The sequence below is a fragment of the Flavobacterium sp. B114r genome (assembly GCF_056824125.1).
Genome location: NZ_CP124858.1, coordinates 3,979,327 through 4,036,997 on the forward strand (window position 1 = coordinate 3,979,327; position 57,671 = coordinate 4,036,997).

53 protein-coding genes (2 of these 53 only partly in view) are annotated in these 57,671 nt (G+C 32.8%); 37 read left to right on the forward strand and 16 right to left on the reverse strand.

From position 1 onward, the window contains the following. Both QLQ94_RS16850 and QLQ94_RS16855 read right to left on the reverse strand, forming a co-directional pair. Positions 1-159, reverse strand: the 5' end (the start) of a protein-coding gene (locus tag QLQ94_RS16850; RefSeq protein ID WP_482497696.1) for an IS4 family transposase. It extends 1,026 nt beyond the left edge of the window; 159 of the gene's 1,185 nt are visible here — the first part of the coding sequence; it begins with the start codon at positions 157-159; the stop codon falls past the left edge of the window. A gap of 141 nt (positions 160-300) precedes the next feature. Further along, complete coding sequence (locus QLQ94_RS16855) at positions 301-1,845, reverse strand: hypothetical protein (protein WP_427401334.1); 1,545 nt, start codon at positions 1,843-1,845, stop codon at positions 301-303. Positions 1,846-2,000: 155 nt separating this feature from the next. Here QLQ94_RS16855 and QLQ94_RS16860 point away from each other — a divergent pair, with 155 nt between their 5' ends. The 9 genes from QLQ94_RS16860 to acs all read left to right on the forward strand — a co-directional run bounded on the left by QLQ94_RS16860 (position 2,001) and on the right by acs (position 15,416). Beyond that, a complete protein-coding gene (locus QLQ94_RS16860; RefSeq protein WP_427401333.1) occupies positions 2,001-3,176 on the forward strand; it encodes a 2-isopropylmalate synthase in 1,176 nt (391 codons plus the stop codon). Between the two features lie 77 nt (positions 3,177-3,253). After that, positions 3,254-4,372 (forward strand): 3-isopropylmalate dehydrogenase, encoded by a 1,119-nt coding sequence (gene leuB / locus QLQ94_RS16865; RefSeq protein WP_482497890.1) that lies wholly within the window; start codon positions 3,254-3,256, stop codon positions 4,370-4,372. Between the two features lie 267 nt (positions 4,373-4,639). Continuing rightward, positions 4,640-6,313, forward strand: a complete 1,674-nt coding sequence (ilvD, locus tag QLQ94_RS16870; protein ID WP_271337538.1) for a dihydroxy-acid dehydratase — start codon at positions 4,640-4,642, stop codon at positions 6,311-6,313. Between the two features lie 43 nt (positions 6,314-6,356). Beyond that, a complete protein-coding gene (locus tag QLQ94_RS16875; protein ID WP_482497892.1) occupies positions 6,357-8,057 on the forward strand; it encodes a hypothetical protein in 1,701 nt (566 codons plus the stop codon). Between the two features lie 3 nt (positions 8,058-8,060). Further along, positions 8,061-9,128, forward strand: a complete 1,068-nt coding sequence (locus QLQ94_RS16880) for a hypothetical protein (RefSeq protein WP_271337536.1) — start codon at positions 8,061-8,063, stop codon at positions 9,126-9,128. Between the two features lie 62 nt (positions 9,129-9,190). Further along, positions 9,191-10,879: a biosynthetic-type acetolactate synthase large subunit gene (gene ilvB, locus QLQ94_RS16885; RefSeq protein WP_271337535.1), complete on the forward strand. Its 1,689-nt coding sequence runs from the start codon at positions 9,191-9,193 to the stop codon at positions 10,877-10,879. A gap of 80 nt (positions 10,880-10,959) precedes the next feature. Further along, complete coding sequence (gene ilvN, locus QLQ94_RS16890) at positions 10,960-11,481, forward strand: acetolactate synthase small subunit (protein WP_271337534.1); 522 nt, start codon at positions 10,960-10,962, stop codon at positions 11,479-11,481. Between the two features lie 62 nt (positions 11,482-11,543). Continuing rightward, positions 11,544-13,013: a ketol-acid reductoisomerase gene (ilvC, locus tag QLQ94_RS16895; protein WP_271337533.1), complete on the forward strand. Its 1,470-nt coding sequence runs from the start codon at positions 11,544-11,546 to the stop codon at positions 13,011-13,013. A gap of 492 nt (positions 13,014-13,505) precedes the next feature. After that, positions 13,506-15,416: an acetate--CoA ligase gene (acs, locus tag QLQ94_RS16900; protein WP_271337532.1), complete on the forward strand. Its 1,911-nt coding sequence runs from the start codon at positions 13,506-13,508 to the stop codon at positions 15,414-15,416. A gap of 163 nt (positions 15,417-15,579) precedes the next feature. Here acs and QLQ94_RS16905 read toward each other — a convergent pair whose 3' ends face one another. The 4 genes from QLQ94_RS16905 to QLQ94_RS16920 all read right to left on the reverse strand — a co-directional run bounded on the left by QLQ94_RS16905 (position 15,580) and on the right by QLQ94_RS16920 (position 19,630). Further along, on the reverse strand, positions 15,580-16,176 hold the full coding sequence (locus QLQ94_RS16905) for a 3'-5' exonuclease (protein ID WP_271334885.1): 597 nt from the start codon (positions 16,174-16,176) through the stop codon (positions 15,580-15,582). A gap of 2 nt (positions 16,177-16,178) precedes the next feature. After that, positions 16,179-18,095, reverse strand: a complete 1,917-nt coding sequence (locus QLQ94_RS16910; RefSeq protein WP_271334884.1) for a DUF294 nucleotidyltransferase-like domain-containing protein — start codon at positions 18,093-18,095, stop codon at positions 16,179-16,181. 641 nt (positions 18,096-18,736) lie between these two features. Continuing rightward, a complete protein-coding gene (locus QLQ94_RS16915) occupies positions 18,737-19,114 on the reverse strand; it encodes a hypothetical protein (RefSeq protein WP_271334876.1) in 378 nt (125 codons plus the stop codon). Between the two features lie 96 nt (positions 19,115-19,210). Further along, positions 19,211-19,630, reverse strand: coding sequence for a hypothetical protein (locus QLQ94_RS16920; protein WP_271334875.1), 420 nt, complete (start codon positions 19,628-19,630; stop codon positions 19,211-19,213). A 154-nt stretch (positions 19,631-19,784) separates the two neighbouring features. On the opposite strand from QLQ94_RS16920, the gene QLQ94_RS16925 reads away from it, so the two are divergent. Next, positions 19,785-21,014 carry a multidrug effflux MFS transporter gene (locus QLQ94_RS16925; RefSeq protein ID WP_482497896.1) on the forward strand — a complete coding sequence of 410 codons (1,230 nt, stop codon included), beginning with the start codon at positions 19,785-19,787 and terminating at the stop codon, positions 21,012-21,014. Between the two features lie 187 nt (positions 21,015-21,201). Here the strand turns inward: QLQ94_RS16925 and QLQ94_RS16930 are convergent, their stop codons facing one another. From QLQ94_RS16930 to QLQ94_RS16945, 4 genes are all read right to left on the reverse strand, one after another. Beyond that, positions 21,202-22,461, reverse strand: a complete 1,260-nt coding sequence (locus QLQ94_RS16930; protein WP_271334873.1) for an NAD(P)/FAD-dependent oxidoreductase — start codon at positions 22,459-22,461, stop codon at positions 21,202-21,204. Positions 22,462-22,545: 84 nt separating this feature from the next. Next, positions 22,546-23,880: a DEAD/DEAH box helicase gene (locus QLQ94_RS16935; protein ID WP_271334872.1), complete on the reverse strand. Its 1,335-nt coding sequence runs from the start codon at positions 23,878-23,880 to the stop codon at positions 22,546-22,548. 229 nt (positions 23,881-24,109) lie between these two features. Then, positions 24,110-25,651, reverse strand: coding sequence for a DEAD/DEAH box helicase (locus tag QLQ94_RS16940; RefSeq protein ID WP_271334871.1), 1,542 nt, complete (start codon positions 25,649-25,651; stop codon positions 24,110-24,112). A gap of 108 nt (positions 25,652-25,759) precedes the next feature. Next, positions 25,760-26,293 carry a DUF6155 family protein gene (locus QLQ94_RS16945; protein WP_482497899.1) on the reverse strand — a complete coding sequence of 178 codons (534 nt, stop codon included), beginning with the start codon at positions 26,291-26,293 and terminating at the stop codon, positions 25,760-25,762. Between the two features lie 104 nt (positions 26,294-26,397). On the opposite strand from QLQ94_RS16945, the gene QLQ94_RS16950 reads away from it, so the two are divergent. Both QLQ94_RS16950 and QLQ94_RS16955 read left to right on the forward strand, forming a co-directional pair. Next, entirely contained in the window at positions 26,398-26,685 is a 288-nt protein-coding gene (locus tag QLQ94_RS16950) for a DUF3817 domain-containing protein (protein ID WP_271334869.1), read from the forward strand. Further along, positions 26,678-27,934 (forward strand): mechanosensitive ion channel family protein, encoded by a 1,257-nt coding sequence (locus QLQ94_RS16955; protein WP_482497901.1) that lies wholly within the window; start codon positions 26,678-26,680, stop codon positions 27,932-27,934. Before QLQ94_RS16950 ends, QLQ94_RS16955 begins: the two co-directional genes overlap by 8 nt. 53 nt (positions 27,935-27,987) lie before the next feature. On the opposite strand, the gene QLQ94_RS16960 is transcribed toward QLQ94_RS16955, so the two are convergent. Both QLQ94_RS16960 and QLQ94_RS16965 read right to left on the reverse strand, forming a co-directional pair. Beyond that, positions 27,988-28,419, reverse strand: a complete 432-nt coding sequence (locus QLQ94_RS16960) for a hypothetical protein (protein ID WP_482497903.1) — start codon at positions 28,417-28,419, stop codon at positions 27,988-27,990. A gap of 88 nt (positions 28,420-28,507) precedes the next feature. After that, complete coding sequence (locus tag QLQ94_RS16965) at positions 28,508-28,891, reverse strand: acyl-CoA thioesterase (RefSeq protein WP_041516175.1); 384 nt, start codon at positions 28,889-28,891, stop codon at positions 28,508-28,510. Between the two features lie 60 nt (positions 28,892-28,951). Between QLQ94_RS16965 and QLQ94_RS16970 the strand changes: the two genes are divergently transcribed. From QLQ94_RS16970 to QLQ94_RS16985, 4 genes are all read left to right on the forward strand, one after another. After that, a complete protein-coding gene (locus tag QLQ94_RS16970; protein ID WP_427401316.1) occupies positions 28,952-29,353 on the forward strand; it encodes a glyoxalase in 402 nt (133 codons plus the stop codon). Between the two features lie 183 nt (positions 29,354-29,536). After that, a complete protein-coding gene (locus QLQ94_RS16975) occupies positions 29,537-30,730 on the forward strand; it encodes a hypothetical protein (protein ID WP_482497905.1) in 1,194 nt (397 codons plus the stop codon). Between the two features lie 14 nt (positions 30,731-30,744). Next, the gene (locus QLQ94_RS16980) at positions 30,745-31,320 is read left to right on the forward strand and encodes a Crp/Fnr family transcriptional regulator (protein WP_482497907.1); all 576 of its coding nucleotides are present in this window, start codon (positions 30,745-30,747) and stop codon (positions 31,318-31,320) included. Between the two features lie 79 nt (positions 31,321-31,399). Continuing rightward, positions 31,400-32,371, forward strand: a complete 972-nt coding sequence (locus QLQ94_RS16985) for a quinone oxidoreductase family protein (protein ID WP_482497908.1) — start codon at positions 31,400-31,402, stop codon at positions 32,369-32,371. A 144-nt stretch (positions 32,372-32,515) separates the two neighbouring features. Here the strand turns inward: QLQ94_RS16985 and QLQ94_RS16990 are convergent, their stop codons facing one another. Both QLQ94_RS16990 and QLQ94_RS16995 read right to left on the reverse strand, forming a co-directional pair. Next, positions 32,516-34,258: a DUF885 domain-containing protein gene (locus tag QLQ94_RS16990; protein ID WP_482497910.1), complete on the reverse strand. Its 1,743-nt coding sequence runs from the start codon at positions 34,256-34,258 to the stop codon at positions 32,516-32,518. Positions 34,259-34,326: 68 nt separating this feature from the next. Further along, on the reverse strand, positions 34,327-36,303 hold the full coding sequence (locus QLQ94_RS16995) for an alpha-ketoacid dehydrogenase subunit alpha/beta (protein ID WP_482497912.1): 1,977 nt from the start codon (positions 36,301-36,303) through the stop codon (positions 34,327-34,329). A gap of 173 nt (positions 36,304-36,476) precedes the next feature. On the opposite strand from QLQ94_RS16995, the gene QLQ94_RS17000 reads away from it, so the two are divergent. From QLQ94_RS17000 to QLQ94_RS17075, 16 genes are all read left to right on the forward strand, one after another. After that, positions 36,477-37,427 carry an isopenicillin N synthase family dioxygenase gene (locus QLQ94_RS17000; RefSeq protein WP_271334859.1) on the forward strand — a complete coding sequence of 317 codons (951 nt, stop codon included), beginning with the start codon at positions 36,477-36,479 and terminating at the stop codon, positions 37,425-37,427. A 111-nt stretch (positions 37,428-37,538) separates the two neighbouring features. Next, a complete protein-coding gene (locus QLQ94_RS17005; protein ID WP_482497914.1) occupies positions 37,539-37,871 on the forward strand; it encodes a translation initiation factor in 333 nt (110 codons plus the stop codon). A gap of 638 nt (positions 37,872-38,509) precedes the next feature. Continuing rightward, the gene (locus tag QLQ94_RS17010) at positions 38,510-39,379 is read left to right on the forward strand and encodes a nucleoside phosphorylase (RefSeq protein ID WP_271334857.1); all 870 of its coding nucleotides are present in this window, start codon (positions 38,510-38,512) and stop codon (positions 39,377-39,379) included. A gap of 35 nt (positions 39,380-39,414) precedes the next feature. Further along, the gene (locus QLQ94_RS17015; protein ID WP_482497916.1) at positions 39,415-39,855 is read left to right on the forward strand and encodes a DinB family protein; all 441 of its coding nucleotides are present in this window, start codon (positions 39,415-39,417) and stop codon (positions 39,853-39,855) included. Positions 39,856-39,858: 3 nt separating this feature from the next. After that, positions 39,859-40,251 carry a VOC family protein gene (locus QLQ94_RS17020; protein WP_482497918.1) on the forward strand — a complete coding sequence of 131 codons (393 nt, stop codon included), beginning with the start codon at positions 39,859-39,861 and terminating at the stop codon, positions 40,249-40,251. A gap of 11 nt (positions 40,252-40,262) precedes the next feature. After that, on the forward strand, positions 40,263-40,736 hold the full coding sequence (locus QLQ94_RS17025) for a DUF4265 domain-containing protein (protein ID WP_482497920.1): 474 nt from the start codon (positions 40,263-40,265) through the stop codon (positions 40,734-40,736). 51 nt (positions 40,737-40,787) lie between these two features. Beyond that, entirely contained in the window at positions 40,788-41,639 is an 852-nt protein-coding gene (locus QLQ94_RS17030) for a substrate-binding domain-containing protein (protein WP_271334853.1), read from the forward strand. A gap of 18 nt (positions 41,640-41,657) precedes the next feature. Next, entirely contained in the window at positions 41,658-42,590 is a 933-nt protein-coding gene (locus QLQ94_RS17035) for a transglutaminase-like domain-containing protein (RefSeq protein ID WP_271334852.1), read from the forward strand. A gap of 183 nt (positions 42,591-42,773) precedes the next feature. Further along, complete coding sequence (locus QLQ94_RS17040) at positions 42,774-43,142, forward strand: hypothetical protein (RefSeq protein ID WP_271334851.1); 369 nt, start codon at positions 42,774-42,776, stop codon at positions 43,140-43,142. 200 nt (positions 43,143-43,342) lie between these two features. Next, a complete protein-coding gene (abc-f, locus tag QLQ94_RS17045; RefSeq protein ID WP_271334850.1) occupies positions 43,343-44,935 on the forward strand; it encodes a ribosomal protection-like ABC-F family protein in 1,593 nt (530 codons plus the stop codon). A gap of 182 nt (positions 44,936-45,117) precedes the next feature. Next, a complete protein-coding gene (locus QLQ94_RS17050; RefSeq protein ID WP_271334849.1) occupies positions 45,118-46,173 on the forward strand; it encodes a linear amide C-N hydrolase in 1,056 nt (351 codons plus the stop codon). A 40-nt stretch (positions 46,174-46,213) separates the two neighbouring features. Further along, on the forward strand, positions 46,214-46,780 hold the full coding sequence (locus QLQ94_RS17055) for a DUF4256 domain-containing protein (RefSeq protein ID WP_271334848.1): 567 nt from the start codon (positions 46,214-46,216) through the stop codon (positions 46,778-46,780). 18 nt (positions 46,781-46,798) lie between these two features. Next, entirely contained in the window at positions 46,799-47,377 is a 579-nt protein-coding gene (locus QLQ94_RS17060) for a YdeI/OmpD-associated family protein (protein ID WP_271334847.1), read from the forward strand. Between the two features lie 247 nt (positions 47,378-47,624). Beyond that, a complete protein-coding gene (locus tag QLQ94_RS17065; protein WP_482499988.1) occupies positions 47,625-48,125 on the forward strand; it encodes an endonuclease V in 501 nt (166 codons plus the stop codon). Between the two features lie 88 nt (positions 48,126-48,213). Further along, positions 48,214-49,011, forward strand: a complete 798-nt coding sequence (locus tag QLQ94_RS17070) for a hypothetical protein (RefSeq protein ID WP_482497924.1) — start codon at positions 48,214-48,216, stop codon at positions 49,009-49,011. A 47-nt stretch (positions 49,012-49,058) separates the two neighbouring features. After that, positions 49,059-49,259: a hypothetical protein gene (locus tag QLQ94_RS17075; protein WP_482497926.1), complete on the forward strand. Its 201-nt coding sequence runs from the start codon at positions 49,059-49,061 to the stop codon at positions 49,257-49,259. Positions 49,260-49,433: 174 nt separating this feature from the next. On the opposite strand, the gene QLQ94_RS17080 is transcribed toward QLQ94_RS17075, so the two are convergent. Further along, the gene (locus QLQ94_RS17080) at positions 49,434-50,504 is read right to left on the reverse strand and encodes a serine hydrolase domain-containing protein (RefSeq protein WP_271334844.1); all 1,071 of its coding nucleotides are present in this window, start codon (positions 50,502-50,504) and stop codon (positions 49,434-49,436) included. A gap of 391 nt (positions 50,505-50,895) precedes the next feature. On the opposite strand from QLQ94_RS17080, the gene QLQ94_RS17085 reads away from it, so the two are divergent. The 5 genes from QLQ94_RS17085 to QLQ94_RS17105 all read left to right on the forward strand — a co-directional run bounded on the left by QLQ94_RS17085 (position 50,896) and on the right by QLQ94_RS17105 (position 56,097). Beyond that, positions 50,896-51,972: a calcium:cation antiporter gene (locus tag QLQ94_RS17085; RefSeq protein WP_427401300.1), complete on the forward strand. Its 1,077-nt coding sequence runs from the start codon at positions 50,896-50,898 to the stop codon at positions 51,970-51,972. A gap of 300 nt (positions 51,973-52,272) precedes the next feature. After that, positions 52,273-53,838 carry a serine hydrolase gene (locus tag QLQ94_RS17090; RefSeq protein ID WP_482497928.1) on the forward strand — a complete coding sequence of 522 codons (1,566 nt, stop codon included), beginning with the start codon at positions 52,273-52,275 and terminating at the stop codon, positions 53,836-53,838. A 197-nt stretch (positions 53,839-54,035) separates the two neighbouring features. After that, the gene (locus tag QLQ94_RS17095) at positions 54,036-54,611 is read left to right on the forward strand and encodes a hypothetical protein (protein ID WP_271334840.1); all 576 of its coding nucleotides are present in this window, start codon (positions 54,036-54,038) and stop codon (positions 54,609-54,611) included. A 124-nt stretch (positions 54,612-54,735) separates the two neighbouring features. Next, entirely contained in the window at positions 54,736-55,533 is a 798-nt protein-coding gene (locus QLQ94_RS17100) for a hypothetical protein (protein WP_271334839.1), read from the forward strand. A gap of 36 nt (positions 55,534-55,569) precedes the next feature. Then, on the forward strand, positions 55,570-56,097 hold the full coding sequence (locus QLQ94_RS17105; RefSeq protein ID WP_271334838.1) for a hypothetical protein: 528 nt from the start codon (positions 55,570-55,572) through the stop codon (positions 56,095-56,097). A gap of 68 nt (positions 56,098-56,165) precedes the next feature. On the opposite strand, the gene QLQ94_RS17110 is transcribed toward QLQ94_RS17105, so the two are convergent. Continuing rightward, on the reverse strand, positions 56,166-57,671 hold the 3' portion of the coding sequence (locus QLQ94_RS17110; protein ID WP_072959494.1) for an IS1182 family transposase. 129 nt of this gene lie beyond the right edge of the window; the window shows 1,506 of its 1,635 coding nt (coding positions 130-1,635); its start codon lies beyond the right edge, outside the window; it ends in the stop codon at positions 56,166-56,168.

A 57,671-nucleotide genomic window follows, 5' to 3' on the forward strand; every position in this document is an offset into this window, starting at 1 on the left:
TCTATTTTCATTTAAGACTCCAAAAACACAAAGTTTAAATAATTCCTTGCCTTTTAGTTTTTTAGCATTCCAGTCAACCATAGTTTGCTGAGCAAAAAAATCAAGTTGATCTTCTGAAATATAATTTAATATTTCTTTTACTTCTGTTCTGATTTGCATTTTCTGATAGATTTATAAATACAGAAAATAAAAATAATAGTTTTTTACAAAAGTTCCTTACACTCTTGGTTTTAAACTTTGACAAAGACCCGTGCGCAAACCATTGGAATTTGGAATTTTAAAAAATTGAAAATTTCGTCCTTAACGGCTATTCAACTTCGCTTTTTCCTTAATTATATCAGCAATTTTGCGATTTTCAATTTTACTTTCAAGCCATGAAATGATATCCAGATATAAGAAAGCTCTTTTTTCGTAGGTATTTTTTTCAAGTTCTACAAAACGCGCATGCATTTTTTTAAATTCTTTCTTAATATCGGCTGGATAAAAGTTATTTAAGTTTCTCAGGAACTTAATAATTTCCTTTTGAACTTCGTGTAAGTCGTTCATTTTTAATAGAAACTTATAAGTGTTTTTAAGGTGGTTCTCCATGTAATAATCTTTCCCTAATTCATAATGCGCAATTAAAGACAATAGTCTCGCAAAACACATTAAGTCCTCACGCATGCTTAAATTTCTGTTATTAATAATTTTATCCAGATAAAAAATGCATTCATTATACTTCTCATTTCCAAAATAAATGGAGGCGATCTTATAGAAAAATAACATCTCGTGATGCTCATCAAGATGTTCGCTATGAATTTTTATTTTCTCTAAGATCTCGGGAATCAAATATTCGCTTTCTGCAAAAGTTCCTTCCAGGATATGATAATTCAGCTTATTATTATATAAATATAGAAATGATAGCGATGCAATGTTGTCATTTACAGGAAACTTAGGATCTTCAATTGTTTCTTCTAAAAGCGTTAAATACTTCTTGAAATTCGATTTGTACTTCAACATATATAAAGACTCCAAAAAGTAATGATTCCCTTTTAAAAAAAACACCGGATTCTGATAGATCATGTTTGGGTTGTCGTAAAATAATCTCACCCACTTATAAGCAAATTTATAACTCGCAAGAAAGTCCTGAACCAGAAAACTTCGCCATAAATTGGCGTTATAGAACCAATATTTCTCTCTGAATCCAAACTTGCTTTCGTCTAATTTAGCAATATGTTTATTGAAATAGTCATCAATATAAGTATACTCTTCATCATTTTTTACATAACCGGTCTTAAGCATGATTCCGTAAAGCTGAAGCGACAAATTAGATAACTTACTTGAAATTGTATTTCTATAGTTTAATTCTTTTGCCTGAATAACCAATTCATCGGCTCGACCCTGAATACTTCGGGTAATATATTGCGATTCGATTAGTTTTTCGAATTCTACAATCTCATACGCCATATATTTCTCATCATTTTCAAGCGCAATGATTTTTGTCTTGTCCAGAATTTTTAAACTTTGTTTATACAGTCCTTTATTGTATAAAATACCCGCAAAATCTATTTGTTCACGCAGTTGATAACGAATGTTCTGACTCGGAATATTCAACCTGATGCTGACCAGAATCTGTTTGTATAAGTATGATTTTAAATTAGATAGCTGTACTTTTTTAATGATCCCGCTTTTTAGAATAAGCTTTTCATCGTAGGTTTCAGACTTATCTAAAATATTAAATAATTCGATGAATTTCGTATTTGAACTCGTCTCTAAACGGCTTGCAAAAATCTTAAACTGTCTTTTTTCGGATTTAGAAAGCGATTTAATCAATACAAATAAGAAATCTTTTTGATGGTTAGCCATTGTAAAATATAATAATATAACTTATTGGTTTTTAATAGATTAACACGTTATAAATTGTGTTATGAACAGTATAATTTCATTAAAATGAATTTCATACTGAGGAAGTACAATATATATTTGTTATCAAGATGTGAAATTACATTAAATAAATGAATATGAATAGAGAGAAAGTTCAAATTTTTGACACCACTTTGCGCGACGGCGAACAAGTTCCAGGATGTAAGTTAGATACTAAACAAAAGTTAGTTATCGCAGAACGACTTGATAAAATGGGAGTTGACGTTATCGAAGCAGGTTTTCCTGTGTCAAGTCCGGGCGATTTTTTATCGGTCTCTGAGATTTGTAAAATTGTAGAAAACGCTACCGTCTGCGGACTGACAAGAGCTGTAAAAAACGACATTGATGTTGCCGCAGCTGCTTTAAAGCATGCTAAAAGACCTAGAATCCACACAGGAATCGGAACATCTGAATCTCACATTCTCCATAAATTAAATACCACAAGAGAAGACATTATTGCCAGAGCAAAATACGCTGTATCACACGCAAAATCTTATGTAGAAGATGTTGAGTTTTATGCAGAAGATGCCGGTAGAACTGATAACGCTTTCCTTGCAAAAGTTTGTGAAGAAGTGATCAAATCCGGAGCTACGGTATTAAATATCCCAGATACAACAGGGTATTGTTTACCAGATGAATACGGTGCAAAAATCAAATATTTAAGAGAAAACGTAAAAGGTATCGAAAATGTGATCCTTTCATGTCACTGTCATAATGATTTAGGAATGGCAACTGCAAACTCTATTGCAGGAGCTATAAATGGAGCAAGACAAATAGAATGTACTATAAATGGTATTGGTGAAAGAGCCGGAAATACGGCACTTGAAGAAGTAGTGATGATTTTTAAACAACATCCTTACCTTAATCTTGACACTAATATCAATACAAGAGAATTAAATGAAATGAGCCGATTGGTTTCTGAAAGTATGGGAATGATCGTTCAGCCAAATAAAGCTATTGTTGGTGCTAATGCCTTTGCGCACAGTTCAGGGATTCATCAGGATGGTGTAATCAAAAACAGAGCAACTTACGAAATCATGGATCCGCTTGATGTGGGTGTTAATGAATCTTCGATTATTTTGACAGCAAGAAGCGGAAGAGCTGCTTTGGCTTACCGTGCAAAAAAGGTAGGTTACGAGTTGACAAAAGTACAATTGGATATCGTATACATTGAATTTTTGAAATTTGCTGATATCAAAAAAGAAGTTATCGATGCAGATATTCACCAGATTATTGAGGCTTCGAAAATTGAAGGAGATTTAGTTAGAAGTTAGTTGGAAAGAGAATAGAATAAAGAGAATAGAATAAAGAGAAAGATAAAAGGGTTTAAATACATAAAGAACGAGGCATTATGAATTTGAAAATAGCAGTTTTACCGGGAGACGGAATCGGACCAGAGGTAATCGCACAGGCCAAAAAAGCATTATATGCTATTGGCGAAGTGTACAATCATGAATTTGTTTTTGAAGAAGCTCTCATGGGAGCAATTGCTATTGACAAAACAGGAAATCCGTTGCCGGAGCAAACACTTAATCTTTGTTTAAACACAGATGCAGTTTTGTTTGGAGCGATTGGAGATCCTAAATATGACAATAATCCTAATGCAAAAGTTCGTCCGGAGCAGGGGTTACTGAAGCTTCGTAAGGAATTAGGTTTGTTTGCTAACATTCGTCCTATAAAACCGTACAAAGCATTAATTGATTCCTCTCCTTTAAAAAGAGAGATTATTGATGGTGCTGACTTTACTATTTTCAGAGAATTAACCGGTGGTGCTTATTTTGGAGCTAAGACATTAAACGAAGAAGGTACACATGCTTCGGATTTATGTGAATATTCAGAAGAAGAAATTACCAGAATTTCACATTTAGCTTTTAAATCAGCACAAAACCGACGCAAAAAGTTAACTATGGTAGACAAAGCAAATGTTTTGGAAACCTCAAGATTATGGAGAAAAGTTGTTCAGAAAGTGAGTTTGAATTATCCTGATGTAGCGTTAGATTTTTTATTTGTGGACAATGCAGCAATGCAGATTATTCTAAATCCAAAACAATTCGACGTGATTTTAACCGAGAATTTATTTGGAGATATCTTATCTGATGAAGCAAGTGTAATTACAGGATCTATCGGGCTATTGGCTTCGGCATCTTTAGGAGAAAAAAATGCGCTTTTCGAACCAATTCACGGTTCTTATCCACAGGCAAAAGGAAAAAATATTGCCAATCCAATTGCTTCGATTTTATCTGCTGCAATGTTGTTAGAACATTTTGGCTTATTCAAAGAAGCAAATGTAATTTATCAGGCAGTCGAAAAAGCAATTGAATATAAAGTGGTTACAATTGATTTAAAAGCAGATTCAAAATTCGGTACAAATGAAGTAGGAGAGTTTGTCTCAAATTTTATTTTTAGCAAAGATGACCTATTGTATTTTAATAATGACAATGTACATATTGGTCAGTCAACAATTGTTTAAGGTTTTTATTAAAATAATGAAATAAATAACAAGAAGTATGTGAAATGTTGAGATTTTATTTTTTTAGTCCTATAAGTTTTCATACTTTTGTGACACTAAAAAATAAATGATGCAAATCTCAATTATTATTACTTCTGTCGTTGTTGTCAATGTGATTCACACATATGCATCGGGAATGGTATAAATATAATTGAAAAACTATATTACAAACCTTCCAAATACTGGAAGGTTTTTTTTTGAACAAAAATTAAAATAAAATAATACATAATGGAATTAAATAAGTACAGCAAAACCATCACTCAAGATCAAACACAACCTGCAGCGCAAGCGATGTTGTACGGGATTGGTTTAACTGAAGAAGATTTGAAGAAAGCACAAGTTGGTATTGTAAGCATGGGTTACGATGGTAACACTTGTAACATGCATCTGAATGATTTGGCAAAAGACGTCAAAAAAGGTGTTTGGGATGCAAATCTGGTCGGACTTATTTTTAATACTATTGGTGTTAGTGACGGAATTTCAAACGGTACTGAAGGAATGCGTTTTTCATTGGTTTCCCGTGATGTAATCGCAGATTCTATCGAAACAGTTGTGGGAGCACAATGGTACGATGGTATTATTGCAATTCCTGGTTGTGATAAAAATATGCCTGGAGCTTTAATCGCAATGGGAAGAGTAAATCGTCCATCGATTATGGTTTACGGAGGTTCAATTCATTCCGGAAAATGGAAAGGAGAATCATTAAATATTGTTTCTGCTTTTGAAGCTTTAGGAAAAAAGGTGAAAAACGAAATTACTCCGGAAGATTTTAAAGGTGTTATTCAAAATGCATGCCCGGGAGCTGGTGCTTGCGGCGGAATGTACACTGCAAATACAATGTCGTCTGCAATTGAAGCATTAGGAATGAGTTTGCCATACAGCTCTTCTAATCCTGCTTTGAGTCAGGATAAAAGAGACGAATGTCTTGCTGCCGGAGAAGCGATTAAAATATTATTAGAAAAAGATATTAAGCCAAGAGATATTATGACTCGTAAAGCTTTTGAAAACGCAATTACAATCGTTGCAGTTTTAGGAGGTTCTACAAATGCGGTTATGCACTTAATTGCAATGGCGCACGCTGTTGATATCGAAATCACATTAGATGATTTTCAGGCAATCAATGATAAAACACCAGTATTGGCGGATATGAAACCAAGTGGTAAATACATGATGGAGGATATTCACGAAGTTGGAGGTATTCCTTCTATAATGAAATATTTACTAAAAGTAGGATTGATTCATGGGGATTGTTTGACCGTAACCGGAAAAACTGTAGCAGAGAATTTAGCCAATACTCCGGATTTACAAGATGGACAACAGGTTATTCATGAAATACAAAAAGCATTAAAACCAACAGGAAATATTCAGGTTTTATACGGAAATCTTGCTTCTGAAGGTGCTGTTGCAAAAATTAGCGGAAAAGAAGGAGAATATTTTGAAGGTCCTGCTGTTGTTTTTGAAGGAGAATTTGAAGTAATCCCGGGACTTGAGGCCGGAAAAATTAAACCAGGTAATGTAGTAGTCATCAGGTATTGTGGACCAAAAGGTGGTCCGGGAATGCCTGAAATGCTAAAACCAACATCGGCAATTATTGGTGCCGGATTAGGCAGCAGTTGTGCTCTTATTACAGACGGTAGATTCTCTGGAGGTTCACATGGATTTGTGGTAGGTCACATAACACCAGAAGCTTATGATGGTGGTGGTATTGCTTTAGTAAAAGATGGTGATTTAATTGCTATCGATGCTGTAAATAATACAATCAACCTGAAGATATCTGACGAGGAATTTGCAACTCGTGCAGCAGCGTGGGTTCAGCCTCCGTTAAAAGTTACGAAAGGAGTTTTGCTTAAATACGCAAGATCAGTTTCAAGCGCTTCTACAGGTTGCGTTACCGATAAATAATAAAGTCAAAACCTAATATTAAAACCAACTTATTAAATAAAAAATGCTGAAAACAATTTACATGTTTTTCTTATTTGTATTGCCTTTAATTTCATTTTCGCAAAGTAGCAAAATAGAGGATCTAAAGAAAGATTATAATTTAGAGATAAAAAAAGGTGGTTTTATTCTTTTAAAAGATAAAAAAAGTGCTGATAATATTAAGATAGCGAATGCTGCCGGCGAAATTATTTATTCTTTTAAAGGAGATAACAAAAAAGGTTTTTTAAGCGGATTAAATTGCGGGAAGTTTTTCACGTCAAAAGTACGTGGCAGCGGAAATGATGGTGGCGGTTATATGATTTTTGAATATGTAGACGTTGAAATACACGATGTTAAAAATCCAGAAGTCGGAATCAAAACCAATTTCAATTTTACAAATGGATCATGGAATCAGCCTTTTGAAGTTTATAGTTTTTTTGATAATACAGAAAAGGTAGGGATTGTTAATTCTTGTGGCGAGATAATAGTGCCTGCGCAATATAATAGTATTGGTAATTTTAACAAGTCCGGACAAGCTTTAGCTTTTACTAATACAGATTTTACAGTTCTGGATACATTAGGTAAATCATTGCTCAAACAGCCATTTAAGCATGCACGCGGACAAGTATTCAAATATGATTATGATGTTTTTGTAAAAGACAATCGCGTTAGATCAAGTCTGGATGGCAAGCAGTTTGGAATTTATGACTTTAAAGAAAATAAACAATTAATACCAAACAACTATGATAAAATCTATTCATTAGATAAAATGTATTATCATGTTAAAGGAGAGAAAAAAGATGTTGCTTATTTAGCTCAAAAGAATGATATCATTGAGCTTATTGATTATTCAAATCTCAAGAATATCTTTCCTATATCAGTAGGAGCAAATGATGTTAGCTCATTGCTTGAATTTAAGGATAAATACATGGTTATTTTTTCTAAGACAAGAAAAATAATTAAACAATTAGGGGCAAATTCCAGCAGGGACGAATCAATGTATCTTAAGAATATCTATTATGATGGAAAAGTGTTATTTGATCCGAAATTAGAAATAAAAGAAATTAAGATATATAAAGATCGTTTTTTTACGCTTCAGCTTTATAATGGAGGATCAAAAATTTATGATTTTGAGAAATCCAAATTTATTGCGGATTTTCCGAATGATTTAATAGCAGTGAGCGATTATAGAACATTTTCACATGTGATTAGTAATGAGCAATACGTATATAACGGGCAAGATGGCTTTTTTAATGTAAGTATTCCTTGCAAAGGGGCCAATTGCCAAACAAGTTCATCAAGTAAAGGGGCAATTTGTGATTATAATGGAAGATTAAGGACAGATTTCCTGCAAGATGTAAGTTACACAGTTCTAAAACCTGACACGACTCAGGATAAGTTTCTTTTTTTAACTTATAGCAGACCAGATGGTTTTATGATGAATTACGATTTATACGATAATGACGGTAAACTAAAATTAGAACATTTTGAAATAAGTGATAATCAAAAGGAGTATAGATTAATTGTGAAAAACAACATATTAGTTCTTAATGAAAAAATAGAAAAGACAGCTGTTTATGGCAAAACTGCTTTTGATGTTGATGGAAAAATGATAGGAGAACGATATATGTTTATAAGCGATCCGTCTAAGAAAGAGGAAGTAAAGAGTAATTATACAAAAGAGCAGCTAGAGTCGCAAAAGAACAATAGATTTCTAAAAAAATAAAATATGAATTTGAAAATTACAATAGGATATTTTGTTATACTTTTTCTTTCTTTCAAATCCTTTTCGCAGGTAAAACCACAAAAGGTCGATTTAGATAAGTTTTCGTTTAATGTCAATTATCAAATACTGCCTAAAAAGTTTGTGCCATTAGAGAAAAGAACTTTTAGCAGTGAAGCGATTATAAACAAAGATTTTGTTTCTTTTTACCCTAATAAGGAGACTCTGAACGGTAGAATAAATGTGTATGGCTGGAAAAAAAGTGTAAGATATTCAAATATTGATGTAGAAATAAATTTGAAAAGTTTTACTATGGGGGAGCCAAAGCTTGAATCAAGAATTGATGAATCTAAAGATAAAAATGGGGTAATGGTAAAGACTACCTACTATTTTGTAATTGCGAAAATTGAAGCAAAAGGTTCGGGAGTCGTCAAGATAAAATCAGCAATAAGTGATTCAGGGAAAGATGAGGAAAACACATATGCGTTTGATGAAGACTATATTTATAAATCTAATAATGACAATGTAAATCCTGAAGCGGTAAAAGAATTGTTTAAAAAACAAAAGGATGATTTTTATAATGAAAAAATCAAAACTTATGTTGAATTAGTTCTTAATCAAACGAATCGTAAAGTCAATAAAATGTACGGTTTAGAGGCTACAAGTTATAGAGATAATTTATGGATTATTGACTCTAAAGACGAAGAAGGCGCTATTCAAAAAGAGGCGCTCGAAGCTGTTAAGGTAATTTTTTCTAAGATGACAGCGACTAGTCCAATTGATGGGATAGTAAGTGAAATGAGTCCATTAATAGAGTATTTTGATTCACTTAAAACAAAATATACAGAAAATGATAAGTCGAGTAAAAAGATAAGATATTCAGCTTATTATAATTTAGGAAGAATTTATATTCATTTAGATCAACCTGAAAAAGCTATTAAAGAAGGTGAGGGACTAATTGCTAATGATTATGATAAAAAAGACGGACAAAGAATTATTGATGATGCAAATTATGATCTGGAAGTTTTTAAAAGCACCGCATTCAAATCAAAGCATAATCCTGCATTCTATTAAAATATACATTAAAGCAGTATTTTTAAATACTAGTAATTGTTAAGTTGTAAAAATAATAAAAAATGAAAATATCAGGGGCAGAAGCCGTTATTAGATGTTTATTAGCAGAAGGAGTAGACTTGGTTTACGGATATCCGGGAGGAGCCATAATGCCAGTTTATGACGAATTATATAAATTTCAAGATCAATTACACCATGTCTTGGTACGCCACGAACAAGGTGCAACACATGCAGCGCAAGGTTATGCAAGAGCTACAGGAAAAGTTGGGGTGGCAATTGCTACTTCAGGACCCGGAGCTACAAACTTAGTTACAGGAATTGCAGATGCTCAGATCGATTCAACACCAATGGTTTGCATTACAGGACAGGTTGGGAAGCATTTACTGGGTTCTGATGCTTTTCAGGAAACAGATATTATCGGGATTTCGACTCCGGTAACCAAATGGAATTATCAGGTTACTGAAGCTTCAGAAATTCCTGAAATCATTGCTAAAGCATTTTATATTGCACGTTCAGGTCGTCCGGGTCCCGTATTGATCGATATTACTAAAAACGCTCAGTTTGATGAGTTAGATTTTAGTTATGAAAAATGTACTGCAATCAGAAGTTATGTTCCCGTTCCGAAATTAAAACTGGATAAAGTGGCTGAAGCTGCTGCCTTAATTAATAGCGCTAAGAAACCTTTTATTGTTTTTGGTCAGGGAATTATTCTTGGTCAGGCCGAAGAACAATTAAAAGCTTTAATCGAAAAAACAGGAATTCCTGCTGGCTGGACAATCTTAGGGCTTTCGGCTTTGCCAACAGATCATCCGTTAAACGTGGGTATGTTAGGTATGCACGGAAACTACGGACCAAATATGCTAACTAACCAATGTGATGTTCTAATTGCATTAGGAATGCGTTTTGATGATCGTGTTACAGGAAGTTTGAAAACTTATGCAAAACAAGCAAAAGTGATTCACTTTGAAATTGATCCTGCAGAAGTAGATAAAAACGTAAAAACTGAAGTTGCCGTTTTAGGAGATGTAAGGGAAGCGCTAGATGCGTTATTGCCTTTAATTGAGAAAAATTCTCATGAAGCATGGCATAACGAGTTCAAAGAACTACATAAAATAGAGGTAGAAACGGTTATAAACGAAGAGTTAAACCCAACAAATAATAAAGGAATTTCTATGGGTGAGACTATGGAAATGATCAACAAACACTCAAAAGGTGATGCTATTATTGTTTCAGATGTTGGACAACACCAGATGTTTGCGTGTCGTTATGCCAAGTTTAATTCTACCAAAAGCAATATTACTTCAGGAGGTTTAGGAACTATGGGATTTGCTTTGCCAGCTGCTATTGGAGCTAAAATGGGAAGACCGGATCGTGAAGTAGTGGCTATTATAGGTGATGGTGGATTCCAGATGACAATTCAGGAATTAGGAACTATTTTCCAGACAAAAGTACCAGTGAAAATTGTTATTTTGAATAATGAGTTTTTAGGAATGGTGCGTCAATGGCAGGAATTGTTTTTTGACAATAGATATGCTTCAACAAAAATGATCAATCCAAATTTTGTTGCAATCGCCGAAGGATATTATATTAAATCTAAAAAAGTAACACAAAGAGAAGATTTAGATGCAGCCGTTGCAGAAATGATGGCTTCAAAAGATTCTTATTTTCTGGAGGTTATGGTAGAAAAAGAAAACAATGTTTTCCCAATGATCCCAACAGGAGCATGTGTTTCTGAAATTAGATTAAGCTAAAGAAAAAAAAGTTTCAAGTTTTAAGTTTCACGTTGCAGAACCTGAAACTTGAAACAAGAAAAACTTTAAACAAAAATTACATGGAAGATAAAACATTTACCATATCGGTATATTCAGAAAATAACGTGGGTTTGTTAAATAGAATATCAGGAATATTCTTAAAGCGTCACATTAATATATTAAGTCTAAACGTTTCAGAATCAGAAATAGAGAATGTTTCCAGATTCATTATTGTTGTAGATACAACAGAGAAATGGGTTAAGAACATTGTAGGGCAAATTGAAAAACAAATTGAAGTAATAAAAGCTTTTTATCACACAGATGAAGAGACTATTTATTTAGAAAATGCAATATTCAAAATTGCTTCAAGTTTGTTATTTGACGAAAAACAGATTCAAAATATCATCAAAGAAAGCCAGTCGACAATTGTCACAGTTTCTCGCGACTTCTTTGTGATTTCAAAATCAGGAAGACGTTCTGAAATTGAAGAATTGTATGCAAAATTCAAACCGTACGGCATTATGCAATTTGTACGTTCAGGCAGAATATCAGTTTCTAAAGAAAAAATGGAAATTTCAACATTATTAGAAACATTCAAATAGTATCATCTTAGTTACATATTAATCAATTATTAAATTACAACACATTAAATATTAAAAACAAAATGGCAAATTATTTCAATACATTACCACTTAGATTACAATTAGAACAATTAGGAGTTTGCGAATTTATGGAGCAATCAGAATTTGCAGACGGAATTTCGGCATTAGCAGGAAAAAAAGTTGTCATCGTAGGTTGTGGTGCACAAGGTTTAAATCAAGGTTTAAACATGAGAGATTCTGGTTTAGACATTTCATATGCATTACGTGCAGATGCAATTGCTGAAAAAAGACCTTCTTATAAAAATGCTACTGAAAACGGATTTAAAGTAGGTACTTATGAAGAATTAATTCCAACTGCTGACTTAGTTTGTAACTTAACGCCAGACAAGCAACATACTGCTGTAGTTACCGCCATTATGCCATTAATGAAAAACGGTTCAACTTTATCATACTCTCACGGATTTAATATCGTAGAGGAAGGAATGCAGATTCGTAAAGATATTACAGTAATTATGTGTGCTCCTAAGTGTCCTGGTTCTGAGGTTCGTGAAGAATACAAAAGAGGATTTGGTGTTCCAACACTTATCGCTGTTCACCCGGAGAATGATCCAAACGGTTTTGGTTTAGATCAGGCAAAAGCTTACGCAGTTGCAACTGGAGGACACAAAGCGGGAGTTTTAAAATCTTCTTTCGTAGCTGAAGTAAAATCAGATTTAATGGGTGAGCAAACAATCCTTTGCGGATTATTGCAAACCGGATCTATTTTATGTTTTGATAAAATGATTGAAAAAGGAATTGATCCTGCATATGCTTCAAAATTAATTCAATATGGATGGGAAACTATCACAGAAGCTTTGAAACATGGTGGTATCACAAATATGATGGACCGTCTTTCAAATCCTGCAAAAATTGAAGCTTACGAAATCGCAGAAGAATTAAAAGACATCATGCGTCCGTTATTCCAAAAACATCAGGATGATATTATTTCTGGAGAATTCTCTAGAACTATGATGATTGACTGGGCTAATGATGATAAAAACTTATTGACTTGGAGAGCTGCTACAGGAGAAACTAATTTTGAGAAAACAGCACCACAAGATGCTCCAATTTCAGAACAAGAATATTTTGACAATGGAGTATTGATGATTGCAATGGTAAAAGCTGGTGTAGAATTAGCTTTTGAGACTATGACTGAAGCTGGAATTATTGAAGAATCAGCTTATTATGAGTCGTTACACGAATTGCCATTGATCGCCAATACAATTGCAAGAAAAAAATTATTTGAAATGAACCGTGTTATTTCGGATACAGCAGAATATGGTTGTTATTTATTCGATCATGCTTGTAAGCCGTTATTGACTGAGTACATGAAAACTGTCGAAACTAACATTATAGGAAAACCATTTTCAACTTCTAACGGAGTAGATAATGCTATTTTAATTGCAGTAAACAAAGAAATTCGTCAACATCCTATAGAAGAAGTAGGTACATGGTTGAGGGAATCTATGACTGCAATGAAAAAAATTGGATAATAAATTGGGAATTACCACACATTTGATTGTGGGATTTGCGCTGTATCTCTGTTTTATGTAATATTTTGAATTAGTAAGCACTTATTAAGAAAAATGGATATAGATGCATATTGCATTCACTTAACTTCTGCTAGTAAGTAAGTTAAGTGAAGCTAATCCCTGATGAAGGGGTATGTTTAGTGATAAACATACTTGTTGAAGTTTCATTTTGATTAATAAAGATGCTGCTATTTTCAGAATAGACCTGAGCATTGTAATGCAGAATTACAGAATTAATTGTTATTGAAATTGTTAAAAATAAAGGCATGATATTCATTTATCGTGCCTTTTTTGTGACATGCTTTTTTTTCCAAAAAAGTAAAATTTTATAGTATATATAGAAAAAGGCGATATTTTTTTTAATATGTGTTTTTTTTTGATAAAATTTATGAATTAAATAATTTTAAGAATACGCTGATATTTAATACATTTATAAAAAAATTCCAAAATCATATGAGTTATTATAAAATTGAAAATTTAGAACAATATTTTAAACATTACAATAAGTCAATAAGGGAACCGAGGAAGTTTTGGGGGAAGATAGCTGAAGAGAATTTTACCTGGTACCAACAATGGGAAAAAGTGGTTGATTTTAATATGGCTGATGCCGAAGTGAAATGGTTTACTGAAGCGAAAGTTAATATTACCAAGAATTGCATTGATAGACACTTAAGCAAAAGAGGAGAAAAAACGGCTATTATTTTTGAACCGAACGATCCTTCTGAAAGTGCTTTACATATAACGTATAACGAACTTTACGAAAGAGTTTCAAAAATGGCGAATGTGTTGCGTGAGCAAGGTGTTCGTAAAGGAGACAGAGTTTGTATTTATTTACCAATGATTCCTGAATTAGCAGTTTCTGTTTTGGCATGTGCCAGAATTGGAGCAATTCATTCCGTTATTTTTGCAGGATTCTCAGCTTCGGCAGTTTCAGCAAGAATCAATGATTGCGAATGTAAAATGGTAATTACTTCTGATGGAGGTTACAGAGGAAATAAAAACATTGATTTAAAAGGAATTGTAGATGAAGCATTAGATTCATGTCCAACAGTTTCTAAAGTATTGGTTGTAAAAAGAACCAATACTCAGATTAAAATGAAAGAAGGACGTGACGAATGGTTACAGCCTTTGTTAGATGTAGCTCTTGATAATAGTGTTGCTGAGATTATGGATGCTGAAGATCCTTTATTTATTTTATATACTTCAGGTTCAACTGGAAAACCAAAAGGAATGGTACATACCACAGCCGGTTATATGGTGTATACTGCTTATACTTTTAAAAATGTTTTTAGTCACGAAGAAAATGATATTTTTTGGTGTACTGCAGATATTGGTTGGATTACTGGTCACTCTTATATATTATACGGACCATTATTGAATGGTGGAACAACTGTAATTTTTGAAGGTGTTCCGTCTTATCCTGATTTCAGCCGTTTTTGGGAAATTATCGAAAAACACAAAGTAACCCAATTTTATACAGCACCAACAGCTATTCGTTCTTTAGCAAAAGAAAGTTTAGATTATATCCAGAAGTATCCTTTAAAATCACTTAAAGTAATTGGATCAGTAGGAGAGCCTATCAATGAAGAAGCATGGCACTGGTTCAATGATCATGTAGGAGATAAAAGATGTCCTGTTGTTGATACCTGGTGGCAAACAGAAACTGGTGGAATCATGATTTCTCCAATCGCTTTTGTTACGCCTACAAAACCAACTTATGCAACTTTGCCATTACCGGGAATTCAGCCTGTTTTAATGGATGAAAAACGTAATGAGATCGAAGGAAATCAAGTTGTAGGTAGTTTGTGTATCAAATTTCCATGGCCGGGAATTGCCAGAACTATCTGGGGAGATCACCAACGTTATAAAGACACTTATTTCTCTGCTTTTCCAGGTAAATATTTTACAGGAGATGGCGCCTTAAGAGACGAAGTAGGATATTACAGAATCACAGGTAGGGTAGATGACGTGGTTATTGTTTCAGGACATAATCTGGGAACAGCACCAATTGAAGATGCAATTAATGAGCATCCTGCTGTAGCTGAATCTGCTATTGTTGGATTCCCACATGATATTAAAGGAAATGCTTTATATGGTTTTGTAATTCTTAAAGAAACAGGAGAATATAGAGACAGAGCAAATTTGACAAAAGAAATTAATCAATATATTTCTGATCATATCGGGCCAATTGCAAAATTGGATAAAATTCAGTTTGTTTCCGGTTTACCAAAAACACGTTCAGGAAAAATTATGCGTAGAATTTTACGTAAAATAGCCGAAGGAGATTTTTCTAATTTTGGAGATACTTCAACGTTATTAAATCCTGAAGTTGTAGACGAAATTTCGAAAGAAAGAATTTCTTAATTCTTATACAGATAAAACTAAAAATGCCTCTTAAAATTTAAGAGGCATTTTTAGTTGATATCATTTTCGAATTACTGTCAGACTGAGCGAAGTCGAAGTTCTTATGCAGAATCACTTTGCGAAACTTCGACTTTATTTATAACTTATATGGTTTGAAGCTTTTCTATTTAATCCCCAATCTTGATTTTAGTTTCAAAAACAAAAGTGCAATTTTATAAGCATCTTCTGAAGATGAATTTCTATCGCTTTTTGGAATTTTAAAGATTTCACTTAAATCATCTAATGAAAATTGTTTGTCATTAATATCCATTAATTTGCGATACATCATGTCAACATCTAAAGCTTCGTTTTTCAATCTTCCACAATCAAGACGTTCTAATGCGGCATTTAGCATTTCGATGTCAAAATTTATATGATGACCAACCAGAATAGAATTTCCTATGAAGTTTACAAACGCTTCGATAGCATCTGGCTCGGGCATTTTCAACATTTTGCTTTCAATGATAAATTCATTCGAAAGTCCATTATCCTGCAAAAACTTATATTGCAGCAAAACAGCTTCGAAATTATCTTTTATAACAATTCCATCGTCAATTACAGAAAAAGCACCCAGAGATAAAATAACATCTTTATTGGGGTTTAATCCAGAAGTTTCTGTAGATAAAACTACAAAACGATTCGGTTTTGTCTCAAACTTGGTTAAGTAATCCTTCCAGAAATCCGGATACTCTTTGTTGATATTTTTAATCCAGTCTAGCATACTTATGAGAATTGTGTAAGTTGAAATTTACTCTTAATCAGTTCCTCAAGGTCTTTCATTGGGGTTAAGGCATTTTTTAACTTTTCTTTGTCTGTTTTAGACATTTCTCGCATATTAATATATTGTCCGGAATCGTCGTTCTTTAATCCTTCTATCGTTCTAAATTTTGATAAAGTTAAAAATGCATCGGCACAACTTAAGTATATCTCAGCATTTTTAGAATCTGTGATTGCTAATTGTTTGAATCTTAAGTAAGTGTTTTTTATGCCTTTTATGTTTGCATTTAAAATCAATAAACGTGCAGAATCAATTAACGGCATTAATGCGCGGGTTTTAATATCAAATGTTGTTTTATGCGGACCTTCTTCTTCAACAATAAATTTCTTAAAAAAACTTAATGGAGAATTTCTTTTTAAAGCGTCATTCCCTAAAAAATCAAAGAATAATGTGTTGTTCACAGCATTTTTAAAAATGACATTTTCTATTACTTCTTCGATTTTTGGCTCTCCAAAAACAATTTCATAATCAAAGAAAATACTACTTAAATCATTGCTGTTTTCACCTGGAGTATTCATCCAGCTGTTGTATTGTTTTGTCCAGTCTGTCAACGATTTACACCATAACATATTACTTCCCATGTGTCCGTTTGGACAATATTCGTAACCTACTTTTTCTAATATAGAAGTTGTTCGTTTTGCCAGCCTTAAAAAATAATCTTTTACTTCTCTGTATTTCTCAGGCGCAACATCTTCAAATATTAATATACTATCCTGATCAGTAAGTAATAATTGTTCTTTACGCCCTTGACTACCAATGCTTAACCATGCAAATCGAGCAGGAGGGGAGCCTAAATCTAAAATTGACAATTCGACAGCTCGCTTTATTATTGCAAGATTAATTTCACTGGCAATATTGCTAATATGTGAAATAGGAATGTTTTTCTGAATAGAGTTTTGAATCAGGTCAGACAAACGATCGCGTATTTGTTTTAAATCTTTAGGAAGTTGAGAACGTTTGATTTCTTTAATCAAAACACCTGGATTACTGGCTTGTGCCACAATTAAATCATGCTCAGAAATAATTCCCTTTACAGCAGATTTATTCGTTCCGTCTTTGGTAACACATAAATGGGTAACATTATGTTTTAACATTAACAACTGCGCCTCAGCCAGCGATACATTTTCAATTACGGTTACGACCGGCGAAGACATAATCCTGTCGATTGATTCTGTAATAGGATAGCGGCCAGTCGCAATTTTAGAAGATAAATCAGCATTTGTTACAATACCAATTGGGTTATTTTTTTCGCAGATTACAATATTATCCACCATTGCTTCCGTCATTAGGATAGCAACATCCTTAACAATCTTGTTTGATTCAGTTGTTAATGGAGAGGTATTATAGGCAAGTGATTGAATATATTGCATTTCTGACTGCTGATCGACATAGAATGCAGTATCAGAAATTAACTTACCGTTAGAATTTACATTGTCTTTTGCGTGTCTTGAATTGATGGCAAAATTTTCTAATAAAAAATTTAATACATCCGAATTATTAGCTACAAATGGTCTGAATACAGCAATAGGAATCGCATAAATAATGCTTTCTTCACGTGCTTTTGCTGTCATCATGTAGTTATTCTTGGCAAAAAACGGACGTAAACCAAAAATATCACCTTCATGACATTTGTTTATAAGCGTTTCTTCAGCATCAGCAATTGTTGTTAAATTTATGACACCAGAAGCTACAACATAAAAACTATCATGAAGTAAATCGTTGATTTGAAATAATACGGCGTGTTTTTCTAAATTGATAACACGAATATTTGTAGCAATATCAGATAATTCCTGAAAAGTTAAATTATCAAATGGTGGGTATTCTTTTAAAAAATCTGCAATATGCTCAGCGATTGTATTCATATGTTGATAATTTTTTTTAAAGTATCGAATGTAAAAATAATAAAATAAAGTCTTACAATGAAAGCATCTTTACGAGAATGTGATTATTTTAAGAAAATGTTAAAATTAACTGGTATACAGGCTTTAAAAACTATTTATTACCAGTTAACGAACATAAAAAATAGTTAAACTTCGGACAATATTGTTTAAAAAGCAAAGCTGCAAGATAGAGAATAGATCAGTAGTATTTTTCAAAACTTTTTCAACAATCATTAAATCGTTCATGAGCAGGTTTTGAAATATTCTATTTTACATAATATAAATTATAGTTCAAAATAGATATAACTAAAAAGGACCAGGATGTCGCTTTTTCAAAGCTTTGCGCTTTTGTTCTATACAAGACTTATCCAGATTACTCACATTAATTTCTTTTCTGTTTTCTACTTATCGTATTCTTTGTGAACAGTGGTTGTTGAGTTTATACAATTGAAGAATTGAATCTTCAAATATTCCATAAACCTTGAATTTTGAATTTTTAGAATATTCTTTTGCTAATTCATCAGTTATCGATATTCGGTTAAAAAAAGAATTATTTTCATTACAAGCGATTTTCCTCAAATGTCATAACATTTTATCCAATTAAAAAATAAGCTTACTTAATATTAATACAGTTTCGTGAGAATCGTTTCTTTGGGAACTAAATCGTCGCCGCTTCTTTTATTGAATTGTAGCGATTGATCGTTTGCAAAAAGAACTGCGCTTACAGAACCATTTTTAGCTTTAATACTAATTTGGGCTTTTTCGCCAAATCCGTTTACATAGCCAGTAACTTCCATAATTCCCGTAACAAATTTTTCATTGCTGCTTGTAATTTCGGCGGTTCCAAAAATTTTACTGTTAGATTGTGCTATGTTTAATTTCAAAACATATTCCTTGCTGCAATCTTTACAATTTTCAGTACTCCAGGTTCCTGTAAAGCGGTTTGTTTGTGAATGTGCTGAAAAAGAAACTAATATTAGTAAAAGAATAAATTTTTTCATTTTGATTCCAATTTTTATTAAATATATTATGGTTCAAATATAAACCAAAAAAGCATTCGCTATAGCGAATGCTTTTCTTTTGAATATAAAATTGTACTACTTGATTTTTTTTAAATAAACAGATTTTCCGTTAAGCGCAACATTTATTTCACTATTTTTTTCTGAAAAAGTGGTTCTCAAAGCATTTCCTTTAAAAATAGAAACATCTCCATAAACCTTTCCAGTTTCATCTGAAACATATTCGAACAATAATTTCTTGTTACCTGGTTCAATACCAATTTTATAACTTGAAAATTTAGACGTGTCCAGATTAAATTCCTGTTGCGTGTCGATAATTTTTCCGTCAGCGTAGAAATTAGTAACTGATTTGTTTAAAGTAATGTCCGGATAATACTGGTTTACTTTTTGAAGAAGTGCATATTGCTCAGGGCTTGCATCTTCTATTTTTGATGTAATTGTCTGTGCAAATGAAATTGTTGTAAAAATAAAGGCTAATAGTAAGGTGAATTTTTTCATAAATTTTTAAATTTTAGGATTAATATTGAAATCAGTTTTTGAAATTCAATCAAGCTTCAATTAAACGTCATTTTTATATAAAAAGGCGTTTAATTATATAACAAGGTAGTAAATATTTACCTTTGCAGGAAATGAAATGCAATTTTTTAAGAAAATGACAACAAAAAAATATATTAAGCTTATACTTATTTTAGGTTCACTAACAGCACTTGGTCCTTTTTCAATCGATATGTATTTGCCTGGATTCTCTGGTATAGCAAAAGATTTACATACGACGGTTGCAAAAGTCTCTATGAGTTTATCGAGTTATTTTATCGGAATTTCAGCAGGACAATTGCTTTACGGACCATTATTGGATCGTTTTGGACGAAAAAAACCTTTGTTCGTTGGTCTTTTAGTTTATATTTTGGCTTCTTTAGGTTGTGTTTACGTTGCTGATATTGATTCGTTTATCCTTCTGAGATTTGTTCAGGCTATTGGCAGTTGTGCTGCAACTGTAGCATCTGTGGCAATGGTTAGAGATTTGTTTCCGGTAAAAGATATTCCGAAAGTTTTCTCTTTATTAATGTTGGTTCTGGGGCTTTCGCCAATGTTGGCGCCAACAATTGGTGGTTATGTTACAGAGGATTACGGCTGGCATACTGTGTTTTTTATTTTGATGTGTATGGGGATTGCAATTTTAATTGCTGCTATGGTTGGATTGCCAAATACTTATAAACCGGACACTTCGATTTCCTTAAAACCAAAACCAATTATTGCTAACTTTTTGAAGGTGCTTAAAGAACCACAATTTTTTACTTACGCTTTTACGGGTGCTATCGCTTTTTCTGGCTTGTTTACATACGTAGCGGCCTCCCCTATAATTTTTATGGACATTTATCATGTAGACGCTAAAACTTACGGATGGATTTTTGCTTTTATGTCAGTGAGTTTTATTGGTTCCAGTCAGTTGAATTCGGTTTTATTGAAGAAATTTTCAAGTGAACAGATGATTTTCGGAGCGCTTATTACACAATCTGTAATTGCTATTGTTTTTCTAATACTTTCCCTGAACAATCTGTTAGGATTGTATGAAATTATTGCAATGCTTTTTTTATTTTTAGGATGTTTAGGGATTTCAAATCCAAATACTGCCGGACTTACGATGGCTCCATTTGCTAAGAATGCCGGAAGTGCTTCAGCTTTAATGGGTGCAATTCAATTAGGCCTGGGAGCTTTGGCCTCATTTGCTGTTGGTATATTTGTAAAAGATTCTGTAGCGCCAATGGTTCTTATTATGACCACAACTACAATTATAGCTTTTATTGTTTTAAATATAGGAAAACGTTTTATTAAAGAAAAAGTTGAAGCTTCTGCAGATGATGATGTTTTGATTGGGCACTAGAAGAAATAAAATTCCATTTTTTTTAAATTGCTTCACTTGTTTGCTATCACCCGGCTCTAAATTCCAATGATAACGAACTGAAATAAAAAAGCCAGAATTTATTAAAATTCTGGCTTTTTTATATTTAATTAAATTCTCTATCTATTTGGAATTTGGAATTTCAAAATATTTAGAATTTATTTTCATTTTAAGATCTCTTATCTGGTCTGATAATCATTCTCAATGATTGATCTCTTGCAAAATAAGCAACCATCCAATTCCAGAACGTATTTAATCTGTTTCTATAAGTAATTAGTGATATCAAGTGGATAAACAGCCAGATAACCCAGGCAAAAAATCCTTTAAAATGCCATTTTGGACTTGGTAAATCAACAACGGCTTTATTTTTTCCAATGATTGCCATAGAACCTTTATCATTATAAGCAAAAGGTTTTAATGGTTTGTTTTGCGCTAATGCTTTAAAGTTTTTTGCTAAATTTAATCCTTGCTGAATTGCAACCTGAGCAACTTGTGGGTGTCCGTCCGGAAAATTTTTATCTCCTGCAGTTATAGCTGTATCACCAATTGCATAGATATTGATAAGACCATCTACTTTATTGTATTGATCTGTTGCCATACGTCGTCCGCGACCATAACTTTCTTTTGGAATCCCTTCGAATATTTTGGCAGAAACTCCCGCGGCCCAAATTAGATTTTTTGTTTTGATGGTTTCTCCATTTTCAAAATGAACTGTATCATCAATATAATCTGTAACACGGGTGTGAAGTTTAACTACAACTCCTAATTTTGTAAGTGCCTCTAAAGTATCTTTTTGAGAAGCTTTGCTCATTGGTGCGAGAAGTGCGTCTCCCCCATCGACCAAATACACATTACTGGCTGATGTTTCTAATTCAGGATATTCTTTAAGGAGAATGTTTTTTCGCATTTCGGCAAACATTCCTGAAACCTCTACTCCTGTTGGTCCTCCTCCGGCAACAACAATCGTTAATAATTTACGGCGTTTACGGATATCTTTGGTGATAGCTGCTTTTTCAAGATTTTTAAGCAGTGTATTACGCATTTCGATGGCATCATTTAAGGTTTTCATCGGAATGGCGTTTTTCATTACGTTTTCCATACCAAAATAACTTGTTTCAGCACCTGTAGCAAAAACGAGATGATCGTACGTTAATTCGCCGTTATTGAGGATTATTTTATTTTCGGCAGGAACCACAGAAAGTAATTCGCCTAGACGAAATTGCAGGTTTTTTTTGCCTGCAAAGAATTTTCTAAAAGGATAACTGATACTAGACGGCTCTAAAAAAGCCGTAGCAACCTGATATATAAGCGGAGGGAAAAAATTATAATTATTTTTGTCTACAAGTGTTACTTGTATTTGAGGATGGTTTACAAGCTCTTTTGCAAGATTTATTCCTGCAAAACCACCTCCTATAATGACTATCTTCATATATGTTGTCTTTTAAGTAGGATTCATTAAAAAAATACCACCTAAATGTACAACATAAATTTACAATTTCAAATGCCTGAAATATTACTTTTTGAATTTTTTAACAGGTTTTTCGGTTACTTCAACTTTATTTTGAAGAACATAATTGGCCATTAGTTTTTCAATTAATTCATCTTTAGTAAGATGATGAAAAACAGTTTTTACCTTCGTTTTCAAATCATCAGAAATATCATGATTTGGTTTTGTTTTAAAGATTTGTTTCGCCCATAAAAGCGTATTATTCTCTTCTAAACTTACTACTGAAGGCTTCTGGAATTGTGTAAACTTAATTCCTAATTCTTTTTCGAATTCGGGAATTTCTACTACTTCTTCTTGTTGTAAAACGGTTAAAGAAAGTCCCTTTGCTCCTGCTCTTGCTGTTCTTCCGCTACGGTGAACGTAGTTTTCATAAGTATCCGGTAAATGATAATTGACTACATAAGAGATTTCTTTTACATCGATTCCTCTTGCAGCTAAGTCAGTTGCAACCAGAATATTGATATGTCCTTCACGAAATTGTTCCATGATTCTGTCACGAATTCCCTGAGATAAACTTCCATGAAGCGCTCCAGAAGAAAAACGATTTATGGCAAGGTTTTTTGCTAATTTATTTACTGCAGCTTTAGTTTTACAGAAGATGATTCCGCGTTCACCGTCTTTTGAATTTAAAAAATGCATTAAAACATCTAATTTTTCAATTGGGTCAACAACAATATATTCGTGATCTATTCCTTGGTTACCAACAGTTTCCATATTAGCGCTAACCTGAACTACATTTTTATCTAAGTAATTCTGGATTAGTTGTTTAATTGTTCCCGGTAAAGTAGCTGAGAATAATAAAGTTCTATGTTTTTTAGGAAGTTCAGCAACGATTTCGTCCAGGCTTTCTTTTAGGATAGAAACCATTTCATCGGCTTCATCAAGAACTAAAAACTTTGTTTGTTTTAAGTCAATAGCTTTGCGCTGAATCAAATCGATTAAACGTCCCGGAGTTGCTACAACAATATGTGTGGGTTGCGATAATCGTTCAATTTGTGGTTTTATTGGGATTCCGCCACAAGTTGCAGCTATAGAAATATTTGGAATATGTTTTCCAAAATCTTCTAAATTTCTGAATATTTGTTGTCCCAGTTCTCTCGTTGGTACTAAAATTATAGCCTGAACAATTGGCGATTCGGTATCAATCAATTGTAGTAATGGTAATCCAAAAGCGGCTGTTTTACCTGTTCCGGTTTTGGCTAGACCTACAACATCATGGCTTTCAGATAAAAGCAACGGAATTGTTTTTTGTTGAATTTCTGTTGGTTCAACAATGTTCAATTCGCTTAACGCTTTTAAAATTGGTGCTGAAATTCCTAATGCTGAGAATTGTTTAGACATCTTTATTTTTTGTTTATTTTGTTTTTATTTGTTTCAAGTTTCAGGTTGCTTTAAAAACTTAAAAATAAGTTTTTGGTAATTTGCCAAAGGAGAAATCGCAATAGAATGAATTACTCTAAAATGCGATTTCTCCTTTTAAGATTATGATTTTGTTTAGATTCCAATAAACTTGAAACTTGAAACCTGAAACTAAAAAACCTCAGAAAAATAAACTTGAAACAAGCTTTTTCTATTCATCCGGTTCGTTCATGATTTTTTCACGGTATTTTTTACCAATTAATAAAACCATTTTCAGTTTGTAATCGTCAACTAACCATTCACGGTAGTTTTTACTACATTGGCTCAAACATTTAGAATAGCGTTTGATACGGCAATCGATATCGTCATCTAGTTCTTTTCCTAATGATTTTGCTTCCTGCAGGGTTTCAGTATTGTCTACACACATTGCTGCGTGTTGCTCTAATGATTTGTCTAATACTACTTTAGAACGTAAGTTTTGTTTGATGATTAGTTTATGTTCTTCATCAACATCAAAAGTAACATCAGCAGTTTTTGGGAATTTCGCACGTAATTCCGGTGGCATACTGTATTTAAAATACAATTCGATTTCAGTATCATCACGTAAATTCTCCAAATAAAATTCAGGGGATTTAAAGATATGCTGCCAGTTAACAGGCTCACTCCATAAACCAAAACGTGCCGCATTATTACCTAAATCGATCACTGTAAACTCATCTTTACCAGGTAATTTACGAGATCCACGACCAATCATCTGATAGTATAAAGTTAGCGATTTTGTCGCTCTGTTTAAAATGATAGTTTCAACTGTTGGTTCATCAAAACCTGTAGTTAAGATTCCAACAGAAGTTAAAATAGCATCCGGTGTCTTTTTGAACCACGCCAGGATATCTTTACGTTCCTCAGAACTGCTTGTATTATCAAGGTGTCTGATGTCGTAACCGGCTTCTCTAAACGTTTCGTACACATATAATGAAGTATGAATACCGTTGTTGAAAATCAGGGTTTTTTTGCCTAAAGAGCGTTCTGTATATGCATGCAAAAGTTTTTCCTGCATGATGGTATTCGTATACAAATCATCTGACGATTTTACGGTGTAATCTCCGTTAATACCTACTTTTAGTGATGTTAATCCCACATCATAACTATAGGTTGTTGCTTTTGCCAGGAAACCTTTGTCGATCAATGAGCTAATAGTGTCTCCCACAATAAGCTCATCGTAACTCTGGTGCATTGGTAATTTTATATTCGAACTCAAAGGTGTTGCTGTTACTCCAAGAATAAAAGCATTTTTGAATGAGTTTAATAATTTTCTGAATGAATTGTAATGCGCCTCATCAATAATAACCAAACCAATGTTATCAAGATGTAATTTTTCATCATTGATACGGTTTTTTAAAGTCTCAACCATGGCAACAAAACACGAAAATTCGTTTTGGTCAGGCAATTCCTTTACTTTACTATTGATTATCTTATTAGAAACACCAAACCCTTTTAACATTTTTGAGGTTTGTTTGCAAAGTTCAATACGGTGCGTTAAAACCACTACCTTTTTATCATTATTTGCTAAATAACGACGCACGATTTCAGAAAAAATAACTGTTTTTCCACCACCTGTAGGCAATTGATATAATAAATGATGTTTCGAAGGAGCATTGTCTAAACGTTCAAAAATGGCATCGATATCGCCTTTTTGGTATGCATAAAGTTCTTTTTTCTCTTCTCTTTCTATTTCTAAAGTGTTTTGAGACATTGTTTATTTTTGGATTTTTGCAAAAATACACCGAAAAAACAGTTATTCATCTTATTTTAACGTAAAATAAATGATTTTTTTAAATAAGATTTTTTATGAGAAAAGTCTTTATAAGTCTATTTTCTCTAAAATGGCCTCAAAATCATACTTGTTTTTCCATTTTTGTTGAAGAGTTTCTTGTTGTATCGAAAAAATCCTGTCTTTGAAATCAGTTAAAATTCCATTAGAAATTACAAAATTTACTGCCTGCTCAAATGAATTGAACATGCTTTTGTAGAATAATTCCTGCTTAATAAAATTGTTTGATGAATAAGTCTGTGCTATTTCAATATTGTAAAGCATTATATCTGCAATTACAAAAGGATCTACTCCCAATACTATAAAATGTTTGATATATTTCTGAGCCACAGAGCGTCGCATTTTTGCTTTTGGACGCCATTTTGCATTGGGCTTTTTTATTGGGAAATATTCATGTGATATTTTAACTTTACATTCCTGGAGAAGTTTGTCCTCTTTTGGGTTAAATGCAAAATCATAATAGACTTTTACCGGACTAAATTTTTCGTACAACTCGATAATTTGCTCTTCGAGTTGCTCTTTGCTCAATTCGGTCAGATATTTTTTTAGATCGCGTTTACTCATTATCAAAGTTTAAGATTACAAAAGTAAATTACTTTCTTGATTCATACCGCATAAACCAACCATATTACTTAATTTTGCCTGATTAAATTTAAAAAAACATACAGATGCTCAAGATTTTCAAAGTTACCGCAATTTTAGAAGGAATTTCTTATTTAGTATTATTCGCTAATATGCTCGTTATCAAAAACAATAATCCGGAACTTTATCATACTTTATTACGTCCTTTAGGAATGGCGCACGGTGTTTTATTTATTGGTTATGTTTTGTTGGCATTTTTGCTTAGAAAACCGCAAAATTGGGATCTAAAAACTTTCGGAATCATACAAATTGCTTCTCTTGTTCCTTTTGGAACTTTTTATATCGAGAAAAAATATTTAGAAAGTAATGCATAAGCTTTTGGATAAGATATTTAATTTTTTATACCCTCTTTTTAGAGATTGGGGAATGAGCCGCAATTTTGCGTCTTACATCAGCCTCATTCTTAATATTGTCATTCTGGTGGCATTGGCTTTTGCTATTTATTATATCGCAAAATTTGTTTTGGTTACTTTGACTGCTGTATTTGCGCAAAAAACCAAAACAAAGTTTGACGATTATTTAATTCACAATAAAACTACAAAATACACAGCGTATTTAATTCCGTTTTTCTTTATCTATAAGGCTGTTCCAATTATTTTGGACAAGTATGAGTACTGGGAGTCTGTTTTTGGAAAAATAGTTGGTGTATATATCGTTTTGATTTCATTATGGATCATAAGAACGATTTTTAATGCTTTACGGGATTATTTAAAACAAAAGCCGGAATATAGCGACAAACCAATTGATAGCTTTATTCAGGTTATTATGATTGTTCTTTGGATTTTTGGTGTCGCACTTATTATTTCGACTTTATTCGGAATCAAACAAGGTGAATTACTGACTATTTTAGGAACGCTTTCGGCAATTATTATCTTGATTTTCAGGGATACCATTTTAGGTTTTGTTTCTAGTGTTCAGGTTGCGATTAACGATATGGTTCGTATTGGTGACTGGATTACAATGGATAAATTTGGTGCTGATGGTGATGTGATCGAAATTAATCTGACGACTGTAAAGGTTCGAAATTTTGACAACACAATTACCACAATTCCAACCTATGCTTTAAGTTCTGACTCGTTCCAGAACTGGCGCGGAATGCAAAAATCTGACGGAAGACGTATTAAAAGACATATTCTGATAAAAAGCAGCAGTATTCGTTTTTTGAATAATGATGATCTTAATCACATGAAACGTGTTCAGCTTATTAGTTCTTATATTGAAACGCGACAGGCTGAAATTGAAAAATATAATGATTTGCGTGAGGTCGATAAATCGCTATCGCTTAATGGTCGAAATATGACAAATCTTGGTTTGTTTAGAAAATATATTATTCAATATTTGATAACGCATCCAGGACTGAACAAAGATATGCATATGATGTGTCGTCAGCTGCAATCAACAGCACACGGAGTTCCGTTAGAGATTTATGCTTTTTCGAGTGACAAACGCTGGGCTAATTACGAATATATCCAAGCCGATATTTTTGATCATGTTATGGCTTCTGTCATTTATTTTGATCTGGAAATATTCGAATTGCCATCAACAATAGGGCCGCTTAGTTAGTTTTAAGTTTTGAGTCGCAGACAGTCTAACTAAAAACTGCGACTCAAAACTATTTACTTTTTCACCTCTTCAAAAATAAATTTTGAATTATGGTATTCTATGGGAGTTCCGGGCATAAAACACGGAAGATTGAAATAAGTTGTAATGATGCCGTTTCCTAAGATTAGTTTTTTATCTTTCTTTAATAACGCTAATGGAATCCTTTTCCAGCTTCCGCCATTTGAAATATAATGAAAATCCCCTCTTAACGTGTCTCCTTTGATATCTCCCCTAACATCGCCGGAATCTTTTCCTTGCTGATAATAAGATCTTTCATAACTCCCGTAAAAGCGTTTGTCATTTATATTTATTTTTAAAATGGCCGTGTCTTTTCCGTTTACGGCGTGATATACAATATGCTTGTATTGACTCTTTTCGTCTTTAGAATTACATGAAAAAACAAGCATAAAAACGAGAAAAAGGGGAAATAAAAGTTTTATATTCATTAGTGTTTCTTTTTAAAACCATGTAAGTGATATAAGAAAATTAAAGGTTAATTTTTAATGAACTTAATATCACTTATAGGATAGAAATTTATAATCGGTCTTTTACGAATTCTATTTGTGTCTTTCCGTGGGCTTTTGGTTTTCCGTTTTCATCTAAATTAACCATTGTGGTCTGGTCAATTGTAATGATAATTTCACGTGTCATCATGTTTCTAACGGCACAAGTCAAAACCAAAGAAGTATTGCCAAATTTCACGACGTCAATTCCAATTTCAACAATGTCCCCTTGTCTGGCTGAGCTCTTAAAATTGATTTCTGACATGTATTTTGTCACGACTCTTGTGTTCTCTAGTTGTATTATGGTATATAACGCGAGTTCTTCGTCAATCCAGGCTAATAATTTCCCGCCAAATAAAGTTCCGTTTGGATTTAAATCTTCGGGTTTGACCCATTTTCTGGTATGAAATCTCATAATTTTAATTTAGGTAAAAGAATTTTGTATTGGAATTTTTTCTAAATTTAAAGAAAAAACATGGAAGATAGAGACGCTTTTTTAAGAGAATTCAGAGGAGAGACTTTAGGAACTGTAAGTGCTCAATCTTCGCCAGATGAATTGTTTCAAAATCAAACGATTAGACCAATTTTAAAACTTCAGAATGATTTGTTTATTGCGGTTTTTATCAATTACGTAAATAAAAACAAAGCTGATTTCTATTCGTATACTGTCGAAAAGAAATTGCAAACGATCGAAAATTCTATTCAGAAAGATATCAAATTCAGAAATTCCCTAAAAGGAATTATCATGGCGCTTTTTACCATTGAAGAATACGATATTTATATTCAGAACTCATCAAGTTTAAACAAAAGGATGATGAATTTATTGGTTGATCGCTTAAAAAGTCAGGTACAATTGTTTGAATTAGAAACTAATTAAATAAGGATTAGAAAGTTTATTTTTAATTGTTTGTGAAATTAGATAATCTGCTTTTAAATAAAAAGAGTTGTTTTAGAAGAAAGTTTTTTGGGAAGTTGGAATCAAATTTAAATTAAGATTTTTTATTTAATTAATGCTTGTAACAAAAAAGAACAACCTGAGTCTTACTCTAAAAACTTACCAATGAACCTGAAAAATATTTTACTTGCTCTTTTTGTTACAACATTTATACCCTCTGGATTTTCCCAAACTGTAAACAAAGTTCCTGATAGCCTCCTTACTAAAAATGTATTTCTCTATAAAAATGGAAATTTTGAAGGTAAAGGCTGGGATTTAATTAAAAAAGAAGTAACTAATTCACATATTGTATTTGTAGGCGAACAGCATGGTGTCGCAGAAGTTCCTGTTTTCTCTGGAAAAATTGCAGATATATTACAACCTAAAGCTTTAGTTGTTGAAATAGATCCTTATACTGCAGCCCAATTAGAAAAAACAGCTAAAAATCCGGCAGGCTACTCTGATTATTTTAAACGTAAACCTTATGATTTTGCTTTCTACAGTTGGCAGGAAGAAATGAATCTAATTCACAAAATGACACTTTCGAAGATCGCTATTTGGGGTGTTAATGAAATTAATTTTTTATCCATACCTACTTTTTTTGAAACACTTGCGGCGACTGCGAAACAAGCTTCTAATAAAAAAATTGCATTAAAAAAGGCCGATGAATTTGCTAAAAATGATTTCCCACTTTTTGGTGATTCCAATAAATACAGTGATTTTATGGCTTATCGTATGAAAGTATCCGAAGTAGATTCATTGCTGTATGATTTTAGAAATGAAAGTCAGGTCAGTCAAAAAATGTTAAGAGATCTTAAGACAAGTATTCCAATTTTCGCGAATGAAAGTTACGAAGCACGAGTAAGTCTTATGAAGAAAAATTTACTTAATTATTTGTATCCTTATATTACGGCAGATGAAATTAAAATTCCAAAACTGCTTTTTAAACTCGGAGGAAATCACGCTTCCCGAGGAAGTTTTGAAATCAGTAATCTTGCTGATAATTTAGCTGATGCTGCCGGTAAAAAATCATTGCATATTATTGTTATAGGTAAACAAGGCACTATTAACGGAATGTCTCCAGTGGATAACAGTAAGGCAATAGTGGCTTATAATGGTCTCGAAGAATTCAAAGAGTTTTTGCCTTTTTTCGAAAAAGTTGGTGAGAATGAATGGGTTGTTTATGATTTAAGACCTATAAGACGCCTTGTAAAGCAGGATAAACTAAAAATTGACGATCCTAAATTAAAAACATATGTATTGGGGTATGATTTGCTGGTACTTATTGATAAAGCCACAGGAGATAAATTTGTACAATAATCAAATAACTATATATGTTTGATCAATTCCGAAATAAATTTCCTATCGATGATGAACGCTGGAACTCCTACATTAAATGTTTTACTCGTATTGAAATTCCGACTAAGACTGTACTTTTAGAAGAAGGAGAAATTTCGAAAAAACTTTTTATAATCGAAAAGGGCTGTATCCGGGTTTGGTTCAATAATAATGGAAAAGACCTAACAACTCAATTCTTTTTTGAAAATCAAAGTGTTGCTTCTATCGAAAGTTTTATGAAAAAGTTTCCGAGTCCGGTTGTGATTGAAACGATAGAACCTTCGATTATTTGGTGGATTCATAAAGATGATCTCGATAAAATATTAGAAGAAATTAAAGAAATTACGGAATTAAGAGACCGTTTAATTAATATGCTTTTTGAGCGTACATTTGATTACATGAAACATTTTGTTTCGTTTATAAAGGACTCTCCTATTCAGCGTTATCTTAATTTAATTAAAGAAAGACCTCAGGTTATTCAGCGTGTTCCGCAACATTACATTGCATCTTATCTTGGTATAAGCACCGTTCATTTAAGCAGGATAAAAAGTAAATTAGTTCACAATAAATAGTTCTGATTGTATTTGATAACAAATGTTATCGTTGGCCGGTAAACAGCAGTCTAAATTTGCATTATAAAATTTAATAATTATGAAAGCAGCAGTAGTTTATAAAAAAGGCGAGTTACCAAAATATACAGAATTTGCAGCACCAACTGTGCAAAACGAAAACCAGGTTTTACTTTCGGTTAAGGCCGTTGCCATTACTAATCTTGATAAAGGAAAAGCCAGTGGAAAACATTATTCTTCTGAAAACGATAATCAAAATGGTTTTGTCATTGGCAGTGATGCCGTTGGTTTACTAGAAAATGGCACTAGAGTTTATGCTCGTGGAATTACGGGTACAATTGCCGAAAAAGCGATTATCGATAAAAACATACTTGTCCCATTACCTGTAGGAATTAGTGATGCAATCGCTGCTTCTTTGCCTAATGCAGTGGCAGGCTCAGCCATGGCGCTTAAATTTAAGGCCGGTATAAAATCAGGCGAGACTGTTTTAATAAATGGCGCGACAGGTTTTACCGGGCAAATGGCAATTCAGCTTGCAAAACATTACGGAGCAAAAAAGGTAATTGTTACCGGAAGAAACGAAAAAACACTTAAAAGTCTTTTTGCTTTAGGCGCTGATGAAGTTATTTCTCTAAAACAAGAGGATGAAACAATTATCGAACAGCTTAAAAAAATTCACCTAAATACTCCTATTGATATTGTTTTGGATTATTTATGGGGACATCCCGCAGAATTAATTCTTACGGCTTTAAAAGGAAACGGATCGTTTACGACCAAAGTAAGATATGTTACTATTGGAGGAATGGCGGGTGATACTATTCAGTTATCATCAGGAATTTTAAGAAGTGTGGATTTGCAATTATCAGGTTCCGGATTAGGAAGCTGGGCAAAAGAAGATGTAAAATTATTATTCTCAGAAATACTTCCTGAAATGTTTCTTTTAGCTGCTCAAAATAAGCTGAAAGTGAATATTGAAACTGTTCCTTTGATTGCTGTTGAAGAAGCCTGGACCCGAGAGGTTTCTGATGGTAAACGACTGGTGGTCATTGTTTAGAATATTAAGCTCTGATAAAACGGATTGCTAAAAGCAAAACGCGGATAAAAAACGATTTTTTCTGATTTTAAAAGCTAAAAATTAAAAAAGGTTTGATAAGAAATAATTCTCATCAAACCTTTTTTTATAAAATGTTGTTAGAGTTTACTCTTGAGACAACATCAATTCTTTAATGTATTTTACCGGAGCACTTCCAAAGCTTAAAAATTTCTCATGGAATTTTTTTAAATTGAATTTATCTCCTTCTTGTTTTTTAAGTTCTTCTCTTAAGTTGTAAATTTCTGTATATCCTGTAAAATAAGAACACAATTGAACTTGAGATAAAGTTACACGTTTCCATTTTCCATCAGCTTCTGCTTGTTGCTGAAAAGCCTCTTTCGTCAACAAATCCAAAGCTGCTTCTTTAGACATGTTTTTAGTGTGAACGCTAATGTCTAAGATTGTATTGCAAGTTGCTCTTAAATTCCATTTATAATACATTAACCACATTTCATCAGAATTTTTATAACCGCTTTCCAGCATCATTTTTTCTGCATAAACAGCCCATCCTTCAACCATTGCACCATTTCCTAAAATAGATTTGATGATACTTGGCGACTGATTACTGTAAACCAATTGTGTGTAATGTCCCGGAACGGCTTCGTGAATATTTAAAATCTGCAGAATATAATCATTGTATTCTCTTAAATAACTTTCTGCGTTTTCAGCTGTCCAGCCAGTCATGCTGCCTACATTATAATACGTATTTGCATTTTTGTCATAAGGTCCGGGCGCAGAAATAGATGCTCCTGCAACTCCGGCCATATATGCCGGTTCTTTACGAACCACTAAAGGTTTTGAAGGATCAATGTATAATAAATCTTTTGCTTTTACATAAGCTGTTAATTCCGGAATTTGTTTCTCGATTTCAGACTGAAACTTTTCAGGAGTTGTGTGCTGTAACGAGATTTTATCAATAACTTGTTTGATTAATTCGAGTTTGTTTGTTGGTTTAGCTTCATTTCCTTTGTATTTTGTCCAAAGTTTATCAGCCAGAACAAACATTTTATCGTGCAAATCTTTTTTGTGATCATTTGCAACTTTAAAAATCTCATCAGCCGTGTAGCTTGACTGAATATCAAAATTAAATTTCTTCGCATATAATGCAGCTCCTAATCTAAAAGAACGCGGGGTTTTGTTTGGAGTTGTCTTTAACCAATCAGCATAATCTGTAATTGCTTTTTTAGCCACTTTTGCTTTATCCAGGATCTCCTTTTTCTCAGCAGCACTTAATTTACTTTGTTGTAAAGCAGCAGCTAAATCAGCATCAAAAACCGATGAGCCACCAAGATTTTGCGCTATTGCAAGATCTGTATGTTCGATAGTTGGATTTTTAATGTTCTTTTTTGCCGCTTCATAATAAGCAGGAACATTGTTCAATTTAGCATTAAAGGCACGCAAACGAACATCAAGAGAATCGTACTTTCCGTTTAGAATCTCTGCAAAAGCTCCGCAAACATTATATTCAGAAGGATTCCACTCTGATGATCTTAATTCTTTTACGCTAAAAATAGTACCTTCAAGTTGATTTTTAATCATTTGAAAATCAGTCTTATTATTGTCAGACAAATTTTCAGGATTAAATTGTTTTAAAGAATCCAATTGAGCATTGGCAAAATCAAGTTGTCTCTTTTCATCATTAGCATCCGGAACAACTAAAATGCTGTCTAGTTTGTGATAGCCAACACCTGACGCCCAACCTGGATTAATTTTCCATAAATCAGTAACAAAGCCATCTTTGTACTTATCGAATTTTGCGTCTAAAGCTTTATCTTCGTTAGACTTAGTACTTTTATTGCAAGAAAAAAGTAAGGTAATTGCAAAAAATGAAACAAATAGTTTTTTCATAAGTTAATTTTTTAATGGTTTAAAGATAAAAAAAATGTTCTTTATGCAAAACTATTTGCAATTTGTAATCAATATTTCAATAATTCGAATAAAACTTCTTCAAAACGATTTTTTGGTAAAAACTGATCTTCTAGTGCTTTTGTAAACGGAATTGGGGAATCTAAACTTGCGACTCTTTTAACCGGAGCGTCAAGGTATTCAAAACATTCCTCCATAATTAAGGCCGAAATATCGCTCGCGATGCCGCCAAACAAAGTATCTTCCTGATAGATAATTACTTTTCCTGTTTTTTTAACCGAATTAAAAATTGTTTCAGTATCCAAAGGTTGTAAAGTTCTTAAATCTATTAAATCAGCACTAATTTCAGGATTCTTTGCCAAGGTTTCTAACGCCCAATGTACGGGAGCTCCAAAAGCTATGATAGTAACTTGATTTCCTTCTTTCAATACAGCTGCTTTTCCTAAAGGAATCGTATAATAATCAACGGGAACATCCTGATAAACGCTTCTGTACAATTGTTTGTGTTCAAAAAACAACACCGGATTCGGATCATTTATAGAAGTATTCAATAAACCTTTTGCATCATATGGAAAAGCCGGATAAACAACTTTTAATCCCGGAGTTTTGGTAAACCACGCTTCATTAGTCTGAGAATGAAATGGTCCCGCCTGAGTTCCTCCGCCACAAGGCATTCGAACCACAACATCGGCATTTTCGCCCCATCGATAATGCGACTTTGCTAATAAATTTATGATTGGGTTAAATCCTGTCGAAACAAAATCAGCAAACTGCATTTCTACAATTGCTTTATAACCGTTGATAGACAATCCCATTGCGGTCGAAACCACTGCGCTCTCACAGATTGGCGTATTTCGTACGCGGTTTTTTCCAAAGAGATCTACAAAACCATCTGTTATTTTAAAAGCGCCGCCATATTCTGCAATATCCTGGCCCATAATTACAAGGTTTCCATGACGTTTCATAGATTGCTCTAAACTGTATCTTATGGCGTCAATAAAGCGTATATTCTTTATTTCTTCAGTAGGATTAACTTCTTCAAATTGATAAGGTTTGTAAACATCATCTAATTCTCCGCTATAGGTAGGTACAATTTCCGGTTCTGCATTTGCTATAGCCAAATTTTCGTCAATTTCCTGCTTGATTTCAGCATGCAATTGTTGATCATATTCTGAAGTTAGAACTCCAATTTCAGTTAGGTAATTTCTATAATTGGTTACCGGATCTTTCGCTGCCCATTCGTCCATTAATTCCTGCGGAACATATTTTGTGCCACTCGCCTCTTCATGACCGCGCATTCTAAAGGTTTTAAATTCTAATAAAACCGGATGCGGATTTTCCTGCATATGTTCTTTCAGCTGAGACAATTTATTGTAAACCTCCAGAATATTATTTCCGTCAATAATATAACTGTCAATTCCGTAGCCAACACCTTTATCAGCGAGGTTTTCACAGGCGTATTGTTCGTTTACAGGAGTCGAAAGTCCGTAGCCATTGTTTTCGATAATAAACATTACTGGTAATTTCCAGACAGCAGCTATATTCAGTGCTTCATGAAAATCTCCTTCGCTTGTTGCGCCTTCTCCCGTAAAAACAGCTGTGACTTTCTTATTTTTTTGAAGTTTATCTGCCAAGGCTATTCCGTCTGCGATTCCTAATTGTGGACCCAAATGCGAAATCATTCCGATAATCTTATATTCTTGTGTTCCAAAGTGAAAACTGCGATCCCTGCCTTTTGTAAAGCCGTTTGCTTTTCCCTGCCATTGCGAAAACAATCTATGCAACGGAATATTTCTTGTAGTAAATACTCCTAGGTTTCTGTGCATTGGCAATATGTATTCAGATTCGTCTAAAACAGCGGTAACACCTACTGCGATTGCCTCCTGCCCTATTCCGGAAAACCATTTTGAAACTTTTCCCTGCCGAATTAAGATCAGCATCTTTTCTTCGATCAGGCGTGGTTTAAGTATTTTTTTATATAAATCTAATAATTGAGCATCAGTAAGGTTTTGTCTGTAAAAGATCATTTGGTTCGTTGTTTTAGTGTTTCAAATATAGAAAATTATAACAATTTTATTAATTTTTGTTATAATAATTTAATTTTAATATAACTTTTAAAATTCAAATCTAAAATATTCTCTACCTTTGTTATTGAAAGGCCTTTATACCACCTTTCATTCTTTAAATAAAAATGTAAAGTATGCAAAACATTCCTAGTGTAGACTTACGTGATTTCCTTTCGGACGACCCGAAACGTAAACAAAAATTTGTAAATGAAATCGGCAGTGCATTTGAAAACATTGGCTTCGTAGCCCTAAAAGGTCACTTTTTAGATGATCAGTTAGTAAACGAGCTTTATAGCGAAATTAGAAAATTTTTCGCTTTGCCAGTAGAAACTAAGCATAATTATGAGATTCCCGGAATTGGCGGGCAAAGAGGTTATGTATCTTTTGGAAAAGAACATGCGAAAGGACGTAAAGAAGGGGATTTGAAAGAATTTTGGCATTTTGGCCAGTATGTTGATGCTGCTTCTAAGTATGCTTCAGAATATCCTGAAAATGTAGCAGTAGCAGAATTGCCCCGTTTTAATGTTGTGGGTAAAGAAGCGTACCAAATGCTTGAAAAAACAGGTGTTTATGTATTAAGAGCTTTGGCTTTGCATTTAGGTTTAGATGAGTTTTATTTTGACAAATATGCTCATGACGGAAACTCTATTTTAAGACCAATTCATTATCCGCCAATTACTTCTGAGCCAGAAAATGCGATTCGTGCAGCTGCTCACGGAGATATTAACCTGATTACGCTTTTAATGGGCGCTCAGGGAAAAGGATTACAGGTTCAAAATCATGATGGCGAATGGATTGATGCTATCGCAGAAGACGATCAATTGGTAATTAATGTTGGGGATATGCTGTCAAGACATACCAACAATAAATTAAAATCGACGATTCATCAGGTAGTAAATCCACCAAGAGAATTATGGGGAACTTCACGTTATTCCATTCCGTTTTTTATGCACCCTGTCAGCGATATGCGTCTGGATTGTTTAGAAAACTGTATTGATGCTGAGAATCCTAAGAAATTCGAAGATATTACTGCGGGAGATTATTTATACGAACGTTTAGTAGATTTAGGTTTAATAAAAAAGTAAACTTTTAAATCTACAATTTTTAAATTCCAAATTCCAAACTATCAAATTGGGATTTGGAATTTAATTTTTTACAAACCAGAACTATTGAGATTTATTTTAGCCTAAAAATTTATGGACTTACAAGATCAATTAAAAAACTTATTCCCTGATCACATCGAATCAAATGAACCTGAAGCAGTTCAGGAAGAAGATCATGTTCTTTTTATTCAAAAAGAGCCTATGATTTGTAAATTCGAAAAACGAAAAGGAAAAGCCACAACTATTATCGAAGGTTATGAAGGATCTGACGAAGATTTTAAAATCCTGGCGAAAGAAATTAAAACGAAATTAAGCGTTGGCGGAACCTTTAAAGATGCTTCGATTATTATTCAGGGTGATTATCGGGATAAAATCATGGAAATCCTTAAAGCAAAAGGATTTAAAACGAAGCGTGTTGGTGGTTAGATTACTAAATTCCAAATTTTTTAAATTCCAAATTCCAAACTGTATAAAAATTTAACCGCAAAGAACGCAAAGAATTGTAATAATAGGTTTTTATAAAAATAAAAGATCGCAAAGCTTTGGCTTTAGGTATTTTAGATTTTTGAATTTAGATTAAAAATTTAACCGCAAAGAACGCAAAGAATTGTAATAATAGTTTTTTTATAAAAATAAAAGATAGCAAAGCTTTGGCTTTAGGTGTTTTAGCTTTTAGAATTTAGATTAAAAATTTTAACCGCAAAGAACGCAAAGAATTATAATAATAGTTTTTTTTATAAAAATAAAAGATAGCAAAGCTTTGGCTTTAGTTGTTTTAGATTTTAGATTTAAAAAAAATAACAGCAAAGAACGCGAAGAATTATAATTGTAAGTTTTAATGAAAGTGCAGAGATCGCAAAGCTTTGGCGTAATAATTAGACAAGACACTTTTATATAAACAAGGAGACGCACTGCTGTGCGCCTCTACGAAAAAAAAAAACATAGAAGCATAAAAAAATCTGTGACAATCTGTTCAATCCGTCAAATCCGTGGGCAAAAAAAGTTAGCGCCCGACAGAAAACCTCAGAACCTTAGTCACTCAGTAACTTAGAACCTAAAAAAAAATGATACAAAATTCAGAATTAATACTTAATCCGGACGGAAGCGTTTATCACTTAAATCTTCTTCCTGAACATATAGCAAACGATATAATTTTTGTTGGAGATCAAAACAGAGTAGAAAAAATCACACAGTTTTTTGATTCGATTGAATATTCGACACAGAAAAGAGAATTTAAAACTCAGACGGGAATTTATAAAGGCAAAAGAATATCTGTAATGTCAACCGGAATTGGACCTGACAATATTGATATTGTTGTAAATGAATTAGATGCTTTGGTTAACATCGATTTAAAAACACGTCAGCCAAAAGAAAACCTGACTTCATTGAATATTATCAGAATTGGAACTTCTGGTTCTCTACAAGCTGATATTCCTGTGGATAGTTTTGTAATGTCTAAATTTGGATTAGGATTAGACAATATGCTCCGCTCCTACCTGATCGATGAAGTGTCGAACGCTGCGATTGAGGATGCTTTTATCAACCACACGAATTGGGATATTAGAAAAGGAAGGCCGTATGCAATTGCTTGTTCTGAGAAATTAGAAAAAATAATAGAATCAGATAAAATGTTTAAAGGAATTACTGCAACAGCCGGAGGATTTTACGGGCCACAAGGACGCGTTTTACGTTTGAATATTCAGGATGAAGAATTAAACAGTAAAATGGATAATTTTAATTTTAATGACGAAAGAATTACTAACTTAGAAATGGAAACTGCAGCAATTTATGGGCTTTCAGCGCTTTTAGGACATAATGCATTATCATTGAATGCTATTATTGCCAATCGTGCATCCGGAACTTTTAGCGAAGATCCTTATAAGGCTGTCGATGAATTGATTGCTTATACATTGAATAAGTTGGCTCAGAAGTAATCAGGGAATTAGTCAATTTGAAAATTAGATAATTCATGCAGGACGCTATTCTTAAATTTGAAAATTTATTATTAGAAAATGTCAACTATTTTCCAACAATAGATAACGATGTTTTAGAAACTAAAGAAAATGGAAAATGGTCTAAAAAAGAGATTATAGGACATTTGGCAGATTCAGCGATTCATAATCTGATACGTTTTACAGAAATTAATTATGTAGAAAAACCTTATCAGCACAGACCCTATAATCAAATAGATTTAGTAAATTTAAATCAATATCAAACAATGGATATTGATGATCTGACACAGTTGTGGTTTGTAGTAAACAAGCAAATTATCAGGATTATGAAAAGTGTTGATGAGAATGTTTTAAACTTTAAAATTGTTTTGAGTGATGAATCTGTAATTGATTTAAAGTTTCTTATGACGGATTATGTAGCCCATTTAGAACATCATATTAATCAGATTAAATCTTAGATTATGTTTTTAAGAGTAGCCAGACATACAGATGATTTAGATAAAATTATAGATTTCTACATCAATATTTTGGGTTTTGAGCTCTTGGGAAATTTTCAGAATCATAATAATTATGATGGTGTTTTTATTGGAAAATCAGGTTTAGAATGGCATTTTGAATTCACAAAATCTGATACAAAAGCAAACCATACTTTCGATCCGGATGATGTTATAGTGCTTTATCCTAAATCAATTTTAGATTATAATATGCTATTGGATAAGATTATACACAACAACATTTCAATCATAACTGCAAGTAATCCTTTTTGGAATGAAAACGGAAAAATGTTTCTGGATCCAGACGGTTATCGTATTGTTTTGTCGCCGTTGAAGGCAATAATAGATGAAATTAATTAGTAAATTTAGTAATGCAGGAAACACATAAAAAAATATTATTTAAATATTATAGTACATACTTAGAAGAGATTGTTTCAGAAACAATGTGGGCAGAAATTGTGGATCTGGATAAAGGATATTTCAAATTAGATAATATTCCGTTTTTTGGACCTTTGATTGCCACAGACGATATTTTTCGTGCAGAATATGATGAAAATGAAAAGTTCTTCATGCATAAAGAAACAATAGAGATCTCTGGGAATTCAATTCTTCAAATATTACTATTGGAAAAAGAATTTGACAAGGAAATAATTATAGAAAAATTAAAAACAATCAATTGTATCTCCGAAAGCCTCAATGATACTTTTTTTGCTGTTGAAGTAGTTAAAAATACCGACTATTCGATTGTAAAAAGTGTATTGGCTGAATACGAATCCAATTCAATAATAGAAATTGAAGAACCTTGTCTTTCTGATAAACACAGAACTGATTTATTAAAAAACTAAACAAACAAAAAACTTAGCATACGCATCCAAACTTAACTTAAACTTAAACTAATGAAAACTGTAAAAATTGTAGGTGTTCCGGAACACTTCAATTTGCCATGGCATTTATGCATCGAAAATGGCGAATTTGAAGCTGAAAACATTGATTTGCAATGGAAAAACATTCCTGAAGGTACTGGCAAAATGTGTCAGATGCTTCGTGATGGTGAAGCTGATATTGCTGTAATTTTAACTGAAGGTATTGTAAAAGATATTGTTGCCGGTAATCCAAGTAAAATTGTTCAGATTTATGTTCAGTCTCCTTTAATTTGGGGAATTCACGTTGCTGCAGGATCCAATTTTCATACTGTAGCAGATCTTAAGGATAAAAAAGTAGCGATTTCGAGAATAGGTTCAGGATCGCAATTAATGGCTTATGTAAATGCACATGAAAATGGCTGGAAAACGGATGATCTGCAATTTGAAATCATAAATACAATCGATGGAGCTGTAGAAGCCCTGACAAAAGGTACTGCTGATTATTTTATGTGGGAACGTTTTATGACTAAACCGCTTGTTGATCAGGGTATTTTTAGACGAGTTGGCGACTGCCCTACTCCATGGCCGTCATTTGTAATTACTGTTCGCGATGAATTCCTGAAAAAGAACCCGAAAATTGTTGAAAAAATATTAGAAATAATAAACAAAACAACACGCGATTTTACCCAGATTCCCAATATAGACAAAACATTATCAGAACTTTTCAATCAAAAAATTGAAGATATTCAGGAATGGCTGAAACTTACACAATGGTCTCAAAAGAATTTGAGCGAAAAAGCATTTATTAAAATTCAAAATCAGTTATTTGATCTCGGAATTATTGATAAAAAAAGTACTTTTGTTGAAACTGTAAAAGCGCTGTGATAACTGCTTTTGAATCTTATGATAAATTTTCCTAAAATTGACTTTCCGCAATTAAAATCTAAATTACAGGTGAAATCACCCTGGGATAGGATTATTATCATGCTTTTGAGTCTTTTAATTACGATTCCGATTTTTATCATACTGCATCAAAATCTGATAGATTTAGAATGGGCTTTTAATTTAGACCGTGTATTTATCTTCATTTTTGTTTTTACAGCTATTTTCTTTCTCTTAATGTACCTGCGAACCATTATTATTTTGTGTATTGCGGTTTATTTATTGGTTCTTGTGTATGGAACTGTAATTGGTAATTATGGTTTTAGTGAAATTTCAGAAGATTATAATTCTATGATTTATACGATGTCTGATAATCCCTTTCCGCAAGATATCATTGTTGCAAAACTGCTTCCGTTTCCTAATAAGTCCAAAATTATTAATGCGATCGAATATCAGAATCCAAAGGTTCGCAATTTTGCCATAATGGCTACGTCAAAGCATTTTAAAGGAATAAAAGGATATTCAGATTACAGAACCATTATTCAGTGTTTTGCAGTCTTTAAAGAGATTAACAGTCGCTGGAATTATGTCAATGATCCTAAAGAAGGCGATTATATTGCTACAGCGAGCGAATCTTTAGAATATTTTTCAGGCGATTGCGATGATCATTCTATTTTAATGGCCGCCGCAATTCGATCTATTGGCGGAACACCAAGATTAATTCATACTAAAGGACACATTTATCCTGAGATTTTGATAGGTTCTCTAATTGATCTGGAAAAGGTCAATTATTTGATTAAAAATGTGCTTTTTGTAAAAGAAAGTTATGGCAAAAAGATTCATTATCATATCGATGAGCGTGGTCAGGTTTGGATGAATCTGGATTATACTGCCAAATATCCGGGAGGACCATTTATGTACGAAGAGATTTTGGGTGCTTTGACTTTAAAATAGTTTTTTAGCGGATAAGAATCTAAGTTACTAAGGATCTGAGGGTTTTGTTTTATACCTGAAAAATACTATTTTGCTGGTTGCGATCATTGTTTTGTGAAATTATTATTGTAAATGTTTGATATTTAGATTTTTAATCAAAAATATTTTTGTAATTTTCTAATGTCTAACTTTAATCACAAAATCATGAGAAAATCTAACTTATTTATCTTCGCAATTGCACTATTAGCAGTAGTAATGGTTTCATGTCACAAAGGCCGAAACAAACTTGTAAATTCCTGGAAAATTACTGCGGTTGAGCCAAAAACACCTCTTTCTGATTCTTTGAAAAATGTGATTCTGACTAACGGAACACTTACTTTTACAGAAGACGGACACGTTACGGGATATTTACAAAATGAAATAAATAATGGTACTTTTGCCTTGACAAAAGGTGGAAAAAGCTTAGTGATAAAAGATGAAACAGGAACTCCATATCCTTGTGAAAGCACTATAACAGATGATCAGCTGATATTAGACAGTAAAGAAATGAAAATTACGCTCAAAAAAATATAGCATACAGTAGCCTATCAACCACATTAAACCACAATGTACTAAAATACAGTGTGGTTTTTTTTATAAGTTAAAACACAATCGTATATTTGCAGTCTTAAATAAAAGCAATAATTTATGTGAAAAATAATTTCTTTCAGGCAATTTAAAGGGTAAACTACAATTGTGGTTGCGCTATTTATTCATCTTTAGAGAAAGAAATTATGCTTATTCTACAAAACATTTCATATAAACACGAGAACAGTGATCTATTGTTTGATAACATTAGTTTTACAGTAAACAATCACGAAAAAATCGCACTAATTGGTCATAACGGCGTTGGAAAATCTACGTTGCTAAAAATTATTGCAGGAGAATTACCGCCTTCAAACGGAGAGCTAAGAGCTAGTTCTGAACCTTATTACATTCCTCAGATTTTTGGGCAATACAATCATTTTACCATTGGCGAAGCATTATGCGTCAATCATAAGCTCAATGCCCTTGCAGCAATACTGAAAGGGAATGTTACAGAAGAAAATCTTACTGTGCTCAACGAGGACTGGACGATTGAGGAACGTTGTAATAACGCACTGAAATATTGGCAATTAAACGGTTTGGATTTAACACAAAAAATTGAAACCTTAAGCGGAGGCCAAAAGACAAAGGTTTTTCTGGCTGGAATTTCGATTCATGAACCTGAGCTTGTTTTATTAGACGAACCCAGTAATCACCTGGACAAAGCGGCAAGAGAATTGCTTTACAACTTTATTGTTACAGCCAATTGCAGTTTAATTGTGGTGAGTCATGACCGAAAATTGCTTCATCTTTTAAATACAGTTTGCGAAATGAGTAAACGTGGTATCACAACGTATGGTGGCAATTATGATTTTTATGCTGAACAAAAACAGCTCGAAAACAATGCATTAAACCAAGATCTGCAGAGTAAGGAAAAGGCCTTGCGAAAAGCGAAAGAGAAAGAACGTGAAACGGTTGAAAGACAGCAAAAGTTAGATGCACGGGGAAAAAAGAAACAGGAAAAGTCCGGTGTTGCCCGTATTATGATGAATACGCTGCGTAACAATGCTGAAAACAGTTCGTCTAAACTCAAAAGTGTTCACATAGAGAAAGTAGATGGTATTTCGAAAGAATTACGTGAGTTGCGCTCGTCATTGCCGGATATTGATCAGATGAAATTTGGTTTTGATCATTCGGCTTTGCATAAAGGAAAAATACTCTTTACGGCAAATGCGATTAACCATACTTACGAAGATCAGTTTCTCTGGAAAAAAGATTTAAATATCGAAATAATTAGCGGAGAAAGAATCGCTATTCAGGGTTCAAATGGATCCGGAAAAACAACTTTAATCAAAATAATACTCGGCAAAACAAAGCCAAAAAACGGGACTGTTTATATTGCAGAAAATCAATCTGTTGTTTATATCGATCAGGATTATTCGTTGATAAGCAATGCTCTTAACGTTTATGAACAAGCTCAGGCATTTAATATTTCTGGTCTTGAAGAGCATGAAATAAAAATGAGACTCAATCGGTTTTTATTCCATAAGGAATACTGGGATAAACCTTGCAATGCTTTAAGCGGCGGAGAAAAAATGCGTTTGATGCTTTGCTGTTTAACAATAAATAATCAATCTCCGGATATGATTATAGTAGACGAACCAACGAACAACCTGGATCTTCAGAATGTTGAGATTTTAACAGCAGCGATTAATGAATATCAGGGAACATTAATTGTAGTTTCGCACGATGAGTCTTTTCTGGAGCAAATTAATATTAAGAAAAATATCTTGTTGGAATAAAGTATAAAATGAAGGTAAAATGTAGCTGTAGTACTAAAGGGGAATCAGTTTACTATTGATATTATTACTATATTAGTAACACCTTGTTAAAATGGAAAGTGATACATAGCGCAGGAACAAGATTTTAGAATTTATACCGTAGTTAAGGATACTTCAAATACCATAAACTAAATATATATCCTATGAAAACAAAAATCAAAATTTTGACCCTTTCCGCTTTTCTTAGCATTGCTATTTTTAGCGAAAAAGCAATTGCATGTACCAGAGTTGTCTACGAAGGTCCGAACGGAACCATTATTACCGCCCGATCTATGGACTGGAAAACCGAAATACCTGCTAATTTATGGGTTTTTCCAAGAGGAATTGACCGAAATGGAGAAGCTGGGAATAATTCGGTAAAATGGAAATCTAAATTCGGAAGTGTTATTACCAGTTCCTGGGATATCGCTTCTTCTGACGGAATGAATGAGAAAGGTTTGGTTGGTAATCTTTTATGGCTGGCGGAATCTAATTATCCTAAATTCGAAAAGAATGGAAATCAAAAAGGATTGGCAGTTTCGCTTTGGCTGCAATATGTACTTGATAATTTTGCAACAGTTGCTGAAGTTGTAAATGCATTAGAGAAAAATGATTTTTTAGTGGTTTCTTCTCATATTCCGGGTACAGCTATTTTTGCAACGGTACATTTATCTGTTTCGGATAATACTGGCGATAATGCTATTTTTGAATATATCAATGGTAAATTAGTTATTCATCATGACAGAAAATTTGTTGCCATGACTAACTCTCCTACTTTTGATGAGCAATTGTCAATAAATAGTTATTGGAAAGGAATTCCGGGAACTATTATGCTGCCGGGAACTAACAGAGCTGCTGATCGTTTTGTAAGAGCGTCCTATTATATTGATGCAATTCCTAAAACAGACAATACAAGAACAGCAATTGCCAGTGTTTTTGGCGTTATTAGAAATTGTTCCGTGCCATTAGGTATTTCGTCTGTAGCCGAACCTAATATTTCCTCTACACGCTGGCGAACTGTAGCTGATCAAAAAAATCTAATTTATTATTTTGATAATGTTGTAAATCCTAACGTAGTTTGGGTTGAATTTGGTAAACTTGATTTTAGTGAAAAAGGTAAAATAAGAAAACTTAGTTTGGCAAATAATGAGAATTATTCCGGAGAATCTTCGATGAATTTTAAAGTGACGACACCTTTTCAATTTGCAGGATTAGATTAAATTTTGTTACGTTTGCCATGTCCTAAAATTATAAAAAATCATGAATAACCATAAAACCAAGTTGTCACCTGAGCAACAAGAAGAATTACTTCGTGTTTTAGAAGTTCGCTTTGAAAAAAATAGGCAACGTCATAAAGGCATTGAATGGAATAAAGTACGAGCAAAACTAATGGCAAATCCTGATAAAATATGGTCACTGGATGAAATGGAAAGAACTGAAGGGGAACCGGACGTAACAGGCTATGACAAGAAAACAGATGAATATATTTTTTGTGATTGTTCAGCAGAAAGTCCCAAAGGACGCAGAAGTTTGTGTTATGATCATGAAGCACTAGAGAAAAGAAAAGAAAACAAACCTGCAGACAGCGCTCTTAATAGGGCTGCCGAAATGGGAATTGAAATTTTGAATGAGCAACAATATAGGGAGCTTCAGAAATTAGGTAAATTTGATAGTAAAACATCAAGTTGGATTGAAACACCATCTGATATCAGAAAACTAGGTGGTGCTTTATTTTGTGATTTTCGTTATGATACTGTTTTTGTATATCATAACGGAGCTGAATCGTATTATGCCGCAAGAGGGTTTCGTGGGGCGCTAAGAGTTTAATCCGGAACAAATAAGATTATGAATCCTAAGGTTGATTTTTATTTTGATAAAGCCCAAAAATGGCAAAAAGAACAAGCGGAATTAAGGCAAATTGTATTGGATTGCCAACTAACAGAAGAGCTAAAATGGGGGGTTCCCTGCTATACTTTTCAAAATAGTAATATTGTTTTAATACACGCTTTTAAGGACTATTGTGCACTTTTGTTTTTTAAAGGAGCTTTACTTAGTGATACGGATGGAATTCTGATTCAGCAATCTAAAAATGTTCAGGCTGCACGACAAATTAGATTTACGGACCTTAATGAAATTGTTGATCAGAAAAAAATCTTAAAAAACTACATTTACGAAGCTGTAGAAATTGAAAAAGCAGGTCTTAAAGTAGTATTAAAGAAAACGGAAGAATTTAAGATTACAGAAGAATTTCAAAAGAAACTGGACGAAAATCCAAAATTACATACTGCATTCAAAGCTTTATCTCCTGGTAGACAAAGAGCTTATTTACTTCATTTTTCGTCTCCAAAACAATCTAAAACCAGAGAATCAAGAATAGAGAAAGTTATAGGTCTAATTTTGGAAGGAAAAGGATTAAATAATTAATGTTTATAAAGAATAAAAGAGAATAAAAGAAAGTACGTTATCAAAAAAGAATTTATACTGTTGTAGAAATAGGTTTATATTCGCTTTCGGGAAAACTAAATCAGAAATACACTAATGAATACCACAGAGCAAGAAGCTAAAACCGGAACTTTCAATACTAGTGATCTTTATTTGGCAAATTATATTAGAGACAAAGAATAAATCAAATTACATCATATAAATTAAACAATTTTAAAAATAAATAATAATACTAGCCTTTGACACGTATTACTTTGATGGAAAAGCAAAAACGGTTTGCCTTGAATTTACAGAATGGAATCAAAGTGAAAACTTTAAAGTTCATACCGAAATTATCGGGAATGTTGAGGAATATATTCCCGGAGAATTTTACAGAAGAGAATTGCCTTGCATTATTAGTTTGCTGAATCAGTTTGATTTAAAAGATATTGATTTCATTATCGTCGACGGATTTGTTTATCTGGATGATGAAATGAAATATGGTTTAGGAGGTTATTTATATGAAAAACTCAATAAAGAAATTCCAATCATTGGCGTTGCAAAAACCAATTTTGCATCTATCGAAAAAAATAAAAGAATTTTATTGAGAGGCGACAGCAAAAAACCATTGTTTGTAACTGCTATTGGTATTGATCTGGATGATGCATTTGAGAAAGTAGAAAGTATGGCAGGAGAATTTAGAATGCCAACTTTGCTTAAGGAAATGGATAGACTGACGAAGGAATTGTAAATACTAAATCTTGATTACTCTAAAAATAAAATACACGCAAAATATTGCTGGTAGTATGACGCCAAATAAATCTCGCAAATAAAAATTAATGAATAGTTTAAAAATATTTGATCAGACATTTACTGATGATACGAATTTTGTTTTTGTAGTTCTGTTTGATTTACTAAACAACAGTGATCTTGAAGTCTTATTACCAAAAGAATACAATATTCTATTAAACGAATTTAATCAAAATATAGAATTTGCCAGTTTTAAAAAATTAGACTTAAATATTGTTCTAAATGACGAAAATAAAGAATCTCTTATAAAAATTTTCGAATCGATTTATTCTAATAGGTTTAGATCGATCCCAAAGGATGAAAATAATGTTTTAAAATCAAAGTTATTTCTAAACGGCGATTTAAAGAAAATTGGAAAAATTATTTACAAACAGCTAGATAACAGAATAAACGAAACGGACATTTATAATACAATTTTAAATGGTTTGAAATGTGGAACTTTTTATGAGCTAAGTATCTTGAATCCAGAAGAATTAGAAGGAAACTGGACTTCGATAAAAGAATCAGGGGCGTTGCGAATCAATTATAATATGACCGATTGGACGCCTTTGGGATCAAAAATAGAATTGAAAATTGAGAAGTTTCATTCTGGAATGTATAAATTTATATGTTCGACAAAAGTGATGGATTATAACACAAGAAATGTGTTTTTAATCGATGTCTACGAATCAAATGTTGAGATTAAAGATGGTTTCTTCTATCATTATAATTTTGAATCTAATAAGCTTATTTACAAAATGCCCATTTATGAATTTGAAAATGAAACTTTTAAAACACAAATAGCTGATTTTGAATTTGTTCTTCAAAGAAATAAAACCATTAAATAGTAGCATTTTGGAAGTTAATTTAGTAACGTAATAAACATTCAAACAAGATGGAAAATAATGATTATGAACAATTACTGAAAAATATTGCTTCTCCTTTAGATTATTCTGAAGGTTTGTATTTAGTATACGTTGAATTGTTTCATACAAATGCTGAGATGTACAACATAATTTCAGAACACGTTACGATAATTAAAGAACTGGAATTTGGGTATTTATGCGAGGCGCATATGCAGGCTATCCGGAAATAGCACGTTCGTTATCCTTAAAGAATCATGCCGTTTATCAAATAGTGAGGTTGGTAAAACTTACTAAGAGCTCAAATAATGAGCCTGTTTAGAATAGCTATAACAGACTAACCGGATAAAACCTTATAGCTTCTGGTATAAAAAGTTCTCCCTGATGTGTTGAAAACTACAAACGTCTCAATTTTTAAAGTCCGGTAAAATATACTTTGCCATAATTTCGAACGCTTGTTTGGCTTTGAAAGATCCGTAATTACCCTGAGTAAAAACAACAGTTAAATTTAAACTTTCTATTATAAAAATATATTGCCCGCCATTGCCGGATGCAAAAAGCAAATTTTGCTCCAGATCCTTTGTCTTTATAGTCTCTCGATACCAATAAAAACCATAAAAAGCAGGTTGTGGAAATCCAATTTTAGTTCTGCTGGATTTCATAAATGAAAAATCAGGAATTGCAATATCACAAAGAGTAGATTGTGCAATCCATTTTTTTGAAATGATTTGTTTACGTTCCCAAACGCCTTTATCCTTTACAAGTTGTCCTATTTTAAGCATGTCTACTGGCCTGATATAGAAGGATCCTCCCGTCATACCATTTCCGCTTGGATCTATTGTCCATTTATAAGCTGAGATTCCCAGCGGATCAAATAGGTATTTTTTTGCAAAATCCAAAATAGACATATTTGTCGCTTTGCGTATTACTCCGCTCAGGATTACCGGATCTACTGATGTATATGACCATACTTCGCCAGGCTTATCTTTCATTGGGAGATTGAGTGAATATTCGACCCAGTTTTTGCTTGAACTCATTTCTTCTTCGCAATCTTTCGTATCGTTAAACTCTTCGCAATCAAAACCTGATTTCATTTCAAGTAGATTTTTTATGGTAAGATGTTTTTTTAATTCATCTGTTTTCAGAGCTGGATATTCAGGAAAAAATTCATAAACTTTCTGGTTTACATTCTTTATAAATCCTTTATCAATCGCTATTCCAACCAGTAAACTTGTAATCGATTTAAAAGAAGATCGCGAATCATGAAGTGAATCTCGCTTATAGCCATTAAAGTATAGTTCGTATACCAATTGTTTATCTCTTAAAATAAGTACACTATGAACTCCGGAATAGTGATTACTGACAATAGAGTCTGTCATTTCACGCAAAAGAGAATCATAATTTTTAGAGTCAGTTTGCGCTGATACAGTAAAAACATTTATAAAGAGGAGTATATAAAAAAAGTATTTTTTTTTCATGGTTATATGTTGGTCTTTACTTAAAAAAGATGACAAATTTTAAAAAACAAGAAAGTATCAGATGCTAAAGATAACATTATCTCACTTGTTTTTTTAGGTATTGATCTTATTGGCAATGATCATAAGAATTATTTAATGCTTAGAATTCAGTCATAAAAATAATATTAGAAATAACGAAGTCTTTTGTGTTTTATTGCAGACGAGTTTTTGAATTGTGCATTCAGAACATTTTGAAAAAAAGAATGAAATTAGCTGTTTTTAAGCATGAATCTGTTAGTATATCGTTAAACATGCCCCTGTTTACTTGCTATTTCTGGTAAAAATGCCTATATTACGGAAAATTAAAAATGCCGGTTTTTATTATAAAAACTAACGGCAAAAATATTTATATATGAAACAATTACTTCAGTGGACAATTATTATTCCAGCACTTGCCTGGATTCTTTTTTTTAGCGGATTAGTAGATAACAGCAGTTTCTTTCAGGTTGTTGCAAGTATATTGCTTATTCTTAGTGTTATGTCAGCAGTGCACCATTCAGAAATAATAGCAGAACGAGTTGGAGAACCTTATGGAACCATTATTCTGGCCATATCGATAACTGTTATTGAAGTTTCGATTATTGTATCCTTAATGCTGTCAGAAGGCTCTGAGGCAGCTTCATTGGCAAGAGATACTGTATATGCCGCTACAATGCTTATTTTAAATGGTATTATTGGATTGTGTCTTTTAATTGGAGGTTTGAAACATTACGAACAAAATTTTTCCGTTTCTTCTGTTACCATTGGTTTGGTATCATTAGTTTCGATCATAGTATTTACACTGGTCTTCCCTACTTTTACCGAAAGCGTTAAGGGATCTTACTATTCGTTGCCGCAACTTGTTTTTGCTTCAATTGCCTGTCTTGTTATTTATGGCTCTTTTCTATTTGCACAAACCAGCAGGTACAGACAATATTTTCTTACTGTTGGAGATGATGAAAATGAAGACGTAGTTGAGCCAATACCCATCAATAATAAGACTTTTTATACAAGCTTGATTTTTCTAATTATAAGTTTGGGAATTGTAGTATTATTGGCTAAAACCCTCTCTCCTACTATAGAAAGTATCATTGTTAGCTATCATTTGCCAAAAACTTTAGTTGGGGTTGTAATTGCAGCGATAATTTTATTGCCTGAAGCTATCGCTGCTATTATAGCGGCAAGAAAAAACAGGCTTCAAACCAGTATCAATTTAGCTTTAGGTTCAGCATTGGCAAGTATTGGGTTAACTATTCCTAGTGTTGCAGTAGTTTGTATTATGATGGATATGCCTATTATTTTGGGACTTGACATTAAATCTATCGTGCTGCTTGCATTATCTGTATTTACTGTAATGCTGTCATTAAGTAAAGGAAAATCGAATATTGTTTATGGAGTCGTACTTTTAGTCAATTTATTTGCGTTTGTATTCCTTATGATCTATCCGTGATAGTAAAACTGATATAAAAAATAAACACAAAGCTCCATTAGAAATAATGGAGCTTTTTTATGCGTTCACAAATAATTTTTATGAATTATTACGGACAAGAAATGTAAATATTTTAGAAAAAAAAAGTTAATAAATCTGTTTTTAATTAAAATTAATCGATTCATTTTGAATAAAGATATTCTTATATTCGCACCATATAATGTTAATTTAATACATAAATTACTTATGATTTAGGAGTAATACAGCCGTTTTTGACAAAAAAATTAACTAAAACACCATAACCTTAAAATTATCATCACTATGAAAAAAGGAACTATTCGTTTAGCCTCCCTACTTTTTATTTGTTTAGCCTCTACAACAATGCTGGCTCAGTTAACATCTCCAAAAATTGATTCATTGATGGAGGATGCTTTGAAAAAGTTTAAAGTAGCGGGTGCGTCAATTGCTATTGTTAAAGATGGAAAAGTAATTCACCAAAAAGGATATGGTGTTACTTCTATAGCGACTAATACACCTGTAAACGAAAATACCAATTTTCAGATTGCGTCAAATAGTAAAGCATTCACAGCTGCTGCGCTCTCCATTTTAGAGGATGAAGGTAAATTGAAATGGACAGATAAAGTAAGAGGTTATATTCCTGAATTCAAGATGTATAACGATTATGTAACTGAAAATTTTAATATCCAGGATTTATTAACGCACAGAAGCGGATTAGGATTAGGTGTTGGCGATCTAATGTTTTTTCCTGATGGATCGAACTATACTGTTAAGGATATTGTAACCAGCTTTCAGTATTTTAAACCGGTTTCTCCATTTCGAACTAAATTTGATTATGACAATTTACTGTATGTAGTGGCAGGTGAAGTAATTGCACGAGTAAGCGGTATGAGTTATGAGGCATTTGTACAAAAACGAATTATTGATCCGTTGCAAATGAAAAATAGTTTTGCTGGTGCTAGTTTGATTACTGATAAAAGCAATTATGCAACACCACATTCATCAGATTCAGGAACGATAAAAACAATTGATGCTTTTAATGTGCAAATGAATAGCGCAGCAGGTGGAATATTTTCTAATGCAGCAGATATGTCAAAATGGATGATAGTATCTTTGAATAAAGGTCAGTATGGTCCAGATTTAAAAACAACGTTGTTTTCTGAAAAAAATCACAAAGAGATGTGGCGCATACATACGGTTTTAGGTGCTGACCCGAATCCAAGATACAATTCTCATTTTAGCGGTTATGGGTTAGGTTGGGGAATATCTGACGAGAAAGGAAGTTTGAAAATATCACATACCGGAGGTTTGCCCGGAATGCTTTCGATTGTAACCATGTACCCCGATTTAAACTTAGGTATTGTAATTTTAACCAATACTGAAAGTGGCGGAGCCGGACTTTTTACAGCAGTTACAAATACGATTTCTGATAGTTATTTAGGGTTGGAAGATTTTGGCTGGACAAATAAAGTAGTCGAATGGATGAAAGAAGGTAAAAACACCAGTGATGATGTAACTAAAAAAGTTTGGGAAAAAGTGCAATTATCCAAAAAACAAAAAGTAAAAAATGAAGATTTTATAGGAGTTTATGCAGACAATTGGTTTGGAGAAATAGAAGTGTTTGAAAAAGACAAACAATTGTGGTTCAAATCATATCGTTCACCTAAACTAAACGGGCCAATGGCTTTTTATAATGCCAATACATTTGCTATAAAATGGGAATATCAAGCCATGAATTGTGATGCTTTTGCCATGTTTTCACTGGATGAAACTGGAAAAGCTCAAACTATCAAAATGAAAGGTATTTCGCCAAATATTGATTTTAGTTTTGACTTTCAGGATTTAGATTTAAAAAGAGTTCAAAAATAAAAAGTTATAATCATAAAAAATGCTATTAGAAATAATGGCATTTTTTGTGATTTTATGAATCTTTTCCTAAAACTATTTTAATAAAATTAAAAGAAGTTTTTATAATCAAACTGAGTCATAAATATTCAGCGTTAATTAGTTGTATAAAAATGTTTATGTATATTAGCAAATCAGGCTCTTTAAAAAATTCGACACTTATGAAATTTTTCAAATCTTATTTCTCTATATTAGGCCTGCTCCTATTAACAGGATGCGTAGGAAACATGAATCCTACAGGCGGAAATTCTTCGCCAAATTACCCTTATTTTATTACTGCAGAACCATTGGAAGTAAAAAAGATAATGGTCCCAAAGGGAACAAAACTAGTTTACGAAGAGCAATTCTTCAAAGAAGGAAAACAAGATAAAATGTTAAGCGAGGAAAAACTAATTACTATAGAGTTTCCCACTGGCCAACCCATAATTTGGGGCGGTGTTCCTGTAACTTCGATCAACAAATTTTTTAATTCAGAAATGCATGGATTTACAGTTTATGCGGATTTTGAAAAATTAAGTGCCGATAAAAAAACTAAATTTTCGCAGCTATGGCAAAGTTGCAGTAATGATTTAGGAATTACAGTCAAGAATATTGGAGATTGGTCTTTTAATACCGAAAACATTTCTGATGTTGACGACTGTAGTGTGCTTTATCAACGCTATTTTAAGAACAATAAAAGACAACAGGATTTTTTGGATGAAATTTATTCTGAAATGCTAAAAGTTGGTTCAAAATAAAATATAGTATCTTCTTTTGTTTCTCTGGTGAAATTGAAATCAGTAATAATTTAATGATATTCGTTTAGTAATGACAGGAAACTGATTATGTAAATATTTCCAGAATCAAAAATCAAAAAAAACAATGAGAAAAATAATTCTTCCAATTTTTTATATTTTATTGCTAATATCTTGCAGGGAAAATGAGCATCAGAAAGAAAAAACTACAATATCTGCGACTTCTAAAATTAATTTAGCAAAGGAAAGCGCTAATAGTGAGAAAAAAAATATAAATCATTTATTTGTTGCCAATGGCGGTTCTGTTTTATACATGAAAAATGGAGAAAGGAGATCTCAGGCCAGATTTGACACAGATGGTAACTTTGTAGACGAATTGCTGAAAGTTGCACGTGAGGATGGCAAATACAAAGATTATGACAATTATTTAATGGAAGAAAAGGACACTCTTAATTTTTTTGAAGACTTTGGAAGAATTAAATCCGATTGGCTAATTTTGAAAGGAAACGAAATAACAAATAAGCAGCAAGTAGTTTCTTTTACAAGTCCAAAAAATAAAAATTCGCAAGATGTCAGGACTGTAGAATCAACTCAGTTAATTCTATTTAATCCCGAAATTAAACATTTTAATGATGAAAATTCTGTTGAAGCTGAATCCTATTTTACAGCAATGGACGATTGGGCATATTACTCAAACGAATTGAGGGAGTTTTTTAAGAAAAAAGGTGTAAAGTCTTCTTATAATGAAAAGAGATATTTAGAATTTAAAATCGAAAATAATAAGACAATACTAATTGATACAAAAAGTAAAATAAACAATTATACTCCAAATGCTTTATTATATAAAAAAGGAAAAACACCCATTATCTTGCATTTGATAGCGAGTGATAATGATCCTGATGAAATTCAAAGCTATCTGAAATAATAAAAACTATCCAATAAACCATAAAACACAACAATTATGAAAAACAAAATTTATTTTATAACACTCCTATTCGTCGGCATTTTATTATTTTCCTGCTCATCCGATGACAATATGGATCATCAGAATGATTTTGAAAAGAGTCAAAAAGCCTGGCTTGATTTTAAAGAATCCTCAAATAATTCGTATAAATATGTTGTGTACGGAGGATCTGTATTTACCGCATATGGTTGGGAAACAACACTAACAATATCAAGCGGAAAAATAATTCAACGAGATTTTAAATACACCGGTAAAACGGAAAATATTCCTGAAAATAAATTATCATGGACAGAAAATGAGAAAGAAATAAATAGTCATGAACTTTCAGCTGCTGCAAGTCCTTTAACGTTAGATGAAATTTACGAAAAAGCTAAAACACAATGGCTGGTTAAAAGGAAAAATGCAAACACTTATTTTGAATCAGAAAACAACGGTTTAATTTCTAAATGCGGATATGTAGAAAACGGTTGCATGGATGATTGTTTTGCAGGAATTTCAATTAAAAACATTGTAGCTTTAAAATAAAACTTTACCCAGAAAATAAAAGAGGTTGTCTGAAAAGACGACCTCTTTCTTTTATTATACTAGTAAATTTACAGAGTGTTTCTTGAAAAATGTAAATTTGGGCTAAAATGGTCTTCTATAAACTTTTCTAAAGCTTCTACGAGATCAAAAATGAGGTTAAAATTGCCCAAACGGATTTTAGCGATCCATTTAGAAAAGTTGTGAGCAATAGCAATCAGGCCAAATTCAGTATTTACTTTGGCTGTTTTGGTAAGTGTAAATCTTTTAAATCCTTTGTTTTGCTTGATGTTACCAAAAACCGGCTCTGGTTCAATACATCTTTTACTATAAATTTCCCTGCCCAATTCACTTTCTAAATTCTCTCTTGCCTTGAATTTCAGTCTTTGAAGATTGTGATTAATTTCTATCCGTCTGTTCCCCTTAGCTTTAAAGCATTGCCCCCGCAGAGGACATCCTGCGCAATTTAAAGCCTCATATACCGAATGATACTGTTCAAAACCAGTTGTAGTTTTTGATTTCTTAGTAAAGATACGAGGCATTTGCTGCCCCATTGGACAAACCAAAAAGTCTTGCTCATTATTATGAAACAGGTTTTGTGCGTGGAATAAATTGTTTTTATGCTTACGGGTCTCTTCGATACGGTACATGTTGTAGGGAACAAAAAAATCAATTTCTTTGTCTTCAAGGAGTTGATAATTTTCCTCACTTCCATAGCCCGCATCGGCTATAACTTTTGCAGATTGTTTGCCGTAGTTGCTTTTGAATCCTTCTAAGTGAGTCTTTAATGTGGTAAAATCAGTAGAAGTCTGGTGGGTGGAGTAATGTGTAATAATTTGATTTTCTGTAGAAATCTGAATATTATAACCCGCTTTTAATTGTCCGTTGCCCATATGATCTTCTTTCATGCGCATAAAAGTAGCATCGGTATCGGTTTTCGAATAACTGTTTCTATCCCCCAGAATTTCGAGATGTTTCTCATATTCTTTAAGTTTTACAAGCTGTTCTTTCTCGAGTTTTTGAAGTGATTTGTTCTGCTGTTTACTCAGCTTCTGCTTTTTTTCACTTTGGTTGATCTCGTGTATTTTTTCTTCTAATTTCTTACTGTCTACCTTGGTATCAGTTTGGTTATCAGTATGCATAATGTCTGACTCGATAGCCTGACCAATATCTGCCAGAACAGCATCGATTTTTCCCTGAAGCCTGTCTTTATGTTTTTCAACTGCTTTCTTCCACACAAAGCTGTATTTATGTGCGTTGGCTTCTATTTTAGTACCATCAATAAATTGTCTCTCCAGGCTAATGAGCTCTAAATCTACCATCATCAGAACGACCTGGCTGAAAAGTTTTTCGATATTCCCTTTTAATTTTTTTCCTCTAAAGTCATTGATAGTTCTAAAATCCGGCTGAAGTCCTCCCGAGAGCCACATAAAATATATATTCTCCTTCACGGCTCTAGCCAGCTTTCGGCTGGAATAGGTATTATTGAGATATCCGTAAAACAATATTTTCAATAACATCTTAGGATGGTAGCTGGATCTTCCACCGCCTTTAAACTGTGATATAATCTCGGAAAT

What these genes read in the sequence shown, in the direction of transcription:
- QLQ94_RS16855 (WP_427401334.1), bottom strand. Translation starts at nt 1,845, where the DNA reads ATGGCTAACCATCAAAAAGATTTCTTATTTGTATTGATTAAATCGCTT.
- QLQ94_RS16860 (WP_427401333.1), top strand. Translation starts at nt 2,001, where the DNA reads ATGAATAGAGAGAAAGTTCAAATTTTTGACACCACTTTGCGCGACGGC.
- leuB (WP_482497890.1), top strand. Translation starts at nt 3,254, where the DNA reads ATGAATTTGAAAATAGCAGTTTTACCGGGAGACGGAATCGGACCAGAG.
- ilvD (WP_271337538.1), top strand. Translation starts at nt 4,640, where the DNA reads ATGGAATTAAATAAGTACAGCAAAACCATCACTCAAGATCAAACACAA.
- QLQ94_RS16875 (WP_482497892.1), top strand. Translation starts at nt 6,357, where the DNA reads ATGCTGAAAACAATTTACATGTTTTTCTTATTTGTATTGCCTTTAATT.
- QLQ94_RS16880 (WP_271337536.1), top strand. Translation starts at nt 8,061, where the DNA reads ATGAATTTGAAAATTACAATAGGATATTTTGTTATACTTTTTCTTTCT.
- ilvB (WP_271337535.1), top strand. Translation starts at nt 9,191, where the DNA reads ATGAAAATATCAGGGGCAGAAGCCGTTATTAGATGTTTATTAGCAGAA.
- ilvN (WP_271337534.1), top strand. Translation starts at nt 10,960, where the DNA reads ATGGAAGATAAAACATTTACCATATCGGTATATTCAGAAAATAACGTG.
- ilvC (WP_271337533.1), top strand. Translation starts at nt 11,544, where the DNA reads ATGGCAAATTATTTCAATACATTACCACTTAGATTACAATTAGAACAA.
- acs (WP_271337532.1), top strand. Translation starts at nt 13,506, where the DNA reads ATGAGTTATTATAAAATTGAAAATTTAGAACAATATTTTAAACATTAC.
- QLQ94_RS16905 (WP_271334885.1), bottom strand. Translation starts at nt 16,176, where the DNA reads ATGCTAGACTGGATTAAAAATATCAACAAAGAGTATCCGGATTTCTGG.
- QLQ94_RS16910 (WP_271334884.1), bottom strand. Translation starts at nt 18,095, where the DNA reads ATGAATACAATCGCTGAGCATATTGCAGATTTTTTAAAAGAATACCCA.
- QLQ94_RS16915 (WP_271334876.1), bottom strand. Translation starts at nt 19,114, where the DNA reads ATGAAAAAATTTATTCTTTTACTAATATTAGTTTCTTTTTCAGCACAT.
- QLQ94_RS16920 (WP_271334875.1), bottom strand. Translation starts at nt 19,630, where the DNA reads ATGAAAAAATTCACCTTACTATTAGCCTTTATTTTTACAACAATTTCA.
- QLQ94_RS16925 (WP_482497896.1), top strand. Translation starts at nt 19,785, where the DNA reads ATGACAACAAAAAAATATATTAAGCTTATACTTATTTTAGGTTCACTA.
- QLQ94_RS16930 (WP_271334873.1), bottom strand. Translation starts at nt 22,461, where the DNA reads ATGAAGATAGTCATTATAGGAGGTGGTTTTGCAGGAATAAATCTTGCA.
- QLQ94_RS16935 (WP_271334872.1), bottom strand. Translation starts at nt 23,880, where the DNA reads ATGTCTAAACAATTCTCAGCATTAGGAATTTCAGCACCAATTTTAAAA.
- QLQ94_RS16940 (WP_271334871.1), bottom strand. Translation starts at nt 25,651, where the DNA reads ATGTCTCAAAACACTTTAGAAATAGAAAGAGAAGAGAAAAAAGAACTT.
- QLQ94_RS16945 (WP_482497899.1), bottom strand. Translation starts at nt 26,293, where the DNA reads ATGAGTAAACGCGATCTAAAAAAATATCTGACCGAATTGAGCAAAGAG.
- QLQ94_RS16950 (WP_271334869.1), top strand. Translation starts at nt 26,398, where the DNA reads ATGCTCAAGATTTTCAAAGTTACCGCAATTTTAGAAGGAATTTCTTAT.
- QLQ94_RS16955 (WP_482497901.1), top strand. Translation starts at nt 26,678, where the DNA reads ATGCATAAGCTTTTGGATAAGATATTTAATTTTTTATACCCTCTTTTT.
- QLQ94_RS16960 (WP_482497903.1), bottom strand. Translation starts at nt 28,419, where the DNA reads ATGAATATAAAACTTTTATTTCCCCTTTTTCTCGTTTTTATGCTTGTT.
- QLQ94_RS16965 (WP_041516175.1), bottom strand. Translation starts at nt 28,891, where the DNA reads ATGAGATTTCATACCAGAAAATGGGTCAAACCCGAAGATTTAAATCCA.
- QLQ94_RS16970 (WP_427401316.1), top strand. Translation starts at nt 28,952, where the DNA reads ATGGAAGATAGAGACGCTTTTTTAAGAGAATTCAGAGGAGAGACTTTA.
- QLQ94_RS16975 (WP_482497905.1), top strand. Translation starts at nt 29,537, where the DNA reads ATGAACCTGAAAAATATTTTACTTGCTCTTTTTGTTACAACATTTATA.
- QLQ94_RS16980 (WP_482497907.1), top strand. Translation starts at nt 30,745, where the DNA reads ATGTTTGATCAATTCCGAAATAAATTTCCTATCGATGATGAACGCTGG.
- QLQ94_RS16985 (WP_482497908.1), top strand. Translation starts at nt 31,400, where the DNA reads ATGAAAGCAGCAGTAGTTTATAAAAAAGGCGAGTTACCAAAATATACA.
- QLQ94_RS16990 (WP_482497910.1), bottom strand. Translation starts at nt 34,258, where the DNA reads ATGAAAAAACTATTTGTTTCATTTTTTGCAATTACCTTACTTTTTTCT.
- QLQ94_RS16995 (WP_482497912.1), bottom strand. Translation starts at nt 36,303, where the DNA reads ATGATCTTTTACAGACAAAACCTTACTGATGCTCAATTATTAGATTTA.
- QLQ94_RS17000 (WP_271334859.1), top strand. Translation starts at nt 36,477, where the DNA reads ATGCAAAACATTCCTAGTGTAGACTTACGTGATTTCCTTTCGGACGAC.
- QLQ94_RS17005 (WP_482497914.1), top strand. Translation starts at nt 37,539, where the DNA reads ATGGACTTACAAGATCAATTAAAAAACTTATTCCCTGATCACATCGAA.
- QLQ94_RS17010 (WP_271334857.1), top strand. Translation starts at nt 38,510, where the DNA reads ATGATACAAAATTCAGAATTAATACTTAATCCGGACGGAAGCGTTTAT.
- QLQ94_RS17015 (WP_482497916.1), top strand. Translation starts at nt 39,415, where the DNA reads ATGCAGGACGCTATTCTTAAATTTGAAAATTTATTATTAGAAAATGTC.
- QLQ94_RS17020 (WP_482497918.1), top strand. Translation starts at nt 39,859, where the DNA reads ATGTTTTTAAGAGTAGCCAGACATACAGATGATTTAGATAAAATTATA.
- QLQ94_RS17025 (WP_482497920.1), top strand. Translation starts at nt 40,263, where the DNA reads ATGCAGGAAACACATAAAAAAATATTATTTAAATATTATAGTACATAC.
- QLQ94_RS17030 (WP_271334853.1), top strand. Translation starts at nt 40,788, where the DNA reads ATGAAAACTGTAAAAATTGTAGGTGTTCCGGAACACTTCAATTTGCCA.
- QLQ94_RS17035 (WP_271334852.1), top strand. Translation starts at nt 41,658, where the DNA reads ATGATAAATTTTCCTAAAATTGACTTTCCGCAATTAAAATCTAAATTA.
- QLQ94_RS17040 (WP_271334851.1), top strand. Translation starts at nt 42,774, where the DNA reads ATGAGAAAATCTAACTTATTTATCTTCGCAATTGCACTATTAGCAGTA.
- abc-f (WP_271334850.1), top strand. Translation starts at nt 43,343, where the DNA reads ATGCTTATTCTACAAAACATTTCATATAAACACGAGAACAGTGATCTA.
- QLQ94_RS17050 (WP_271334849.1), top strand. Translation starts at nt 45,118, where the DNA reads ATGAAAACAAAAATCAAAATTTTGACCCTTTCCGCTTTTCTTAGCATT.
- QLQ94_RS17055 (WP_271334848.1), top strand. Translation starts at nt 46,214, where the DNA reads ATGAATAACCATAAAACCAAGTTGTCACCTGAGCAACAAGAAGAATTA.
- QLQ94_RS17060 (WP_271334847.1), top strand. Translation starts at nt 46,799, where the DNA reads ATGAATCCTAAGGTTGATTTTTATTTTGATAAAGCCCAAAAATGGCAA.
- QLQ94_RS17070 (WP_482497924.1), top strand. Translation starts at nt 48,214, where the DNA reads ATGAATAGTTTAAAAATATTTGATCAGACATTTACTGATGATACGAAT.
- QLQ94_RS17075 (WP_482497926.1), top strand. Translation starts at nt 49,059, where the DNA reads ATGGAAAATAATGATTATGAACAATTACTGAAAAATATTGCTTCTCCT.
- QLQ94_RS17080 (WP_271334844.1), bottom strand. Translation starts at nt 50,504, where the DNA reads ATGAAAAAAAAATACTTTTTTTATATACTCCTCTTTATAAATGTTTTT.
- QLQ94_RS17085 (WP_427401300.1), top strand. Translation starts at nt 50,896, where the DNA reads ATGAAACAATTACTTCAGTGGACAATTATTATTCCAGCACTTGCCTGG.
- QLQ94_RS17090 (WP_482497928.1), top strand. Translation starts at nt 52,273, where the DNA reads ATGAAAAAAGGAACTATTCGTTTAGCCTCCCTACTTTTTATTTGTTTA.
- QLQ94_RS17095 (WP_271334840.1), top strand. Translation starts at nt 54,036, where the DNA reads ATGAAATTTTTCAAATCTTATTTCTCTATATTAGGCCTGCTCCTATTA.
- QLQ94_RS17100 (WP_271334839.1), top strand. Translation starts at nt 54,736, where the DNA reads ATGAGAAAAATAATTCTTCCAATTTTTTATATTTTATTGCTAATATCT.
- QLQ94_RS17105 (WP_271334838.1), top strand. Translation starts at nt 55,570, where the DNA reads ATGAAAAACAAAATTTATTTTATAACACTCCTATTCGTCGGCATTTTA.